This window comes from Oscillibacter sp. (genome assembly GCF_032018205.1).
Taxonomy (GTDB): domain Bacteria; phylum Bacillota; class Clostridia; order Oscillospirales; family Oscillospiraceae; genus Oscillibacter.
Genome location: NZ_DALZOY010000014.1, coordinates 1 through 56022, shown reverse-complemented (window position 1 = coordinate 56022; position 56022 = coordinate 1). Strand labels below are relative to the sequence as shown.

The following is a 56022-nucleotide window of genomic DNA, read 5'->3' as shown; positions in this document are numbered from 1 at the left end:
CTCCGCCAGATTGTAAAAAGGATTGGCGGCGGTGGGGGTGAGATGATCCACTACGCCGCTTTGAAGCAACACAGAAATCGTTTTAAAGCAGACGGGCAGGATGGGAGCCTGCTCCTGAAGGCGGAGGCAGACCCGCTCCAGCGCTGCGGAAGGATTGACGGAGCTGCGGCAGGCGGCCAGCAGCGCATCCAGCTCGGGGTCGGAAAACCCGCCGTAGTTCAATGCACCTCCGGTGGAGAGAAGCGGGCGGAGGTCCCAGTCCGCCGTCAGCTTCACCTCGCCGTAGTAAAGATCAAAATTGCCCGCCGCCAGCGCTGCGGAATATTCCTCCCAAGGCAGGACCCGAACGCTGACCTTCAGGTCAAAGGCGGAGAGCTGAGAGGCAACGTGCCGCGCGGCAGCTACTTTGAAGCTGCTCTCTTCATTGACAATCATGTCAAGGGACAGGTGCTCGCCGCCGCTAAGGCCCGCGGAGGTCATGGCCCGCTGAAACGCGGTGTAGGAATAGGTCTTCTCAAGTTCCGCCGGATAGTCGGCCGAGACGGGGGAAATGGGAAACTGAGCGGCTTTTGCATGTCCGGATAGAAACGCGCTGACGGCCCGTTCCCGGTCAAGCCCCAGATTCAGCGCCTGACGCACCGCCGCGTTGGACAGGACGGAGGAACGGACATTGATTCCCACGTATTGGAAGACGGTGGAAGCCGCCTCGTAAAACTGGATACTGCCGGTGACACTGATGGGATTGGAGCCGGTAAGGTCCGAAGTCAAAAGCTGCGTTTCATGTGAAGTAAACTGGAAAAGCATCACATCCGGGTCGTCCGCCGCCCGCAGAACAATGCGCTCTACCGGTTGTTTACCGCCCTGCCAGTGGGAGTTGGCGACAAGGGCGGCGTCTGGTTCACCGGAGACAAAGCCGTAGGGCCCTGTCCCCACGGGCACGGTGTCCGCCGTGCCGGATTTGACAATGGGAATATCAAGCAGAGCAGGAAACGCGGTGTTGGGAGAGGATAGCTGGATGCTTACAGACCCGTTCCCCGCCGTGATGGAGGAAACATCCCTCAGCCGCGCGCCATACCGACCGGAAGACTGCGCTCGGCGCAGTGTGTCGGCTACATCATTGGCGGTGAGTGGCGTGCCGTCGGAAAACAGCACGCCGGGGCGGAGGAGGAAGGTATACGCGGTTCCAGCGGGGTCCTGCGTATAGGAGGTGCAGAGAAGGGGCTGAGGCGCAAGCGTCTCGTCCAGCTCAAAGAGTCCCTCGCACAAAAGCGCAGCCGCCGTCTGCTGAACCCCGTCCGCACAGGTAATGGGGTCCAGACTCAGCTCCGGATACCACGGCAAGGCCAGTTCCTTCGGCAAAACAGTGGGAGCCGCTTCAGAGCCGGACGGGTCCGTGTTCTCACCGACCTGACCCGGGGGAAGCTCTTCTTCGTCCGGGCTGGGCGAGGGAGTACAGCCGCCCAGCAGCAGTGCCGCACAGAGCAGGGATATTAAAATTTTTTTGAAGCGCTTCATAGCTCCCTCCGTTTCCGCCTGCGGCTTATATCAGTGAAATCAGGGCTGCCTGTGCACCCCGCTGCCCGCCGACCCGGCGATAGGACCAGAACAGATCAGGGCGGCAGTGGGTGCAAAGGCCGCTCACATCAATATGTTCCGGGGAAAGGCCCGCTTTCAGCAGCCATTGGCGGTTTAGCCCTGCCAAATCCACATGCCATTTAAGGCCCCGCTGTTCAAGATAGGGCGCGGCGTCCTCGCCCAAAGCTGCGGTCATGGCCTGCGGCACGTCGCCGTCGGTTTCAAAGCAGCACTGACCGATGCACGGCCCGATAGCCGCCACCATTCGGTCCGGGTTTGCGCCGTACAGCCGGGTCAGCTCCCGGACCGTCTTTTCAAGGATGCCCAGCGCGCAGCCCCGCCATCCGGCGTGAACCGCGCCCACACAGCCTGTTTCCGGGTCGTGAAGCAAAATAATCCCGCAGTCGGCGGAGAAAACGAGAAGGGGAATGTTTTTTACATTGGTCACCAGCGCGTCGGCGGTGAAGTCCCGCTCCCGCCACAGGCCCATGCCAGCCCGTTCCTCCGTGACGGGAAGGACGGTGGTTTCATGAACCTGTCGGGCCAGCACCACATTACGCATATCCGCACCCACCGCGCCGCAGAAGCGGCGGTAATTTTCCTCCACAGCCGGACGGTCGCTCTCCCGGCTGGGACCGAGGTTGAGGGTGTCGCAGGGGGGCTTGCTCACGCCGCCCTTCCGGGTGGAAAAGCCGTGGGCGATACCGCCGCATCCGTCCAGCAGGGGAGAGGTAAAATAAACAAGGCCATTTTTCTCATGCGTTGTCAAGGGCATGTCAGTCCTCCTTTTGGGTGTTGGGTTTGTTTGAAGGTGTATCGGAGTCTGCGCTTTCCGGCTGATTGGCGTTTTGGGATGCTTCGGCGTCCACCTTGCTGTCCACCCAAAGGCCCAGCACTTTTACAAGGCCACAGAGCAGTAAAACACCGCCCAGGCAAAGAAAGAAATCATGAACAATGGCCATGGAGAACAGGATAGAGCCAATGCCCGCAAGCATCAGGACGATTCCCAGTAAAATATTCCGGATATCCGCCAGCAGATGCAGCGCAGTGCCTTTTGCGTCGTCTTTCATAAAACGCTCCTTTCAAGAAAAGCCGTCCCCCGCCCTCCCGGCAGGAGAACAGGGGACGGCCTGAATCGCGCTGCAATTCGTCAGGAGTGATACTCCGCGCAGTCGCAGTTTTTAAACTTTTTCCCGCTGCCGCAGGGGCAGGGATCGTTGCGTCCGATTTTTGTAACCTTGCGAGGCTGCTTTTTGGGCGCGGTGCTGTCGCCGCCCACGTTTTCGGTCATGCCCTTGGCCACCCGCTCCCGCTTGACCTCTTCGTTGGTCTTGATGCGCACGGAGAACATCCGGCGCACCGTCTCGCTCTGAATGGCGGAAATCATCTCCTCGAACATGGTGAGGGATTCCTGCTTATAGGCGATGACGGGGTCTGTGTTGGCGTAGGCCCGCAGGCGGATGCCCTGCTTCAAATCGTCCATGGCGTCGATGTGGTCCATCCAGTATTCGTCCACCACGCGCAGCATAATCACCCGCTCCAGCTCTCTGGCAATACTGGGAGTGAACTCCTGCTCCCGGGCCTCGTAGGTCTTTTCCGCTTCGTCGTAAAACAGCTCGGAAAGGGCCTGCTCGGTCTTCTCCGTCAGCTCCTCCTCGGTGAAATGGAAGGTGTCCTTGGGGAAATACAGCCCCTCCAGCCCCGTCAGCATCTCCCGGAAGCCCGCCTCGTCCAAAGCGGTCTGCTCGCCAAAGGCCTGCGCCACCTGATCGGTGATGGCGGAGCGCGTCATGCCAAGGAGAATCTCCTTGAGGTCCTTGCCGTCCAAAACCTGCTTGCGCTGGCCGTAAATGATTTCCCGCTGCTTGTTCATCACATCGTCGTATTCAAGCACGGACTTTCTGGACTGGAAGTTCCGGGATTCCACAGTGGTCTGGGCATTTTCAATGGCCTTGGAGAGCATTTTGCTCTCGATGGGCGTGTCCTCATCCAGATCCATTCTCTCCATGATGCCGGTGATCCGGTCGCCGCCGAACAGGCGCATCAGATCGTCCTCGAGGGAGATATAAAACCGAGTTTCGCCGGGGTCGCCCTGACGGCCCGCGCGGCCGCGGAGCTGATTGTCAATCCGGCGGGAGTCGTGGCGCTCGGTGCCGATAATGAACAGGCCGCCAGCATCCCGGACCTTTTCCGCTTCATTGGAAATCTCAGACTTGTGGCGGGCGAGGGCCTCGGCGTACCGCTTCCGGGCGTCCAGAATCTCCTCGCTGTCGGTTTCGGCGTAGCCGGTGGCCTCGCCGATCAACTCGTCGGACATACCGGCTTTGCGCAAATCCGCCTGCGCCATATACTCGGCGTTGCCGCCCAGCATGATATCGGTGCCACGGCCCGCCATGTTGGTGGCCACGGTGACGGCGCCCAGCTTGCCCGCCTGTGCGATGATCTCCGCTTCTTTTTCGTGGTTCTTGGCGTTGAGGATGCTGTGGGGAATCCCCTCGTGGCCCAAGAGCTCACTTAGGATCTCGTTCTTCTCGATGGACACCGTGCCCACCAGTACCGGCTGGCCCTTTTCATGGCACTCCTTGATCTGCTGGATGACGGCGCGGTATTTCCCCGCCTCCGTCTTGTAGACCACGTCGTGGTTGTCCTTGCGCTGATTGGGGCGGTTGGTGGGAATCTCGATGATGTCCAGATTGTAGATGGTGCCGAATTCCTCCTGCTCGGTCATGGCAGTTCCGGTCATGCCGGAGAGCTTTTCGTACAGGCGGAAATAATTCTGGAAGGTGATGGTGGCCAGCGTCTTGTTCTCGCTGGCAACGGTCACATGCTCCTTGGCTTCGATGGCCTGATGCAGCCCGGCGGAATACCGCCGTCCGAACATCAGACGACCGGTGAACTCATCCACGATGATGACCTCGCCGTTTTGCACCACATAGTCGATGTCCCGCTTCATCACGCCGTGGGCCTTGATGGCCTGATTGATGTGATGGGACAGGGTGGAGTTTTCGGGGTCGGACAGGTTTTCGAGGTGGAAGAACTGCTCCGCCTTTTCAATGCCGTTGGCGGTGAGCATGGCGGTCTTTCCCTTTTCGTCTACAATGTAGTCGGCGGACTCGTTCTCGTCGTCCTCCTCCTTGCTGTCGACCTCGGCCACAACACGCTTTTTCAGGCGGGAGACAAACATCTCCGCCATGTCGTACAATTGAGTGGATTTTTCACCCTGTCCGGAAATGATCAGGGGGGTGCGGGCCTCGTCGATCAGGATGGAGTCCACCTCGTCCACGATGGCAAAGGCGTGGCCCCGCTGGACCAGCTCCGCGGAGTAAATGCACATATTGTCACGGAGATAGTCAAAGCCCATCTCGTTGTTGGTGCCGTAGGTGATATCGGCGTGATAGGCCGCCTGCCGCTGGGCGGTGGTAAGGCCGTGGACAATCAGGCCCACCTCCAGCCCGAGGAAACGGTGAACCTTGCCCATCCAGTCGCTGTCGCGCTTGGCGAGATAGTCGTTCACCGTAACGATGTGAACGCCTTCGCCGGTCAGTGCGTTGAGATAGGCGGGGAGGGTGGCGACCAAGGTCTTGCCTTCGCCGGTCTTCATCTCCGCGATGCGGCCCTGATGCAGCACCACGCCGCCTACCAACTGCACGCGGTAGGGACGCAGGCCCAGCACGCGGTCCGCAGCCTCCCGCACGGTGGCAAATGCCTCCGGCAGGATGGCGTCCAGCGTCTCGCCGTTTGCCAGACGCTCTTTAAACTGAGCGGTCTTTCCCCGCAGTGCTTCGTCGCTCAGCGCTTTGTACTCGTCGCTCAGTGCCTCGATTTTATCGACGATGGGATAAATCTGCTTGAGCTCGCGGGAGCTGTAATCTCCGAAAATTTTCTTCATGAAGCTCATAGGTGATTAAAGATCCTTTCTGACCCGGCTTTTTGGGAGAAAAAGTCGGAATGATATTCCTTATATAAATAGGCAGTCGCCAAAAGCAACGATAAGCATACCACACCTTTTTAAAAAATGCAAAGAAAATCAGGCCCAACGAATAAAATTTACATTTAGGCAGTTTCTATGTACGACACTGCAAAAATGGCGGAAAATACTTACACTTCACAGCTTCCCCGCTCCGCCAGCGCCACCCGGCCAGTAATGGTCAGGGCGGGGACACGCCCGTTTTCCCATACTGAGGAAACGGTGATGGTCCCCCCCGGCTGGCGAAGGTCCACAGAGGCGCTTTCTCCCGCCTGAGAGGCGAGATACGACCCCACGGCGGCGCTGCCGCTGCCGCAGCCGGACTCCCACACCGCTGTGTCGGTGGAGCGGACATAGACCAGCGGGGTGATGGAGCCTGCGGCTCCGTCATAGAGCATAATACCGCAGGCATCTGCATCCAGCGTGGCGCACAGGGGGCGGATGGCGGATTCAGCCGCTTCACGGGAAAGTGTCCCGGCGGGGGCGATGCAGTGGACAATGCCGTCAAACACCACGGCGGGGACGGAGAGCCCACCGGGAAGCTCCGCCGTGGTAATCTCCACGGGCAGGGGCATGTTGACGGTGCCCCACAGCCCGTCCTCCCTCCGATCAAGACGGCAGGTGAGAATGCCCTCGTGGCCGGAGACTTCCAGCGGAACCTCGGAAGCCGTCAGCCCGTCCCTGTCCGCGGCATAGGCCGCGGCGGACATGGAGGCGTTGCCGCAAAATTCGCCGCCCATCATTTGCAGGCGCAGCGCCGCGCCGGGGAGAGTGGCAGGCTCGATAAAGCCCACCTGCTCCACCTGAGGCCGATCAACCATCAGTTTTGCGGCCACCTCAGGCTGCATGTCACGGGGAACAGGGGTGGAAACCAGCAGGGTGATATTTTTGGTGGGGTCCCAAATTGTATAATCGAGTTTCATAAACGAATCCCTCCGGTTTTCATAAGTTCGGGCAGCCGCAGGCTCCCGTATTTTACAGAAGTATTTGTACAGTATAGCACGGACAGAGGTCAAAGCAAACCTTTTCACCCCAAAAATGAATTTTTCAATTCCTTTTTAGAAAAATCGGTGGTATGATATCTTTGTAGAAAAATTGCGGCGATTTGTGCCGCCGCCCTTGCAATTTGGAAAAACAACGGAACGGGAGGCAATCATGTTCAATGGCTTTACGGACGAAACGGTAGATTTTATGTGGGGCATCCGCTTCAACAATGAAAAGCCGTGGTTCGAGGCGCATAAGGAAATTTATTTATCCAGCTTTTACCGCCCGATGAAGGAGCTGGGGGACGAGCTGTACGACTGGTTTTCAGAGCAGAGACCGGAGCTTCCCCTCCGGGGCCGCGTTTCCCGTATCTATCGGGACGCCCGGCGGCTTCATGGGCGCGGCCCCTTCAAAGACCACCTGTGGATCAGCGTAGAGGCCCCGGCGGAAAGCGTGTGGACCGTGCAGCCCTGCTTCTGGTTTGAACTGGGGCCGGATGAATGGAGCTATGGCCTTGGGTATTACGCGGCCAGCCCCTCCACCATGATGAAGCTCCGCGCCCGCATGGAGCGGGACCCGAAGCCCATGGAGACGCTGACCCGAAAACTGAACCGGCAGCAGGAGTTTTCCTTGGAGGGCGAGGAGTATAAGCGGCCCAAGGAAGGCGCGCCAAGCGAGTTGCTGGCCCCATGGTATTTGAAAAAGAGCTTTTCTATGGGTCACCGGGATAAGCTGAACGAGAGTCTCTTCACGCGGGAGCTGGTGGACCGTCTGAAAACGGGCTATGAATTTCTCCTGCCCTATTACGACTATTTCGTGACGCTGGAAAGCGACCCCGATCCTCGGGAACCCGACTGAACGGAACTTACAAACCCGCGAAAAGGCGCGTATCATGCGGCGTATATTATACAGGCGCGCGACTTCTAATAAGAAGCGTACCGCACATTAGAAACGGAGGAAACATCCATGAAAGACTATCCCCAGAGAGAACAGGCGCTGGCCCTGCTGCGCAAGTATAACGGCGAGCCTTTCCACATTCAGCACGGGCTGACGGTGGAGAGCGTGATGCGGTGGTACGCCGTTGAGCTGGGGCATGGCGAGGACGCGGATTTTTGGGCAACTGTTGGCCTTCTGCACGACGTGGACTTTGAAAAGTGGCCGGAGGAGCACTGCCTGAAAGCGCCGGAGCTGCTGAAGGAAATCGGCTGTGGCGACGAACTGATTCACGCGGTTTGCAGCCACGGCTATGGGATTTGCTGCGATGTGGAGCCTGTGGAAGAGATGGAAAAGGTTCTCTTCGCCGCCGACGAATTGACGGGCCTGATCGGCGCTGCGGCCCGGATGCGGCCCAGCAAAAGCTGTCAGGACATGGAGCTTGCCAGCCTGAAAAAGAAATACAAGGATAAAAAGTTTGCCGCCGGCTGCTCCCGGGACGTGATTCAAACCGGCGCGGAGCGTCTGGGCTGGGAACTGGACGAGCTTTTGGACAAGACGCTTGCGGCAATGCGCGCCTGCGAGGACGCTGTAACCGCCGAAATGGCGGCGCTGTAAGGCGTGCTTCCCAAAGAAGCGAAGAGTAAAAAACGAAGGCCCGGACATTTGTCCGGGCCTTCGGCTTTTCACGCGGAGATTATTCGCCCATGGGCGCGCCGCACTGGGGGCAGAACTTGCTGTCGGAGGAGGTCCCGCAGATGGGGCAAGCCTTGTTGGTGTTCTGGGCAGCTTCGGAAGCCTCTTCCTTCACAGGCTTGCTGGCTTCCAGATCAGCAATCTTTGCCTTGGAGGCGGACACCGCGTCCACCAAATCCTTCACCGCGGGAGGAATCTCACCACTGAATTCGCTGACATACCACTCGCCGATGGCGCGGAAGTTCTTGTCAATCTCCCGCTGCTCGCTGGCAATGGACATGTTGATTTTCGCCAACTCCGCGGCGTCCTTCGCCTTGTCGGCGGCGACAGCGGCAACGGCCTGCGCCTTTTTTCCAAGATCGTTCAAAAAGTCAAATGCCATGTTGAAAACCCCTTTCATTTCCCGCGCTTTCGCGCTGTATCCGTTGGAGTGCAGTCCTTAGACCAGGTTTCTTGAAGTTAGTATACATGGTCGGCAGATAAAACGCAACCGATTTTTCCAAAATTCACAGTTCGTTTTCAAGTGGATGCAGCTCCATGTAAGATCAGCCGGGCCAGAGTGTGCGTGTCACGTCTCCGGCTCAATCCAGCCCCGTGCCCGCTCCACGGCCCGGTCCCAGCGTTTTAGTTCCTCCCGGCAGACAGCCTCGTCCCGCACGGGCAGAAACACGTGCTGGCTGCGCCGCAGGGCGGAGAGCTGCTCAGGACTGGTCCACACGCCCGCAGCCAGTCCCGCCAGCGCCGCCGCGCCAAAGGCGGTGGTTTCCACCTGTACGGGCCGGTCCACCGGCAATCGGAGCGCGTCCGCCTGAAGCTGGAGCAGAAGGTCGCTGACGGACGCGCCGCCGTCTACTCTCAAGGAGGTGATGGGGCGGCCTGCGTCGTCGGCCATAGCGGTGATTAAATCGCAGACCTGGAACGCGATGGAATCCAGCACCGCGCGGCAGAGGTGGGCTTTCCCGGTACCCCGGGTAACGCCCAGAATGGTTCCCCGGGCGTACATGTCCCAATAAGGCGCGCCAAGGCCGGTGAACGCCGGGACCACCAAAACTCCGCCGCTGTCCGGTACGCTCTCCGCCAGCCGATCACATTCAGAAGCACTTTTAATCAGCCCCAGTTCGTCCCGCAGCCACTGGATGGTGCTGCCCGCGTTGAACACGCTGCCCTCCAGTGCGTAGCAGACCCTGCCGCCAAGGCTCCACGCCACGCTGCACACCAGCCCCGCGTTTGAAATCACCGGTGCGCCGCCCACATTCATCAGGGTGAAGCAGCCGGTGCCGTAGGTGTTTTTTACCTGTCCCGGCTGAAAGCAGCCTTGACCGAACAGGGCGGCGGGCTGATCACCCGCGCTGCCGCAGATGGGAATGCCCTCAAGGCCCTCCAGTCCGGGAATCCCCTCCGCCACCGTGCCGTATTGCTGCGAATTGCCCACCGGACGGGGCAGGAGATTCATGGGCACGTCCAACTCTCGGCACAGCTCCTCGTCCCACTCAAGCGTGTGGATGTTGAACAGCATGGTGCGGGAGGCGTTGGAGTAATCCGTCACATGGACCCGCCCGCCGGTGAGGTTCCAGATGAGCCAGGTGTCCACCGTGCCGCATAGAAGCTCACCTCGCTCTGCTCTTTTCCGGATACCGGTGAGGTTGTCCAGCATCCATTTGATTTTTGTGCCGGAAAAATACGCGTCAATTAAAAGACCGGTTTTTTCCGCCACTGTTTTGCCAAGGCCCCGGGCTTTCAGCTCATCGCAAAGGCCCGCCGTGCGGCGGCACTGCCAGACGATGGCGTTATAGACCGGTTTGCCGGTCTTCTTGTCCCAGAGGATGGTGGTTTCCCGCTGATTGGTGACGCCGATAGCGGCAATGGCCTTGGGGTCGATGTGGGCGGCGTCCACCGCCTCTTGCAGCGCCCGCTTTTCCGTTTCCCAGATGTCACGGGGGTCGTGCTCCACCCAACCGGGCTGGGGATAAATCTGGCGGAAGGGATGCTGGGCGCGGGAGACAATTTCCCCCGCCCGGTTAAACAGAATCGCCCGGGAACTGGTGGTGCCCTGATCGAGCGCAACGACAAAGGGTTCCATGGCAAAACCTCCTGTGGAAATTTTACGCGCCGTGTGCTATGATGCCTGTATGAGAGGCATTATAGCACAGAGGGGAGCGCGTTGCCATGGTAAAGCAGGAATTTACCGTTCTTTCTCGCGATGGAAAAACCGAACTGCATGCGGTGGAGTGGCTGCCGGAGGGAAGGCCACGGGCGGTGCTGCAAATCGCCCATGGGGTTTCGGAATATGTCCTGCGCTATGAGGAGCTTGCGGCGTATCTGACGGAGCGGGGATTTGCCGTGGTGGGAAACGATCATTTGGGGCACGGCGCGTCTGTTGCAAGCGGCGCGCCCCGGGTATATTTTGGCCCGGCGGGGAGCTGGGAGACGGTTGTGGACGATCTATATGCCCTCCGCTGCTTGGCGGGCCAAAAGTTTCCCGGTCTGCCCTATTTTCTGCTGGGGCATTCCATGGGGTCCTTTCTGGTCCGGACGTACCTGATCCGTTATCCCGGCACGGTGGACGGCGCGATTCTAATGGGCACGGGGCAGATGCCTAGGGTACTGACGGCGGCGGGTCGGGCAATTGCCGCTGTCGAATGCCGGAAAATCGGGGAGACGCGGTCCAGCCCCCTTGTTCAGAAATTGGCCTTCGGCACCTACAACAAGGCGTTCGCCCCTAACCGGACGGAGTTTGACTGGGTGTCCTCCGACGAGACGACGGTGAATTTTTATAAGGAGGACCCCCACTGCGGCGAAAATCCCAGCGTGGGGCTGTTTCGGGAGATGCTAGGGGGCATTGCGTTTATTACCAACCGGGCCAATTTGGAGAAAATGAACCTGAGCACACCGGTGCTGTTTGTCTCCGGGGAAGAAGACCCGGTGGGCGAGCGAGGACGGGGCGCACGGCGGGCATACCGCAGCTTTCAAAGAGCAGGCGTTCGGGATACGGAACTGAGGCTCTATCCCGGCGCGCGGCATGAGATTTTAAACGATGTTTGCAGGCGAGAGGTTTGCCGTGATCTGGCGGACTGGCTGCTGGCCCGGCTTCCCGCTGGGAGGGAGGCGTGAGCGCTACGCCTTTCCCCGCAGCGCCGCCACGCTGTGGGTGACGGAGAGAATGCGGAGGGTGCACACCGCGTCGGCTGTGAAGATCAGCAGTGCGAGAAAGGTAAGCGGGGGAGGAATACGGTCGATGATCGCCTCCAGCAGCGGATGAATCAGCAAAAGCGCCATGGAGGCCAGAGCGCCCCACGCAAGGGAGAACAGGATGCAAACCCGTCCCTGAAGGTTCCCCCGGACGTGGGAGTAGTCCCAGAATTTCACGCCCAGCATCGCCTCGCAGGCCCAGTGGTAGAGAAATTCCACTGCCGTGGCCGCCGCGGCCCCCGCCACCGGGAGCCACAAGCCCGCCCGCATGGATGCGGGCAGGGCCAGCACTGCCATGGCCCCCAGCCCGTACACCGGGCACAGGGGAAGAAACAGAAGGCACCGCCGGACAGGATGCGGATCTCCGGTGGTGCGGCGGGTGTAAACCCGCTCTAAAAAGCAGCCCACAAGGCTGTAAAAAATGAAGACCCAGAACCAATATGCCAAATGAAAACCCTCCGTCTGTTTTTTTCAGTTTGTCCGGGGGAGGGAAATTCATGCGGCGCTTTTAAGAAAAATAAAGGGCGAGGAGGAGCGGTATGGAAGAGTGGCAAAAGCTGCGGGGAGAGTGTCTGGAGTGCCGAAACTGCGGCCTTGCACAGACCCGCACCACCGTGGTGTTTGGCGACGGCTGCGAGACGGCGGAGGTGTTGCTGGTGGGCGAGGGACCGGGGCAGAACGAGGACGAGCAGGGCATTCCCTTTGTGGGGAAAGCGGGGCAGCTTCTGGACGATATGCTGGAGATCATCGGACTGGACCGGACGAAAGTCTATGTCGCCAACACGGTGAAATGCCGTCCGCCCCAGAACCGGGACCCTCTGAATGTGGAGATGGCGGCCTGCCGGGACTGGCTGAACCGGCAAATGGAGCTGCTGCATCCCAAAATTCTGGTGTGTCTTGGCCGTATTGCGGCCAAGGAATTGATTAAAGCTGATTTTCGCATCACTGCCGAGCATGGGCAGTGGTTTGTCCGGGACGGCGTGCAGATGACGGCGCTTTACCATCCCTCCGCCTTGCTCCGGGACCCGTCGAAAAGGCCGGAGACGTTTGAGGATTTAAAGGGCTTGCAGGCAAAAATCCGGGAGTTGTGTCCGGAAACAGACATTTGACCTTGGAGTGCGGTTTGCAGAGAGTTCAATAGTATCCATGAAATGCAAGCGGACTGATGGCGGAAAAATGAGCGCTATGTTCACTATTATGTGCAAAAAAAACCCGGCCCCGGCGAACGGTTTACGTTCGCCGGGGCCGAGTTTTTATGGAAATGTGGGCAAAACTCACTCCATGGAGATGATATAATAGTACACAGGCTGCCCGCCGGAAAGGATTGCCACCTCCGCGTCGGGACAGGCGGACTCAAACAGTTCTGCGGTTTTCCGGGCGTCTTCCTCGGATACGTCCTCTCCGAAATACACGGAGATGAAGGAGCTGCCTCGCTCCTGCGCGTCCTGCGCCAGCTTTTCCGTCAGCGCGGCAATAGACTTGTCAGTGCCGAACAGCCGCCCTTCCTCCAAAGCAAGAAAGTCGCCTTCCTTAATGTCGAACCCGTCAAAATCGGAGTCTCGGGCCGCATAGGTGATCTGGGCAGTGGTGACGGAGGAAAGGGCTTCGGACATGGCGGCGGTGAGGGCTTCGGCGTCCTGCGCCTCAAAGTCTACATTCATCATGGCGGTGACGCCCTGAGGAACGGTTTTGGTGGGGATGACCACCACGTTTTTCTCCGTCAGGGCGGCGCACTGCTGGGCGGCCATAATGATGTTGCCGTTGTTGGGCAGGATAAACACAGTTTCGGCGGGGATGGCGTTCACCCCGTCCAGAATGCTTTCGGTGGAGGGGTTCATGGTCTGCCCGCCGGACACAACGCCGTCGGCGCCCAAATCCCGGAACAAAGCTTCCAGCCCCGCCCCGGCGCACACCGCCAAGAAGCCGTATTTCTTCTCCGGCGGGGCGATGCCCCGGGGGGCCTCCTGCTCCGTCTGCGCTTCAAGCTCGGCTTCCACAGCGTCCAGATCGTCGGTGCTCTGGGCCTGCCGTCCGGCGGCCAGCGCGTCCGCCTGAGTGCGCATATTTTCGATTTTGGCCAGCTCCAGCGTGCCGTATTTCTGAGACTCCGTCAGCGCCGCGCCGGGAATGTTGGTGTGGACGTGGACCTTGAAGGCCTCGTCGTCCTCACCGATGACCAGACTGTCGCCGATGCTGTTCAGATAGGTCCGCAGGGGGTCCAAAGAAATGTTTGCCGAGGCCTTGCGCACGATATACACCGTGTCAAAGGCAAAGGTGATTTCATCGGAGGAAAGGCCGCCGAAATCTGCCTTCTCCTTCTCCGGTGCGCCGGCGTCGGACAGCTCGGGCATCGGCTCGCCCCGCAGTTCGGCAAGCATTCCGTCCAGAATGAGGAGGAAGCCCTTGCCGCCTGCGTCCACCACGCCGGCCTTTTTCAAAACCGGATTCATGTCGGTGGTCTGCGCCAGCGTTTCATAGCCTACGCGGATGGCGGAATCCAACATGGCTTCCAAATCCATCCCTTCCGCCGCCGCGTCCACCGCCCGCTTGGCGGTGAGCCGGGAGACGGTGAGCACCGTGCCCTCCGCGGGCTTCATCACCGCCTTGTAGGCGGCAGAAACACCCTCCTGCATGGCGGCGGCAAACGTGGCCGCATCGGCGTGCTCCCGGCCCTTCAGCCCCTTGGAAATTCCCCGGAACAAAAGAGAGAGAATTACGCCGGAGTTCCCGCGTGCGCCCCGCAGCAGGGCGGAGGCGGTGACGGAGGCGGCACGGTCAACGCTTTCCGGGTCGCACCGGCGCAGCTCGTCCACGGCGGCGGCAATGGTCATACTCATATTGGTTCCGGTGTCTCCGTCGGGGACGGGAAACACGTTCAAATCGTTAATCGCCTGCTTCTGGGCCGACACCGCGGCCGCTCCGTGCAGCACCATCCGCTTGAAAAGCGCGCCGCTGATTTGTTTGTTCATCTGTTTTGAGCCCTCCCTCGGTCACAGAGTCATGGAGTCGACGCACACATCGACCGCCTTGACCTCCACGCCGGTATTTTTGGTGACCATATACCGCACCTCGTTCATAATGGAGCTGCACACCGCGGGAAGATTCACGCCGTTTTCAACAATGATATGAAGCTCGATGGAGACGGTGCCGTCGTCATTGGCGGTGACGCTGACGCCCTTGCTCATGGCCTCCCGCCGCAGGAGATGGACCAGACCGTCCGTCATGGAGCGATAGGCCATGCCCTTCACGCCAAAGCAGTTGGTGGCGGCAATGCCGGTAATGTTGGAAAACACGGCGCTGCTGATGGTGACGGCGCCCTGTTCGGAATTCAATTGGATCATAAGCGCATTCTTCCTTTCCATAGGTCGGTCCCCCGGGGAACCCCGACCGAAAATGTGCCGTTTCGCATAGTCAGTTGGTTATTATATACGATTTTCCGCAAAAGCACAAGAGCAACCGGCACAGATTTCCCCGCTCATGGATATCGACAAGATGATTTACAGCCAGTGCGAGCTGCGGGGCGTACGCCACTACACGGTGTCGAGCATGCAGGCGGCTGCCAAAATCATCAACTCCGGACGTATGAACGACCAGTTTGAAAAGCGGATTTCCGCGGCATATCCCATGGATCGGTATGAGGAGGTATTGGAACAGGAACGCTTGCCTGCTTTTGGAATAAAACGGGCTGTGCCACGGTTAGAATACTGTAATTGTCGCTTCAAAGAGATTGCACGCTCGGTATACCCGCGTCCGACGCGCGGCTTCTTCTTTCTGAACGGACCCCGCTCCACCTCTTTTTCCGCCGCCGTTTTGGCGGCTCCGCGCGCCCCGCGGGAAAAAAGAGGAAAAGTACGGATTTCATATTGAAAAAATGCGCGCCTTGTCGTACAATTGTAAAATATAAAATTTAAGCGGCCTGTGGGCCGGGAGGGACAGGCGAGGACATGAAAAGGGGCGCGTTGTATGTGGCGGCATGTTATGCCGCTTGGGGAGTTTTGCCCCTTTTTTGGAAAACACTGGGAGCGGTGGACTCCGTATATGTGCTGTCGGCCCGGATTTTCTGGTCCATGGCCATGATGCTGCTTTTGCTGACAGTCCGGCGGGAGTGGGGCTGCGTCCGCGAGGTGCTCGGCAGGCGGAACGAGACGTTGCGTCTTGCCGGAGCCGGAGCACTGATTACGGTGAACTGGGGCCTTTATATCTGGGCAGTCAACAATGCCCACATTCTGGATGCCAGCCTTGCCTATTATATGATGCAGCCCCTGTCGGCTGTTTTGGGAACGGTGCTGTTCCGCGAGCGGCTGACGCGATTGCAGTGGTTTGCCACGGCGTTGGCGGCGACGGGCGTTGTGATCGCCTCGTTCCGCTTTGGCGTGTTTCCCTGGGTGGCGGTGGTGATCAGCGGGAGCTTCGCGCTGTACAGCGCGGTGAAAAAGACGGTGAAGACGGACGCCAATGCGGCCCTCTTTATTGAAACCGCCGCCGTGACGCCGCTGGCCCTTCTCTGGATTGCGGTGGCGGACGCCCGGGGCGCCGGGGCTATGGGGGTGCTCCACGGGGCGCAGTGGCTGTTGCTGCCTCTTGCCGGAGTGGTGACCACGATTCCGCTGATGCTGTTTGCCATTGGCATCCGAACCACGTCCTTATCCCTGTCCGGCGTACTGATGTATTTGAATCCCACGCTGCAGCTTTTGCTGGGTGTGCTGGCGTTTCACGAGGAATTTACTCTGACCCACGGGATTTTGTTTGGCTTCGTGTGGACGAGCCTTGCAATTTTCTTGATTTCCGACCATTTGAAACGGAAAAAAACGATGAAGGAGAGCGAACCATGCGAGTAATCACCGGCTCCGCACGGGGCAGACGGCTGAAAGAACTGGAGGGCATGGATACCCGCCCCACAACAGACCGGGTGAAGGAGGGCCTGTTCAGCGCCCTGCAATTTGAAATTGAGGGGCGCAGGGTTCTGGATCTGTTTGCCGGAACCGGCCAGCTTGGCATCGAAGCGCTGAGCCGCGGCGCGGCAAGCTGCGTCTTTGCGGACCGGCGGGCCGACGCGGTGAAGCTGATCCGGGAAAATCTGAAGGTCACGGACCTGACCGACCGGGCCAGAGTGGTGACGGGGGACTCTTTGGAGATTTTGTCGACCCTGAAGGAAAAGTTCGATTTGATTCTTCTGGACCCTCCTTATGAGGCGGGGCTGCTGGAGGAGGCACTGGAGCGCATTGTCAGGTTTGACATTTTGACGCCCCATGGTATAATTGCGGCGGAGGCTCCTGCTGAAAAAATTCTGCCGGAGCCAGCGGCCCCCTATCGGATGGGCCGCACCTACCGCTACGGAAGAATTGCCGTGACGCTTTTCCGCAGAGCGGGAGAGAGCGAGGAATCCGCCACATGAGAACAGCGATTTGCTCCGGCAGCTTCGACCCCATCACTCTGGGGCATTTGGATATTATCAGAAGGACGGCGGCCTGCTTTGACACGGTTTGGGTCTGCGTCAGTCCCAACGCGGCAAAGAAAAATCAGATGTTCTCTCCAGAGCAAAAGCTGCGGCTGGTGGAGGCGTCGATTGCAGAATACCCCAACGTGCATGCTGAGCTGTGGTCCGGCCTTCTGGCGGATTATGCAGTCCGCCACGACGCGGACATCATCGTTAGAGGTGTGCGCAACGGCACGGACTGGGACATGGAACGGGAGCTTGCCCGCATCAACGAGCATCTTCGTCCGGGGCTGGAGACGCTGCTTTTGCCCGCAGCGGCAAAATATGAACATTTCAGCTCGTCCATGGCCCGGGAGATGATTCGCTATGGACAGCCTCTGGAGGAGTATCTTCCTCCTGCGGCGGCCGAGCTGGTGCGGAAGATGAGAGAAGAGACGAACGAAGAGGGAGCGTGAAGCCGATGGCCAACAATACAAATGATGTGAGCCGCCTGATCGATATGCTCTACGAGCAGGTCGAAGACGCGAAATCCCCGGCGCTGAAGCCCAATATGAGCATGGTGGACCGGGATGAGCTGTTGGATTTGCTGGACGAGCTGCGCGCCCAGCTTCCCATCGAAATCAAGCGGGCACAGGAGCTGCTGGCCGCCCGGGACAAATTCGTGGAGGATGCGAAACGGGACGTGGAGCGCATGATGCGTCAGGCGGAGCTGGAGGTCAAGGCCAAGGTGTCCGACAGCGAGGTTCTTACCGCCGCCCGCCAAAAGGCGCAGACCATCGTCAACAACGCCGAAGAGCGGTCCAAGCGCCTTTATCAGGTGGCCAACGAATATGCCGAGGACGCGCTGGCACGCACGGAAGAAGCCATCTCCATGGCGCTGGACGAAGTGAAGCAGTCCCGCATCCGCTTCCGCAGCGTCTCTGCCAACAAGATGCAGGAGCAGCGCCGCCGCTTGGACAATCCCGACGAGGGGAAGGACGGCGATCCCCAGCAAGAAGAACCCTGAAAATTTGTGAGAAATCACAATAAGAACACATGGAATTTTACACCAATTCCCGTATCTGGTGTGTGAATCTTCAAAAAAAGTTCCCCAACACAACATATTGTGTTGGGGAACTTTTTTGCTTTATGTCAACAAATGCAACTCTTTGGAACATCTGTTTCAAAATACAGAAATTTCGACAAAAGTTGGCAAAAGAACCTGATTTCATCCACGCAGAGATTCCAAAAAACCTCTTGCAATTCCTTGGAAGTTTGATTATACTCAGAGATGCGAGTGGGGATAAGTGGTGATAATAGGTGATCAGTGGTGAATAGTTCACCTCAATCCCACAAAATGAAGGGGAGGGACCGCGCCGATGACGGGAACCAATCAGCACACAATCGACGCCAAGGGCCGTCTGGCCATCCCCGCCAAGCTGCGGGAGGAGCTGGGAGACGTGTTTTACGTCACCATCGGCCCCGATCCCTGCCTGACCATTTATTCCGACGAGAGCTGGGCGCGGCTGACCGAGAAATTCGAGACTCTGCCCTATTCCAAGGCCCGCGCCCTGCGCCCGCTGTTTTCCAACGCCGTCCGCTGCGAGCCGGACGGGCAGGGCCGCATCCTGATTCCGCAAAAGCTGCGGGAATATGCCCGCCTGAAGAAAGACGTGTCTGTCATCGGCGTAAGCTCCCGTGCGGAGATTTGGGACAGCGCCACCTGGCAGGAGCTGGAGAAGCAGGAGCTGGAAAGCGGCAACATGCTCTCCGCCATGGAAGAGTTGGATTTCTGATATGGAGTATTTGCATAAGCCCGTGCTGCTGAACGAGAGCATTGAGGCATTGAACATCCGTCCCGACGGAATCTACGTGGACGGGACCCTAGGCCGCGCCGGGCACTCAAAAGAGATTGCCCAAAGGCTGACAACCGGGCGGCTGATCTGCATTGACCGGGACGGGGCCGCCATTGACGCCGCGAAGGAGCGGCTGGCCCCTTGGCTGGACCGGGTGACGCTGGTCCGGGGCAATTTTTCCGAGCTTGCGGAGATCCTGAGAGACTGCGGCGTTTCCGCCGCGGACGGATTGCTGTTTGATCTGGGCGTGTCGTCTCCCCAACTGGACGACGCGGCCCGTGGGTTTTCTTACATGCACGATGCGCCGCTGGACATGCGGATGGACGTTTCCGCCCATCTCACCGCCCGCCGGGTGGTGAACGAGTGGAGCGAAGCCGAGCTGCGGCGCATTCTCTATGACTATGGCGAGGAGCGGTACGCGCCCGCCATCGCTCGGGCCATTGTCCGCGCAAGAGAGGACAGGCCCGTTGAGACAACGCTTGAGCTGGTGGAGCTGATTCGGTCCGCCATGCCAGCCAAGGCCCTTAGGGAAAAGCAGCACCCCGCCAAGCGGAGCTTTCAGGCCGTCCGCATCGCCGTCAACGGCGAGCTGGATGCACTGGAGCCCATGGCCGAGGCCGCCGCGGAGGCCCTTGCCCCCGGGGGAAGGGTGGCCGTAATTACGTTTCATTCTCTGGAAGACCGTATTATCAAGCGGGCCCTGCTGGCGCAGGCCCGGGGCTGCACCTGCCCGCCGGAGTTTCCGGTGTGCGTTTGCGGCAATAAGCCGAAGCTGAAGATTCTGACCCGCAAGCCCATTGTCCCGAGCGAGGAGGAGCTGGCGGAAAACCCCCGCGCCCGCAGCGCAAAGCTCCGTGTGGCGGAGAAATGCGGGCCGTGACGGCGCGGAATGCGAAAGGAGCGGACGGTATGAGGCCTAGATTTGAGGAGATTTATACCCAGGGAACTCTGACTCAAACAGAGATTTGGGTGGACCATGAGACGGGCGTACACTATTTGTTCCACCGCAACGGCAGCGCGGCGGGCTTAACGCCGCTGCTGGACCGGGACGGGAGCCCGGTGCTTGCGGAGAAGGAAGACTGAAGGGATGGGTTTCCCTAAAAACGCGCAAGGCGCGAGGTGTGTGAAGTACAAAGGATAGGAGGAATGGGCATGGCGGCTGCGGCGGCGCGGGATTTGCGCTATCCCCGGCGAGGGGCGACAAACGGAAATTTGGCGTATGATCTGGACTTTGAGCTGCGGGAGCGCCAGTTGTCCCACGCGGGGGAATTGCCCCGGCGGCGAGAGGAGTCTGCGCCTGCCCCGCGGGTGCGCTCTGCCACTTCGGTGCAGGTCCGGGAACGGCAGCACATTTCCTTTCTGGCGGTGCTGAGCTTTGGCGTCGTGGCGGCGCTGGCAGTGATGACGCTGCTGTGCTACGTGCAGCTTACAAGCCTGTCCAGCGATGTGGTGGCTTTGAACAAGGAACTGTCCCAGCTTCAGACCGAAAAGGTGATTCTCACCGCGCAATACGCCCAGATGTTCGATTTGGGCACGGTGAAAAAGGCGGCGGAGTCCGCCGGTATGGCCAAGCCCGGAAGCGGGCAGACCTATTATCTGGACCTGAGCGGCGGAGACAGCGCCGTGGTTTACAAGGAAAAAGAGGCGGGACTGCTGGAGCGGCTTGTGACCTCGCTGAACCACGGCGTTTACGCAGTGGTGGAATATTTCGACTAAGACGCAATACAGTGAACAGGGGGAGTAAGAAGGAGGACCGCTCCTTCTTACTCCCTGAACATTACCGGGACGCGAAAAGCGTCGAGCATCGTTTTCAGGATGGAGGATATCAATGACAAAGCCAGGCAAACGTAGAAAAAGCGACGCCGCCCGCTGGGCCAACCAGACTGTCCGCAATCGGACGGTACTGATGATGAGCCTTCTGGGTGTTGCGGTGTTTGTGGCGCTGCTGTTCAAGCTGTACAGTCTGCAAATCGTGCGGCATGAGGAGTTGCAGGAAAAGGCCGTGGCCCAGCAGACCCGCAGCGCAGTGGTCACCGCTTCCCGCGGCGCGATTTACGACAAAAATGGGGAAATTATGGCGGTTTCAGCTTCGGCGGAGACGGTGTGCATTTCTCCACGGGATATTGAAAACAGCAAGGACACGCAGGACCGGGAGTTTGTGGCTCGGGGGCTTGCCCGCATTCTGGAACTTGATGAAGCCGCCGTTCTCGACAAAATGGCGGATACGAACTCGCAGTATATTGAGCTGAAGAAAAAGGTGGAGCAAAAAACCGCTGACGAGGTGCGCCGCTTTATCAATGGGGAGATTGACGATCAGGGAAATGCGCTGACAAAGCTGGATGAGGATGGGAAGACTGTCCTTATCAGCGACCCCTCCAAGCGCCCCGTCCGGCTTCAGGGCATTTTTCTCAACGCCGACTCCAAGCGCTACTACCCCTATGGAACGCTGGCCTCTCAGGTCATCGGGTTTGTCGGCAACGAGAACACAGGGCTATACGGACTGGAGGCCAAGTACGAAGATGTGCTGGAGGGAACCTCCGGCCTGACCGTCACCGCCAAGACCAACACCGGCGAGGATATGCTATATCAATATGAGCAGTATTACGACGCGAAAAACGGTGACAGCCTGATGCTGACGCTGGACGTAAGTGTCCAGTCGGTTCTTGAAAAGGGAATTGAGTCCATGGTGGATAAGTTCGGGGCGAAAAACGGCGGCACCGGCATCGTCCTGAACGTGAAAACCGGCGGGATTCTCGCTATGGCGTCCTATCCCACCTTTGATCTGAACGATCCTTTCACCATTTACGATAAAAAGCTGAAAGCGCAGACCGAGGAGGAACTGGTAAAAGCGCTGGCTGGGCTTACGGAGGGGAGCGAAGAATACACCGCCGCCCGCAGTCAGGTAAACCGCGCGGCGCTGGGCGAGCAATGGCGCAACCGCTGTATCAGCGACACCTACGAACCCGGTTCCACCTTCAAGCCCGTCACGCTGGCCACGGCGCTGGAGGAAGGGCTGGTAAACCTGAATTCCACCTTCAACTGCACCGGCTCCATCCGGGTGCCCGGCTGGAACAAGCCCATCTACTGCTCCAACCACAGGGGCCACGGTTTGCAGGATCTGATGAAGGCCACCGGAAACTCCTGCAACCCCGCTTTTATCACAATGGGTCTGAAGATCGGAACGGAAAAATACTATCAATATCTGAAAGCTTTTGGCCTGATGGAGAAAACCGGTATTGACGAAATCAGCGAAACTACCGGCCTGTTTGCCAGCGAAAAGGACTTTGGAACCAACGTGGTGTCTCTGGCCTCCTATTCCTTCGGCCAGACCTTCACGGTCACGCCGCTTCAGGTCATCCGCGCTCAGGCCGCCACCATCAACGGCGGGTATCTGCGCACGCCGTATTTGGTGGAGCAGGTGGTGGATGATCAGGGAAACGTTAAGTATCAGCACGACTCTACCCCTGTGCGTCAGGTTGTCAGCAAGGAAACGTCCGACACCGTGCGCAAGTGCCTTGAATACGTGGTGGCCTCCGGTACCGGCAAAAACGGGCAGGTGGTTGGCTACCGCGTCGGCGGAAAAACCGGCACCGCAGATAAGACCGGCAACCCCGACAAAGAGGTCGTCGTGTCCTTCATGTGCTTCGCCCCGGCGGACGATCCCGAGGTCATTATGCTCATCACCATGGATACCCCCAGCCGAAACACCGGAGTATACGTCTCCGGCGGCAACATGGTGGCGCCCACCGCAAGCTCCGTCATGGGTGAAATTCTTCCCTACGTGGGCGTGGAGCCGGACTATACCGCCGAGCAGATGGTGGGCGCGGACATCACCGTGCCCAACGTGGTGGGCCAGACGGCAGAAGCGGCAAAAGAGCGGATTACAAATCTTGGCTTTACCTGCCGCACCGTGGGCGATGGGGCAACCGTTACCGACCAGACGCCTCTTGGCGGGTCCATTATCCCCGGCAGCGCGTCGGTGATTCTGTATCTGGGCGAGGAAAAGCCCAATACGCCCAGCACAGTTCCCAAGGTGGTGGGCATGACCGCTGCGCAGGCAAACGCGGCGCTCACCAACGCGGGGCTGATTATGCGGGTGTCGGGAGCCACCGCCGCCAGCAGTGGAAATGTGTTTGCCCTGAACCAGTCTGTGTCGCCGGGGGCGGAAGTTCCGGCGGGAACGGTGGTCACCGTGCAGCTTGGCGCGCAGGGTAGTATGGCGGACTGACAGCTTTTGCATGGTTTTGAGCACCTTCTCCCGTATACTTTGCAAATCGCGCCGGATATACTGTGAATGGTATATTTGCAACCATTTCACACTGTAAAGGGGCGTATTCAGATATGAAATTAAAGGATTTGCTTGTCGGCGCGGAGGTGCTGGAGCTTCACGCGGACGAAAACATGGAGATCTCCGGAGTCAGCTATGACTCCCGGAAGACGAAGGCAGGGGACCTGTTCGTGGCCATCAGCGGCTATGCCATGGACGGCCACGCCTATATCGGCAAGGCACAGGCGGCCGGCGCAGTGTGCGCCATATGTGAAAAGGAGCCGGAGGAAAAAATATCTTACGTGCTGGTAAAGGAGTCCCGGCGGGCGCTGGCGATTCTGGGGGCCAACTGGTTTGGCCACCCTGCGGAGCAAATGGTGATGACTGCGGTTACCGGTACCAACGGGAAAACCACCACCACCTATCTTCTCAAAGCCATTCTGGAGCAGGAAGCGGGCGCGAAGGTGGGTCTGATTGGAACCAACCAGAACATGATCGGCGGGGAGAGCCTCCCCACAGAGCGGACTACGCCGGAGAGCTTTGAACTTCACAAATTGTTCCGCCAGATGCTTGACGCGAGCTGCACCCATGTGGTGATGGAAACGTCGTCCCATGCGCTGTATGAGGGCCGGGTGCACGGAATCCGGTACGACGTGGGCGTGTTCACCAACCTGACGCAGGACCATCTGGATTTCCACGGGACCATGGAGGACTACTGCGACGCGAAGGCCATCCTGTTTCAAAACTGCGGCGCGGGCATTTACAATGCCGACGATCCGTGGTCCGGACGGCTGCTGCAAAACGCCGACTGCGAAAAATACGCTTACGCGGTGGAGGCTGAGGCCGACCTGCGGGCCGAGGAAATTGAGCTGGGGGCGGACCATGTGGCCTTCACTGCCGTGACAAAAAACGGGCGGGTAAAAATTTGGGTTGGCATTCCGGGCGAATTTATGGTATATAATACGCTGGACGTATTAGCGGCGGCACTGAAGCTGGGCGTCCCTCTTGAAAAGAGCGCGGAAGCGCTGCGCCGGGTCCCTCATGTGAAGGGCCGGGTGGAGGTGGTTCCCACGCCGGGACGAGACTATACGGTTCTGATTGACTATGCCCACAGCCCTGACGGCCTGAAAAACGTGCTGACCGCTGTGAAAGGTTTTACAAAAGGGCGCACTGTGGCCGTGTTCGGCTGCGGCGGGGACCGGGACCGGACAAAGCGACCCCAAATGGGAAAAATTGCGGCGGAGATCGCGGACTATGTGATTGTGACCTCCGACAATCCCCGCACGGAGAAACCTGCCGCCATCATCGACGAGATTCTTGCCGGGCTGGAGGGAACGCCGACGACCTATGCCGTGGTGGAGGACCGAGTGGAGGCCATCCGCTTTGCCATGGACAATGCCAGAGAGGACGACGTGATCGTTCTGTGCGGCAAGGGGCACGAGACGTATCAGGAAGTGAACCACGAAAAGCGCCACATGGACGAACGGGAAATTGTGGCGGAGCATCTGGGAAGGGCGCGCTGAAGCGCCCGGAACAGGACGCGCACCGGCTGAAAGACGGCTTGACGCATGACAAAAAGTGGCGCGCGTTTTGTATGGAGACTGCATGAGGGAAGGGCCCGGCCCCGCCGGGTAAGGGGAAGGCACATGGATATTGCAAATTTGGTGGCGGCGCCGGTGAGCTTTTTTCTGACGCTTGTCATTGGAAAGTTTCTGATTCCGGAGCTGCGGAAGCTGAAGGCCGGACAGGAGATTCGGGAGGACGGCCCCAAATGGCACGCGGGAAAGGCCGGAACGCCCACCATGGGTGGCATCATGTTTATCATCGGCACGGGCGTGACGGTGGTGGTCTTAGGCTGGCGGCAGATGCTGGCGGGCGAATTCGTCCATCTGTATGTATACCTGTTTGCGCTGGTGTTTGGCCTGATCGGCTTTGTGGACGATTACCGCAAGGTGCGCCAGCACCAGAACGAGGGGCTTACCGCTCGGCAGAAATTCATTTTGCAGTTGGCGGCGGCGGTGGTGTTTTTAAGTATCATGCGCTATGAGGGCCTTTTGAGCAACCGCCTTTATATTCCCTTTGCAGACGTGACGCTGGAGCTGAACTGGGTGATGTATCTGGCCTTTGCGGCCTTTGTCATCGTGGGCTGCGTCAACGCCGTGAACCTGACGGACGGAATCGACGGGCTAGCCACCGGCGTTACCTTTGTAGTGATGATGTTTTTTGCCGGAGCCACCGTCGCGGCCTTTGGGGGCTTAAGCCTTGTTTCCTCGGCCTTGGCGGGAGGGCTGGCGGCGTTTTTTGTCTATAACTGCCACCCGGCAAAGACATTCATGGGCGACACCGGAAGCCTGTTTCTGGGCGGCGCGGTGGCGGCGCTGGCGTTTGCAATGGATATGCCGCTGGTGCTGATTCCCATAGGGCTGATTTATATTGCGGAAACGGCGTCGGTCATTATTCAGGTGGTGTATTTCAAAGCCACCCACGGCAAGCGCTTCTTTAAAATGGCGCCGCTGCACCACCATCTGGAGCTGTGTGGCTGGAGCGAGGCGAAGCTTGTGACGGTGTTTTCCCTTATCACGCTGGCGGGCTGTGTCGCGGCGTGGCTGGGGATTCAGGGGAGAATTTGACGCGTCCGCCAAATGGAGAAGGGGGAGTGACCGGTGGTCCGGGAACGCAAACCAAATAACGCACGGCCCCGTTCTCCCCAAGGGGACCGGGACCGGGGATTCAGCTCCGTCCGTCGCCCCGCCGTCAGCCGGGAGACGCTTTTGGCCCGCCAGCGGGCCAAGGAGGAGCGCTTGCTTCGGGAGCAGGAGGGGCGGGAACTGGCCAGAGGGCCGATTGATCTGCCCTTCTGCCTTTTGGTGCTGCTGCTGACCGCCATCGGACTCATCATGCTGTTTTCCGCCAGCTTTCCAAGGGCCTATTACGAAAGCGGCAACCCGACCTATTACGTGTCGAAGCAGGGCGTATTCGCCATTATGGGTGTGGCGGCCATGGCGTTTGTGGGAAAAATCAACTACCAGAGGTTCCGTGGCATTGCAAAACCCTTGATATTTCTGGCCATTATTCTGCTGGTGCTAGTGATTATTCCGGGAAACCCCTTCGCCCTCACCGTCAACCGCGCCACCCGCTGGCTGGGTATCCGGGGTACGGCGCTGCAATTCCAGCCCTCGGAGGTGGCAAAGCTGGCGGTGGTGCTCTATTTTTCCGACAGCGTTTCTAAAAAGAAAGAGCGGATGCAGACCTTTCGGTACGGCATTCTGCCCTACGGCGTGATTCTGGTGGTGCTGGCGGGGCTGATGATGCTGGAACCCCACCTGTCCGGAACGCTGCTGATCTTAGGCGCCGGGGCCGCCATCATGCTGGTGGGCGGCATCGGCTGGGGCTGGGTCGGCGGCGCGCTAGGCGTGGCCGCGGCGGGGATGTATGCCGTGGTTGGAATCGTCGGCTATGGCGCGTCCCGCATCGCCATGTGGCACAACCCGTTCATCGACCCTCGGGGAGACGGATATCAGTTGTCCCAGAGTCTGTTGTCCATCGGCTCCGGTGGGCTTTTGGGCGTTGGCCTTGGCAAGAGCCGGCAAAAATTCATGTACCTGCCGGAGGAGCACAACGACTTTGTGTTTTCCATCGTGTGCGAGGAACTGGGGCTGATCGGCGCGGCGGTGATTATGCTGCTGTTTGCGGCGCTGATTCTGCGGGGGTATTGGATTGCCCTCCACGCCCGGGACCGGTTCGGAAGTCTGCTGGTGGTGGGCATCACCACGCTGTTGGCTTTCCAGACCTTTTTGAACATGGGGGTGGTGACGGGGCTACTGCCCACCACCGGCGTATCTCTTCCCTTTTTCAGCTACGGAGGGACGGCGCTGACCATCCAGCTCTTTGAAATGGGGATTGTATTGAGCGTGTCCCGACAGATGAAGATTTGATGCGGGACACGCGGACTTTAAGGAAGTGTTTTAAAATGGGCAACGCGCCCGAACGGGTCATTTTCACCTGCGGGGGGACGGCGGGACATGTCAATCCCGCCGTCGCTCTGGCGCAGTTGATGATCGCGCGGAAGCCGGATACAGAGATTTTATTTGTGGGTGCGGAGCGGGGCCTTGAAAAGGACCTGATTCCAAAGGCGGGCTTCGCATTTCGCACGGTTCACATCTCCAGCTTTCACCGCTCGATGAAGATGGCAGAAATCAAGCACAATTTAATCTCCGTGGGAAACTATCTCCGGGCGCCCAGAGAGGCGCGGCGTATTCTGCGGGAATTTCGCCCCCAGGTGGTTATCGGCACCGGGGGCTATGCCAGTTTTCCCATGGTAAAGGCGGCGGCAAAGCTGGGAATCCCCACTGCCGTCCATGAGTCCAACATGGTCCCCGGGTTGACCACCCGGCTGCTGGAGCCGTTTGCCGACCGGATCATGGTGGGCTTTGAGGAGTGCCGGGGGCAGTATCGCCATCCGGACAGGGTGGTGGTCACGGGAACACCGGTGCGGGGCGATTTTTTCACCCGGACCAAGCAGCAGGCCCGGGAGGAGCTGGGGATTCGGGACGAAAGGCCTCTGATCGTTTCCTTCTGGGGTTCGCTGGGTGCGGCGGGAATGAACGGAGAAATGGCCACGTTTTTGGCGCTGGAAGCGGCAAAGGAGCCGTTTCACCATATTCACGGGGCAGGCGGAGGCTACGACGCGCTGCTGCGGGCGCTGAAGGAGCGGGGCGTGGACCTCAAGCGGCACCCGTCTCTTGAGGTGCGGCCCTACATTTATGATATGGACCGGGCCCTCCGGGCGGCCGATCTGGTGCTGTGCCGGGCGGGCGCGTCCACCATCAGCGAGCTGACGGCGCTGGGTGTTCCGGCGCTGATCGTACCCTCTCCCTATGTGACCAACAACCATCAGGAGAAAAACGCGCGGGTTTTGGAGCGGGCGGGCGGCGCCTGCGTTCTGCTGGAGGACGAGGCAAATGGGCAGGTCCTGTTTCAAAGGTCCTGTGAAATTCTCCGGGACGACGCCCGGCGCTTCTCCATGTCCGCCGCCATGGAGAAGCTTGGAATCCCCGATGCGGCGGAGCGTATCTATCAGACGGTGCTGGAGCTGCTGTAACCCCCTAAGGCTCCCCACGCATACGATGGACTGTTGAACCATTCTGTATGCGGAGGGAATTGCATTATGAGTCAGATCATCGTAAAGGGCGGGAGGGCTCTTTCCGGCTCCGTTCGGGTGCAGGGCGCAAAGAACAGCGCACTGCCCATCCTGGCGGCCACGCTTTTAAACCGGGGGGAGACGGTGCTGAAAGGCTGCCCCAGACTGCGGGATGTGGACGCATCGGTCCGCATTCTCCGGCATCTTGGCTGCGAGGCCCGCTGGGAGGAGGATACGCTGACGGTAAATACCGTGGGCATGAATTGCTGCAACATCTCCGACGCGCTGATGCGGGAGATGCGCTCCTCCGCCATTTTCCTTGGGGCCGTGCTGGCCCGCTGCGGTCAGGCGGACCTCAGCTACCCCGGTGGCTGCGAGCTGGGGCCAAGACCCATTGATTTACATTTGGCGGGCCTCCGGGAGCTGGGGGCTGACATCCGGGAGGACGGCGGGCGGCTCCGCTGCACCGCGCCCCACCTTGTGGGGCGGGAGGTGGTATTGAGCCTGCCCAGTGTGGGCGCCACGGAAAATCTGATGCTGGCTGCCTGTGGAGGAAGTGGTGTCACTTCTATTTACAATGCGGCCCGGGAGCCGGAGATCGAGGATTTGCAGGACTATCTCTGTGCGTGCGGCGCAAAGGTTTCCGGTGCGGGCACTTCCACCGTCACGGTAGAGGGCGGCGCGCAGCTTTCCGGCTGTACGTATACCGTGATGCCTGACCGCATTGCAGCGGCTACTTATCTCTGCGCGGCGGCAGCCGCCGGGGGCGAGGTGCATCTGACAGGCGCGAAGGAAGGGCATCTGTCCACTGTGACGGCGGCGCTGCGGGAGGCGGGCTGCACTGTGACAGCGGACGAAGCGGGCATCACGCTGCGCAGGCGGGGGGCGCTGCGGGGCATCCGTCCCATTCACACCGCACCCTATCCCGGCTTTCCCACGGACGCACAGGCTGTCTTGATGGCGGCGCTGGCCCGCAGCCGGGGAGCCACGGTGTTTGAAGAGAACATTTTCACAAGCCGCTTTCGCCATGTCGACGAGCTTTCCCGCATGGGAGCGGATATCCGGGTGTCCGGCCGCGTGGCGGTGGTCAACGGCGTGGAAAAGCTCCACGGCGCGTCCGTGCAGTCCACGGATCTGCGGGGCGGGGCGGCGCTGTGCGTGGCGGCGCTGGCCGCCGAGGGCGAAAGCGCCGTGTCCGGTGTGGAGCACATTGACCGGGGCTACGAGGACCTCGCCAAAACGCTTGGAGAACTGGGTGCAGACATTCGCCGGGACGAGGAAAACGGCGGAGAATAGAGACAGACTGGAGTACAGCAGATGGCCAGACGAAGAAATTACAACAGAAAGCGAAGGGGGAGATTCGGACTCCTCTATAAGCTGCTGTCCGTTTTGGCCATCTGCGTCGTGATTGTGGTGGCACTGACGCTGTTTTTCCGAGTAAATACCATTGCCGTCACCGGTGAAAGCCGCTATTCCGAAGCGGAGATTATCGAGGCCTCCGGACTGAACACAGGCGACAATTTGCTGCTTCTGAATAAATACGCCATTGCAAAGGATCTTCAGAGGAAGCTGCCCTATATCGCGCTGGTGCGCATCAATCGGGTCCTGCCCGATACGTTGGCAATTGATGTGACGGAGAGCGACGCGGCGCTGGCGGTGGTGCAGGAGGGATATACGTGGCTTGTGAGCCCCGAGGGCAAAATTGTGGAGCAGCGGGCGGTAGGAGCCGCCGCCGACTTTGCGAAAATCGAGGGCTGCGAGCTGCTTTCTCCCGCCGTGGCCACCTTCATTCAGATGCCCACAGAGCGCCTGACGCAGCAGGAGAGCCTGCTGGCGCTGATGGGCGCGCTGGACGAGCAGGAGATGATGGAGGAGGTGGACTCCATCCGGCTGGATGACGCGGCGGTGCTGACCATGGAGTATATGGAACGGTTCCGTGTGGAACTGCCCTACGGTGCGGATTACTCCTATAAGCTCCGCACCCTGCGGGCAATTCTTGACAGCGGCAGAATTGAATCCAACGAGACGGGCGTCCTCCGCATGACGGGTGACGGCGGTCAAAACGTGTTCATCAAGGACTGATTGGAAAAACTGCCGGAAAAACTGCCGGAAGACTTGACCCGGAGCGCAAAGTGTCTTATTATTAGTAAGAATAGGGCTATGCGTGCCAATTTACACAGGCAAGGAGGAGATTCCTCCCGATACGAACGACAGCAGGAGGCAGCTTTATGGCATTTGGATTGGAAACCGGCCCGGACGCCGTGGTAAACATCAAGGTGATCGGCGTCGGCGGCGGCGGAAATAACGTGGTTAACCGCATGGTCCGTTCCGGCACCAAGGGTGTGGACTTTGTGGCCATCAATACGGACAAGCAGGCGCTGAACGTGTCCAGCGCTACCTATAAAATTCAGATCGGTGAAAAACTGACCCATGGGCAGGGCGCGGGTTCGGACCCGGAGGTGGGCCGCAAGTCCGCCGAAGAGAGCCGCAGCCAGATTGCCAAGGCTCTGGAGGATACGGACATGGTGTTCATCACTGCCGGAATGGGCGGCGGCACCGGCACAGGCGGCGCGCCCATTGTGGCGGAGATCGCCAAGGAACTGGAAATTCTCACCGTGGCGGTGGTGACCAAGCCCTTTGGCTTTGAGGGCCGCCGCCGGATGCAGCAGGCGGAAAAGGGCATCTCGGAGCTGAAGGACAAGGTGGACTCTCTGGTCATCATCCCCAACGAGCGGCTCAAGCACGCAACAGACCAGAAAATTACATTTGCCAACGCCTTTGAAATCGCGGATGATGTGCTGCGTCAGGCGGTGCAGTCTATTTCCGATTTGATTCGGGATACCGGGTTTATCAACCTGGATTTTGCCGACGTGACCACCATTATGAAGGGCGCGGGTCTGGCCCACATGGGCGTTGGCCGCGCAGCGGGCAAGGGCAAGGCCGAGGAGGCCGCCAGAATGGCGATTTCCAGTCCCCTGTTGGAAACTTCTATCGCAGGGGCCCACGGCGTACTCATCAATGTCACCGGTTCCATGGACATTGGACTGGAGGAGGTGGAGCAGGCTGCCACGCTGGTGCAGGAGGCTGTCAATATGGACGCCATCACCATTTTCGGCGCGCAGTTTGACGAAAACCTTGAGGATGAAATCCGAGTGACCGTCATTGCCACCGGCTTTGAAAAGGTTGCCGCTGAGTCCCCCGCGCGGCAGGCGGCCCCTGTTGCTCCGTCCGCAGCCTTTGCGGCCCCCTCCGTGGAGGCGCCCGTGGTCCCGGTAGAGTCTGCCCCTGCGGCGCAGCAAATCATGGCAGAGGCGCCCCAGCCTCTGAGCACTGTGGACGATCCCAAGCCTCAGGAGCCGGAGGACGATCCTTTCGAAGACATCTTTAAGATTTTCAGCAAGCGGGACGACTGACACGCCGATCTCGGCGGGTCGGACAACCCTTCGTTTAAAGAAACCTGCGCAGGATCGCATACCCATGCGGGGGCGAAGTATATGCCGGGCCAGAAAGACACAAATTTACTTAAATCCGCCAGAAGGTTCTCAAAGGGCCTTTTGGCGGATTTTTTACTCACTGACTTGTGAAAAAATTAGCAAATTTTAGGGAAAACGCATAACTTTGCAGAGGATATTTTCAGAAACCGCTGAGGCACGGCGCAGGGAGCAGTTTCCATGGCAGTACCGCCGGTATTTTCAACGGCAGAAATCTGCCGGTTTGCAAACAGTAAGCATGCCGGCGAAAAAGAAAAGAAATAAAGAGAGAGAACGCCGGCTTCTTTTCTGAAAGCCCGGCACGCGCCGGGCTTTCAGAAAGGGGCGATTCAATGGATGAAACGGCTGAGAAAACAAAAAATTCAAAAAGCGGCCGCGCGGGCGGGGCGGCGCTGGGGCTGGCGGCTATGCTTCTGGCGTCCACGCTGATGATCCCGGTGGCCGCAGCGGACCTTTCCTCCGCCCGGACGTTGGTCCCCGTGGGACACACTGTTGGTATCAAATTGTTTTCAAGGGGCGTTCTGGTGGTGAAGCTGGCGGAGGGAAACACACCCGCCAAAGCCTGCGGTCTCACAGCAGGCGACGTTATTGTCCAGTGCGCCGGAAACCAAATTACCTCCACGGAGCAGTTTCAATCTCTGCTGCAAGATGCTGCGGGGGAAAGTGCGAAGCTGGAGGTCCGCCGGGGAACAAAGCTGCTGGATTTAAGCGTCACCGCGGACGACAATGACGGAGACGGAAAATTCGCCATTGGCGCATGGATTCGGGACAGCATGGCCGGAATCGGCACCATGACCTTTTACGACCCCGAGAGCAACACCTTCGGCGCGCTGGGCCACGGCGTTACGGACGTGGACACCGCCGCCCTGATGCCCTTTTCTTCCGGCTCGATTCTGCCCTCCACCGTGAAAACGGTAAAGCGGGGCGAAACGGGCGCGGCGGGAGAGTTGAAGGGAAATTTTGACATGACGGTGGATACCGGCGACCTTTACGCAAATACCTCCAACGGCGTGTTTGGGACCCTGACGGATCAGGAGCTGATGGAGCGTCTGGGGGACAAGGCACTGCCTGTGGCGGAAAATGATCAGGTTCACACAGGAAAAGCCACGATTCTTGCAAATGTGGACGGAGACACAGTCAAGGAATATGAAATCGAAATCACAAAAATTCTCAGCACTGATCCTGCGGGCCGAAATCTGCTCATTACGGTGACGGACCCCGAGCTTTTGGAAAAAACCGGCGGCATCGTGCAGGGAATGAGCGGCTCGCCCATTCTTCAGGACGGACGACTGGCAGGCGCCGTGACCCATGTTTTGCTGGGCGATCCCACCCGGGGTTATGGGCTATTGATACGAAATATGCTGGAAAACACGTAATAATCAAAAAAATCTGTCGACTTTCTCGTAGTATCTGCATAACCGGAAAAATAAAAATGCCAAATATTTTAAATTTTGCTCCCCAACCCTGATTGTTCGCAAAAGAAAACCAAGAATGAGATCCGATTTTTGAAAAAAATAAATCACGAAGAAGGACTAGCATTCAGCTAAAAATGGAGGTAAGCGGCAAGAGCCGTGGATGCCAATGCCGCACGCCAACTCAAGTGTCTTTAACAGCAAGAGAAGCTCCCGGATGTACAATCCGGGAGCTCCTTTTGACATGCTTAAGATAATAAAAGACCGCCTAAGTGCGGAGTATGACAGCAATAAAAGAAAGAACAAAATTGGATATTTTTTTACAAGAAACAATTTGTTTCCATTTGTTTCGACATATGATATAATCACCCAAAGGCGCTTGTTTCAAGAATTTTTTCGGCGCGCAGGCGGTAAAAATTTTAAAAGCAGCGGGTACAAATTTAAAAGTTTAAAGTAGTGGAGAGGTATTCATGAAATCGATCAAGCTCAGACTGGTGGCAACATTCACCCTCATCATCCTGCTGGTTACAGCCGCATTGGGAGCCGCTGCAATTTATGTAGTCAGCAAGGATCTGCTTTCCGACGCGCGAGAGGATCTGGGGGCTATCGCACAGGCGCAGGCCCAGTATATTTCCTCCGAGAACAGTGCGCAGCTTTTGTATATGGACGGGCTGGCGCAGGTTCCCGCAATCACCGACAGCGCGGCCACTCTGGACGAAAAGATAACGTATTTCGAGGCCGAGGCCAAGCGCTCGGGGTATATTCTCTTTGGTTTCGCGGATAAAACCGGCAAGGCTGTCATCCTGAATAGCAGCCGGGAGACAAACGACGTGTCCGACCGTCCCTTTTTCCAGTCGGCTATTCAGGGAACCCCCACTGCTTCTGATTTGATGTTTAGCAAGCTGGATGGAAAGCCAGTGCTGGTATATGCCGCCCCGGTGTATGAAAACGGCCAGATTATCGGTGTTTTGTACGGCAGAAGAGACGGAATGACTCTCAGCAAAATCTGCGAAAATGTCACTTATAAAAACACCGGATACGGATACATCGTCAATAACGAGGGCGTCAAGGTGGCCCACAAAAATACCGACCTTGTGCTTCGGCAAGATAACGACATTGAGAATGGAAAAACCGACCCCGCGCTTGAAGCCTTGGGCGCACTCACGCAGCAGATGACCACGCGCCAGAAGGGCGGCGGCGAATATACATACAACGGCAAGGAAAAGCTGGTGGAATTCACCCCCATCGAGGGCAGTCCCTGGATTCTGGCGATGACGCTGGAAACGAACGAGGTGATTGAGCGGACGCATGTCCTCACGCAGATGCTGGTGCTGCTGTGCGTGGTGATGGCGGCGATAGGCGCGGTTGTCACATGGTTGATCAGCGGCTCAATCGCAAAGCCTATCAAGTCCATCACAAAGGCCGCGCAGCAGATTGCGGACGGAAATTTCGACGTTCAACTTTCGGTCAAGTCCAAGGATGAGATGGGCCGCCTTTCCGATGCATTCCAGCTCACCATTCAAAGACTGGTCAATTATCAGGGCTATATTGATGAAATTTCCGACGTGCTGTCCTGTGTGGCCGGTGGCGATCTGACGGTTGCGCTTCAAAGAGAATACGCGGGACAGTTCAAAAAAATTAAGGACAATCTTCAGGCCATGCTGGACAATCTGGACGGCACGCTGCTGCAAATTCATCAGTCCGCGGATTTTGTGGACGGCGATGCGGAGCAGGTTTCCATCGGTGCGCAGGCCCTTTCAAGAGGCGCGACGGAGCAGGCCAGCGCCGTGGAGCAGCTTTCCGCCTCCATCGAGGAGGTCACCGGGCAGATTCGGCAAAACGCGGAAAATGCCAGACTGGCACAAGAGAAGGCGGAGTTTGCGGGACGGGAGCTGCACAGCAGCAACGACCACATGCAGGAAATGGTTGCTGCCATGGGCGAGATTTCCTTCAAGTCCTCCGAGATTATGAAGATTATCAAGATCATTGAGGACATTTCCTTCCAGACCAATATTCTGGCGCTGAACGCGGCGGTGGAGGCCGCCCGTGCTGGGCAGCACGGCAAGGGCTTTGCCGTGGTGGCGGACGAGGTGCGCAATCTGGCCGGGAAATCGGCCGTGGCCGCCAAGGACACCACTGCACTCATTGAACAGACGCTGGCGGCAGTGGAAAACGGAAGCAGGACTGCGGACGTTACCGCGAAGGCAATGGAGGCCAGCGCCAGAGAGACGGCCGAGGCTGTTGATCTGATTGACAAAATCGCCGCCGCCTCGCAGGAGCAGGCCATGGCGATTGTCCAGATCAATCAGGGTGTGGGGCAGATTTCGTCGGTGGTCCAGACCAATGCCGCCACAGCGGAGGAGAGCGCTGCCGCCAGTCAGGAGATGTCGGAGCAGTCTGCCTTGCTGAAGGGCCTGCTGGCCGGGTTTAAGCTGCGGCAGAATCGCGCCCCCGGAGAGCGGGATTCCGCGCCCAATTCCCAGAGCGCGGATGTTTCCTGCTGATATTTCCGACACGGCTTTCGTCGAGGTGATGGCCTTTTTCTTCGAAATATGCTGAAAGACAAACGGATTTGAAATGTTCCTGCCGAATTTACCGCGACAGATGCATAACGGGTCGAATAAAAAATGCCAATTATTTACAATTCCGTCTTGCAAAGACTGTCCGTTTATGGTAAATTATAGAAAACCCAATCCGAACTTTTGGGAAACCGGAAGAAATTTCAATGAAGAGATGGAGGACAGGTTGCGTTATGGAGATCTGCAGGAAAGTAGTTATAGCCGACGCCAATGAGAGCTACCGCGCGATGTTAAGGGAAACAATCGAACAGACGGGAGAATTCACGGTGGTCGCCGGCGTAGGCGACGGGAAAAATGCGCTTCGGCAGGTGCGAGAGCAGCTTCCGGATTTACTGCTGCTGGACGTGGTGCTTCCGGAGCTGGACGGCTTCGGCGTGCTGGAACAGCTTCGTAGAGAAGAGATTCCGACGCGAACAATGATGATCTCCTCCTTTTTTACGGAACAGGTGGTGGGAGAGGCTCTGGAAAAAGGCGCGGCATTTTTTATGCCGAAACCTTTTGAAAACGGCGCACTGATGGAGCGGATGCGCTCTGTCTGCCGGCCTGTTCAACCGGTATCCCATACAAAAAGTTTAAAGAACATGGTCACGGATATCATTCACGAGATCGGCGTCCCCGCCCACATCAAGGGGTATCAGTACCTGCGGGAGGCCATTTTAATCGCGGTGGACGACATGGACGTGATCAACGCTGTGACAAAAGTTCTCTACCCGGAGGTGGCCCGGCGTTTTTCCACCTCACCCTCCCGCGTGGAGCGTGCCATTCGCCATGCCATTGAGGTGGCATGGGACCGGGGCGATTTGGAGACGCTGCAAAAGTTTTTCGGCTACACCGTTTCCAACACCAAGGGCAAGCCCACCAACAGCGAGTTCATCGCCATGATTGCCGACCGGCTGGTGCTGGAGGGACGCAATTTCGGAGGAAGCGCGGGATAATGGGTTTCCACCGCCCGCCTGCTTGACGCGGGTGCGGCAATATGGTATCCTTTCCGAAGGTATCAAAAGCGGAAAGGAAGCGGAACATGACATTTACATTTCACCCCCGGGGTACTTGCTCTCAAGAGATGCATTTCCGGCTCAATGAGGAAAATGTGATTGAGGAGCTGGAGGTTGTGGGCGGCTGCAGCGGCAATTTGCAGGGCATCGCGGCGCTTCTGAGGGGGATGGACGCACGGGAGGCTGTCGGTCGGCTCAAGGGCATCCACTGCGGGATGAAGTCCACCTCCTGCCCCGACCAGGTGGCAATTGCGCTGGAGCGGGAACTGGACCGGCAGGCGGCAAATTTGGAAGAATTGGAAAAATCATAAAAAGCGGCCCGCCCTGTTTTGCGGGGCGGGCCGCTTTTTCGCGTCTTGTCGCTTTTCAGAAAATTCTCTTGACAAGCCGCGAATCAACCGTTATAATGATTTCGTTAAAGCCATAATATAATGGCCCTTAAGTGCTGTGGGTTTCCCGGCATTCTGGAGGGAGGGAAATATAAATGTCTGAAATTCATATCAAAGAGGGCGAGAACATCGACAGCGCCCTGAAGCGTTTTAAGCGCAGCTGCGCTAAGGCGGGCGTTCTCGCGGAGGTTCGTAAGAGAGAGCACTACGAGAGCCCCAGCGTCAAGCGCCGCAAGAAGTCTGAGGCAGCTCGGAAGAATAAGAACAAGCGCTTCTATTAATTCTCGTTTTGATGAAAAGCGCCGTGGAAACCTCCACGGCGCTTTTTTGACGCCTTGGAGCGCCGCCTGCTTAAAAAGGATTATTTCCCAAACAGCTTCCCCAAAAGGTCACTGACCTCGGGATATTGGAAAAATGCCGCCTGAGCGCCTAAGTTTTGGCCAATGCGCAGCTTTTGCAGCAGCGTGTCTCCATCGTCGAACAGAATGAAATGGGTTTCGCCCCGGCAGGTATAGGTGAAGTACCGGGCGCACAGGTCCGGGGAGAAAAACACGGATGGCTGCTCCCGCTCCATCAGCTCCGCCAGTTCCTCCCGCCGCAGGGGGCGGCCCTCACCAGAGGGACAAGGAAGAGGGAAGTCCATCATCAGCCGCTCTAAATCAAGAGCCAGCCGCCCTGTGCCACAGGTGGAAGCGGCATCCCGCAGCCGCTGGGTCAGATTGCCGCCCGACAGGGCCGTGCAGATCGGCACAATCGCTGTGGGCGCGGCGGAGGCATAGGACTCCGGTACGTAGAGCGTCAGCCGGTTTTTTTGGAAAAGCTTTCCCATGGCTCCTGCCAGCAACAGCAGATCGCCTCTGGGATGTGGTGCCTCGAAATCCAGCACCACACCGCCGTAGCTCCGCCGGGAGCACTCCCGCACAGCGGCGGCGGCTAACTTTTCCGGCTCCTCCACCGTGGGCGCGTCGTGGTCGCTGAGGCCCAGCAGACCGCCCTTGGTCTGCACCAGCAGGTTCTGGCGCAGCAGGGCGGACTCCGGTCCGATGCGATAGGCCATATGGACAAAGTGCCGGGTGAAGCGGGACGCCTCCCGAAGCTGCTGCGGCGTGACGGCAAGATAGACCTGCAAGCCAAGACCCCCCTTGTGTGCTTTGAAAAAAATTGGTATACTAAGGATATTGATAAATCAATTCGTAAAATGCTATGAAGGGGGAAGACTGAATATGCCTTTTTCCCTGGTGCCGGACAGGCTGTTTGCGCGCTATGACGAGGTAACGCCCGATTTGCTGAGGGAGCTGGGCGTGACGCTGCTGCTGAGCGATTTGGATTTCACGCTGGCAGAGAAAAGGACACGCCGCCCGGATAGGGCGCTTAAAGACTATATTGCCGGACTAAAGGATGCGGGCATCGGGTTTGTGATCGTGTCCAACAACCGCTCCGGAAGCCGGGTGACGGAATTTTGCGACGAGCTGGGCGTGCCTTATCAGGGCAGGGCGGGAAAGCCGTCTCCCCGGGGGATTCTGGCCGCCATAGAGAAAGCGGGGGGCAGGTTGGCCCACACCGCCATGCTGGGCGACAAGCTTTTAACCGATTGCCTGGCCGCCAAGCGGGCGGGAGTTTTGGCGCTGACGGTGGAGCCCGTGGGCGGAGCCGTGACGCTCTGGCAGAAGGTGCTTCACGCACTTCAGGTCCCCTTTAAGGCCATTTGTTGCCGCAAATTGCGGGAAATTGATAAAAAATTCTTCTGAATTTCCACGAATCAGAGGGAAAGCCCTTGCATTCATCCCGTATCTGGGGTAAAATATCCTAGGTTATTTTGTAAATTTGGAAAGCAGAGAAAATGTCCTCCTGACGGGTCGTTTTCTCGTAGATTTGTAAGGAGGAAAAACTATGCCTACGATTACTGCCGGTGATTTCCGCAACGGTGTCACCTTCGAAATGGACGGCAAGATCATGACTGTGGTGGAGTTCCAGCACGTCAAGCCCGGAAAGGGCGCGGCGTTTGTGCGCACCAAGATGAGAAATGTGGTGACCGGCGGCGTCACCGAGACTTCCTTTAACCCCACTGCCAAGTTTGAGCAGGCGTTTGTGGAGCGCAAGGACGCGGAGTACAGCTATCAGGACGGCGACCTGTACTACTTCATGGACCCCGAAACTTATGACACGGTTCCCCTGAACCGGGACGTGCTGGGCGACGGCTTCCGCTTTGTGAAGGAGAACACGGTGTGCAAGCTGCTGAGCTACAAGGGCAGCGTATTCTCCGTGGAGGTCCCCAACTTTATGGACCTGGTGGTCACCGAGACGGAGCCGGGACTGAAGGGCGACACCGCCACCAACGTGACCAAGCCCGCCACTGTGGAAACCGGCGCGGAGATCAAGGTGCCTCTGTTCATCAGCACCGGAGACAAAATTAACATTGACACCCGGACAGGCGAGTATCTCTCCCGCAGCAAGGACTAAAAGAGGACGCGCCTGAATCAAGAGGAGGATTCCTCTATAAAACAAAAAACGAAGCAGGAAGAAAGGAGCGTGTACACGATGGAAATTACCGAGAGAGTCGCTTATCTGAAGGGGCTGGCCGAGGGCCTGGGCCTGGACACCGAATCCAAGGAGGGCAAGCTGATCACCATGATCATTGATATTCTGGACGATGTGGCCTTGGAGCTTCAGGACCATCAGGACCAGATTATCGAAATCTCTGAGGGCCTGGACGCTGTCAGCGACGACCTGGAGGACGTGGAGGAGATCGTCTACGAGGACGACGAGTTTGAGGATGACGACGAAGACGACGACGATTCCGAGGACTGCTACGCCACCACCTGCCCCACCTGTGAGGAGACGGTCTACTTCGACGAGTCCATTCTGGAAGAGGGCGAAGTGGTCTGCCCCAACTGCGGGGAGAAACTGGAATTTGATCTCACCGACATCGAGGAATGCGACTGCGGCGAGGATCACGAGGACTAAGCGATTTCACAAGCGTAAAAGCGGCGGCTCCTTCAGGAGTCGCCGCTTTTTTATAGTTACCGCTTGTCTCCGGGGCGAAACAGCAATGCCATCAGCGTGGCGAAGATCACGGCCGCGGCAATGCCTCCCGCCGTGGCGGTGAGTCCGCCGGTAAACACCCCCAGCCAGCCCTGCTCCGCCACTGCTTTTTCAACGCCTTTGGCCAAAGAAAAGCCAAAGCCGGTAAGGGGCACTGTGGCCCCGGCTCCGCCCCAGTCGGCAATGGGCTTATAAACGCCCACCGCCCCCAGCAGCACGCCCGCCACCACATAGCCGGTGAGAATGCGGGCAGGGGTAAGCTTGGTTTTGTCAATGAGAATTTGCCCGACGGCGCAGAGAATGCCGCCGCAGATGAATGCTTTCAGATAGTCCATAAAAACCTCCAAACCGAGTTTTTCTCTCCCAGCTTTTCCATGTTTGCCCGAATTATGCGAAAGGCGGGCGGCAGGGAAGGAAAAGACCCGCCTAGCGCTCCGTGCAGATACACACCGCGTGGCACACGCCGGGGATGGACTCCCCCTGAAAGCTGGAGGTGGGGGAGAGCAGCGCTCCGGTGGGCGCAAAGAGAATCCGCCGCCACTTTCCGGCCCGCAGTCCCGGCAGAAGATACCCGCACAGCACCGCCGCCGAGCAGCCGCAGCCGGAGGCTCCGGCGTGCATATCCTGCTTTTCCCGGTCATAGAGCAGCATTCCGCAGTCGAGATAGTTTTTGCTCATATCCACGCCGTCCCGTTGGAAGAAGCCGCGGACGATGCTGTGGCCCAGCTCGCCCAAGTCGCCGGTAAGGATTAGGTCAAAGTCCGAGGGCTTTGTCTTTGTATCCTTGAAAAAGGCGGAGATGGTGTCGTAGGCCGCGGGGGCCATGGCCGCGCCCATGTTGTTCACATCGGTTACGCCCTTGTCCACGATTTTGCCGCAGGTGACGTGGGTGACAAAGGGACCCTCTCCCTCCCGGCCCAGAATGCAGCAGCCGGACGCGGTGGCGGTCCACTGCGCGGTGGGGGAACGCTGATTTCCGTATGGAACCGGCATACGGTACTGCCTCTCCGCCGTGCAGAAATGGGAGGAGGTGACGGCAGCGGCCCGCTCGGCAAAGCCGCCGTCGATGCTCATGGCCGCCATGGCGAGAGATTCTCCCATGGTGGAGCAGGCGCCGTACAGCCCGAAAAAGGGAATTTCAAACTCCCGCAGGCCAAAGGAGGTGCCGATGCACTGATTTAAAAGGTCTCCGGCAAAAATATAGTCCAAATCGCCTGCGTGCAGCTTTGCCTTATCCAGCGCTGTCTGCACCGTTTTTTGCTGCATCCGGGACTCTGCCTTTTCCCAGGTCTTTTCCCCCAGAAACGAGTCCTCGCATAGCTCGTCAAAGCAGGCCGCCAGCGGTCCCTGCTTTTCCAGCTTTCCGCCGGTGGCGGCAAAGGAGAGAATGGACGGGGGAGAATCCAGCCGGACGGTCCGCCGTCCAACGCGTTTTTTGCTCATAAAAAAACACCGCCTTGTGATGATTTTCCATAGGTTGCCCCATTTGGAGAAAAATTATAGCAAACACCTGTAAGAGCGGATTTTGTTATGGAATGATGAAGTGCGACGGAGAAACGATGCGAAAAAAATGTAAAAAAACCGTCGGGAGAAGCTCTCCCGACGGCAAAACCGCGTGTTAAAGAATTGAGCGTATCAAAACAGGGCGGGGATAGCTTTGCTCAGCCAACAAATCAGAATCGGCAGAAGGCAGGCCGGAGTCATATTCATGACCTTGATTTTGGTGATGCCCAGCAGATTCAGCGACAGGGCGATAATCAGCAACGACCCCACGCAGGTCATCTCCGCCACAACCGCGTCCCCAAGCAAAGGGGAAATCAGGGCTGCCAGCGCGGCAATGCTTCCCTGAAAGAGAAACACCGTGACGGCGGAAAACGCCACGCCCACGCCCAGAGAGGAGGCGAATATCACGGCGCTGATGCCGTCCAGCAGGGCTTTTGCAAACAGGGTGGAGTGGTCGCCCGTCAGCCCGTCCTGCAACGCGCCCACAATCGACATGGCGCCTACGCAAAACAGAAGACTTGCAGTAACAAAGCCCTCCGATACGGAGGTAGTTCCGTCTGGAAAAAGATGCTCCGTTTTTTTCTGAACCCAGTCGCCAAGTGCGCGCATCCGTTGGTCTAGGTCCAACAGCTCTCCAAGAAGCGCGCCGAGGACCATGGAGAGAATAGCAATCAGCACGTTCTGCCCCTTCAGGGACCCGCTTATGCCAATATAGAGCACGCACAGAGCCACGCTTTTCATAACCATGTCCTGAAGCCGCTGCCCCAGTGCATCGCCCTCAGCCACGGGCAAGAGCTTGGAAATTCGTGTCAGGCCCAGCCCGGCCACAGAGCCGGCCAGAATGGCCAGCGTGTTGACCGTCGTTCCGATCAGCATACCAATCCCTCCGTTTCCTTCAGCAGGCTGCGTACCACGGCGCTGCCCAGCAGCAGTCCGGCGGTGGCCGGTACCCAGGGGTTGCTGGCGGGAACGCTGCGCCGCCCCGGCGGGGGCGCTTCCATCTGCCGAACGGAGAGAGCAGGTTCCTCCGGGCTGAACACCACCGGAAGATGACGGATGCCCCGGTTTTTCAGCTCTCGGCGCATCACGCGGGCCAGAGGGCAACCGGAGGTTTTTGAAATGTCCTCAATTCGCAGCAGGGAGGGGTCCAGCTTGTTTCCGGTGCCCAAAGCCGAAATGAGAGGAATGTTGAGACGCAGAGCGGTTTCCGCCAGATCCAGCTTGCAGGACACAAGGTCGATGGCGTCCGCGATGTAATCGTACCGGCAGCCCTCGGGGAAAAACCGGTCTCGGTTTTCGGCATTGTACAAAGCGTGGACAGGGTGGAGCTTCAGCGCGGGGTTGATATCCAGCAGGCGGGCAGTCATGGCCTCCGCCTTGGGCTGGCCCACGGTGGAGTGGAGGGCTTCCAACTGGCGGTTCAGGTTGGTAAGAGACACGGCATCGCTGTCCACCAGCGTCAGTTCGCCCACGCCGGATCGGGCCAAACACTCCGCGGCATAACTCCCCACTCCGCCAAGGCCCAGCAAAAGCACATGGGCGCGGGCAAGACGCGCCTGCCCATCCCGGCCCCAGAGCATTTCGTTGCGCAGAAATTGATCTTCCATAGCGTTTTCCTCTTATCTGTCTAAGCGTTCTTTTTTAGAAAAACACGGACCGGCGAAAGCCGGTCCGTGCTTCACGATGCAATTCAGCTCGCGGACACGTATTTGACGCCGCTGGCGGCTTCGCCAGTGTACCCGGCGATGACACCGTCGTACCATGTGCCAAAATCCTGATTCCGCAGGGCGCTGTCCGCCTGTACCTGCCAGTAGGGCAGGTTCTCGCCCACAAAGTACATGATGTGATAACCGTAATCGGTTTCCACCACGCCGGTGTCCCCGGCCTTGCGGCTGGAATCGAAGCACCAGTCGTTGAAGGTGGGCACCATCTGGCCCTGATAAACCTGCTCGTACAGGCCGCCATTGGCCTGAGAGCCGCCGTCAACGGAGTTTTCCTTGGCAAGCTCGGCAAAGGCATCCTCAGTGGCTGCGCCTGCCTTCCACTGTGCCAGAAGGTCTTCGGCCTTTGCCTTGGCCTCCTCTTTCAGCTTGGCCTGCTCTTCGTCATATCCGTCCTCGCCCTGGGCGATCTTGCCGGCTTCGGGCTGGAGAAGGATGTGGCGCACGTTTACAGTCTTATAGTCCTGACGATAACGCTTACCGAAAGACACCACGTAATAGGCAGAGTTGTCCTCGTCGGCCAGAACGGCGGAGTCCCCGGCCTGACGGCCGCTGTCAAACAGCCAATCCATCAGCACGCCGGAGGAATAGGAACCGGCCTCACCATTGGTATAGGACATCTTGTCGTTGTCCTTCGCCAGATCAGACATGCTCTTTCCGGACTTGAACCCGGCGTACAGCTCATCCGCGGACTGCTTGGCCGCTTTCAGCGCGGCGGCACTCTCCTCCTCGGTGGGATCCACACTGTTTCCGTCGGCATCCGTGGTGTCCTCGGCGACGCCGCTGATGCGGACGCTCTGATAGTCCACCACGTCATAGGAGTTCCGGTTGGCGGCGTATTCGGCCTCCAGCTCCTCGTCCGTATAGGTCAAGCCATCGTTATGGCTCTTGGAAAAGTCGCTGGCCAAAATCACACGCTTCATCTCAGCCTCGTAAACACTGCGGCTCATGGTTGCGCCGTAAATCTTCTGGAGGTATTTGACCACGCTCAGGTTGGAAGCGGTGGCGGTGGATTCAAGAGACTCGTTATTGGAGTCAAACTCCGCCTGCATGGCGTCGTTCCAAACGTAGCCCTCTTCCTCCGCCTTGTCATTCAGCGCGTAGATGGCAGACATCTGGTCAATCGCCTGACCGACAAAATAGTCGAACCAGGTCTGCGTATCGTCGCCGGGATAGGGCTGAGAACGCAGGTCCTTGCTGGTGTCCAGCCCCATGTAGGAAATATACGCGCTGTTCTGCTGGACAAAGTTCTGATAGATATTTACAAAATAGTAGTTTAGCTGGGGTACCTTCACGTCTGCCAGCACGGTCTTTTCTGCGGAAGAAGAGCCGCTGGCGGCGGGGTCCTCCGCCGAGGTAAGCTGGGTATACAGCGTGGCTGCGGTGGCGTTTTTCTGGATGATGTTGGATTTCCATACCAGTACGGTCACCACGAGAAGGGCGAACAGGACGGCAATGACGGCGTACATAATGTTGCTGCGCCGGGCCTCCTTCTGCTGCTGCGCCTCCCGCGCGGTTCTGGAATGATTATCGTTTGCGCTCATTTTCGTTTCAGTCCTCTCAAAATCTTAAGTGAAGATGCGGAGAATCCCGCGAATGCACACCGACATATTATATAGGATAAACTGCGAAACTGCAAGCAAAATTTCACGGACGGGCTTATCGGGAAATTTGCCGTCTGTCGGATTTCTCCAGTATAGTCTACGGGGCTGAAAGGAACCTGAAAAAGCGTGCCAAAAGTCCGATCTATGGTTAGAGCGCAAGTAGGGCAAAGGGAAGGAAACGATTTTTGTACAGAATGCGAGTGATGTGCTATACGATATTCAGGAAAACATCTCCTGTACTTGAGAAGAATGTTAACTATAGGCTGTGTTATAAAAAACCGGAAATAGAGATGGCTTAAAAGCTGGCGCTTTCTCTTTGGCTGCACTTCAAGTACCCCAACATAATCCATATAAGCATACCGCCCTGCTGATTTCAAGTTCAGCAGGGCGGTGTTTTTCAAAGCGTATTTATCCTGCGGACCCGGCGGCGCGCAGCGCGGCCACCTCGTCGCCCACCTGCAAAATATCGGGGAGACTGAGCTCCAGAATCAACTCGTCCTGACCGGGGGCGCGAACCACACGCCGGATGTAGGGGGAACGGGTCATAAGCTGATTGTGCGCGCCCACAGTCTCTTCCTCCACCGTTTCCACCGACAGCACCTCGTCCACCATCAGGCCAAGACTGGTCTCGCCGCTGAGCACCAGCACCATCTCGTGAAATTCCCGGATGCGGAAAATCTCCTTGGCGTCCTCCAGCACGCCGAGAACCTTAGGCATATAGTTGCCCCGGACCTCGTCCAGCGTAGCCTGCTTGCAGTTGTCCACGGCTTCGCGGTTCCCCGCCGCGTCGCACTGCTCCACCCGCTGGGCCGTTTCGTGGAGCCTGCGATGAGGGTCTTCCATCCGGGCCAGATGGGCGGAAAGCTCCATACTGTCGGTCTTAAAGCCGTCATACCATTTCCCAAGCTTGCACTTGTGGGGGTCTGTGGCCAATGAAAAAGGTTCCCCGGTTTCAATGGAGCGCTCCAGCGCGGAAACCCAGTTAATGTGATCCTGCTTGCGCGCGTCCAGCATGGCGGTGAAGTCCTCAAATTCCTCCTGAAGGGATTGCAGCTTCAAAGCCGCCCTCAGATTGAAGAGAGTGACGCTGCTGCCCCGGAGGGGAAAAATCCCGGAGATATAGGGCGGCGCGTCCGGCACGGGGGTGTATTTCGGAAGCTCCATAATGGTGGAGACATAGCGGCTGTCCGCGCAATACAGTCCTCCGTTCAGCCGGAACAGGATGGAGGGGCTTTGCACGCTGTCTTCCGCTTGATAAATGCTCATGGCAAAGAATTCCTTTCCTATAAATATAATAAAGGGCCGCGCTCTTAAAAAATTACGACGGAAAGCGTGCCCCAAAGCGGGCGCAGACGGCGCAGCCCGACCTGGTTACATTATGGTCATTGTATCACAAAATCCCCACAATGCAAACACAAGAATCCCGCTGGGAAAAGATTTTCCGGCTTCTTGCACCCAATCTTGACAAAATGGGGCCACGCGGTTATACTAATCTGGATTTATAAAATAGGAAAATTGCGATGAGGAAAAGCAGTACCCGCGGACGGATGCAAAGAGAGGGGACGGACGGTGCAAGTCCCCGTGAAGTCGGCGGAGAAGTCGTTTCGGAGCATTGGCCTGAACAGGAAAGTAAGGCCAACGGGACCTCCCGTTACAGAGGCGGGCGCAAAGCGCCGGGAGAGTGCGGGAAATTCCCGAATTCAGGTGGTACCGCGGACTTTTGTTCGCCCTGAGCCGATAGGCTCGGGGCGATTTTTGTTTGGAGGAGCATATGGAGAGATTTGTATTCGACACAACCCAGGGCGCGGTGCTGGAGGCTGCGGAGGAAGCGGCGCTGATGGATTGGGTCCGGGTGCGGAGCAATGCGACGCGGGCCAGCGTTCCGGTTGGGGTGATGGCAGTGTGCTTCACGGTATATTCTCTTGTGCAGAGGAACTGGGAGGCGGCGCTGTTCACGGTTTTGCTGGCGCTGATCATCATCGGCTTTTTCTGGCTTCCCATGCAGCGGGGCAGGCGGTTTCGACAGGGCGTCCGGGAGGCGCGGGCACGGTGGCTGGATTTGACCGACGCGGTGCGGGCAAGGCCCATGCGCTTTGTGTTCGAAGGAGACGACTGTCGGATGCTGGACGGAAAGGGCGAAGAAATCCGCCTGTGGAAAAGCATCCGCATGGGTGAGGTTCGGGAGAGCGACTTGATTTTTTGGATCCCCGCGGAGGACACCTCCGTTCTGCTGCATAAAAGCGCACTGACCGAGGGAACGGAAGAGGCGTTTCGCGGGTGGCTGAAAAGTCGCAGCAAGCGCTATCGCGTTTACCGCGTGACGGAGCGTCTGCGTCGAAGTATGGAGCGGGTATAAAGCTTCGGGGACGTGAAAGCGCGGCCCACTGTTTGAGTAAGCCTGTATTTGTATAGAATTCAGATATCTGAGTATGAGGAGAGCAAGCCATGAAAAAAGAACTGCCGAAGGTATATGAGCCGCAGCAGGTGGAGTCCCGCATCTACGAGAGCTGGATGGAGGGCCGCTGCTTTACGGCGGAGCCGGACCCTGAAAAGGAACCGTTTTCCATTGTGATGCCGCCTCCCAACGTGACGGGTCAGCTTCATATGGGCCATGCGCTGGACGCGACACTTCAGGACATCCTGACCCGCTTCAAGCGGATGCAGGGATATTCCGCCCTATGGATTCCCGGCGTGGACCACGCGGGCATCGCCACCCAGATCAAGGTGGAAGAGGAACTGCGGGAAAAAGAGGGAAAAACCCGGTACGACCTTGGCCGCGAGAAGTTTTTGGAGCGGGTCTGGGCTTGGAAGGAAAAGTACGGCGACCGCATTGTGGAGCAGCAGAAGAAGATGGGTGTTTCCTGCGACTGGGACCGCTCCCGCTTCACCATGGACGAAACCTGCGCCCGCGCGGTGCGGGAGACCTTCTGCGACCTCTATGAAAAGGATATGATTTATAAGGGAAGCCGCATCATCAACTGGTGCCCCCACTGCACCACCGCTCTGTCCGACGCGGAGGTGGAGTATGTGGATAAGCCGGGCCACCTGTGGCACATCCGCTATCCTTTGGCGGACGGATCCGGCGATCTGGTGGTGGCCACCACGCGGCCCGAAACCATGATGGGCGACACCGGCGTTGCCGTGAATCCGGAGGACGAGCGGTTCAAGCACCTGATCGGCAAGACCTGCATCCTGCCCATCATGAACCGGGAGATTCCCATTGTGGGGGACGAATACTGCGAAATCGGCTTCGGCACCGGCGCGGTGAAAATGACCCCCGCCCACGACCCCAACGACTTTGAAGTGGGTTTGCGGCACAATCTGGAGATTATCCGCTGCATCGCGGATGACGGCAGAATCAACGAAAACGGCGGCCCCTACAACGGAATGGACCGCTATGAGTGCCGCAAGGCCATCGTAAAGGACCTTGAAGAGCAGGGCTATCTGGTGAAGACCGAGGATTACAGCCATAACGTGGGCACCTGCTACCGCTGCCACAACGATGTGGAGCCGCTCATTTCCGCCCAGTGGTTCGTGAAGATGGAGCCCCTTGCGAAGGAGGCTCTGCGGGTGGTGCGGGACGGCGAGGTAAAGTTCGTCCCCGAGCGGTTTTCCAAGACCTATATCAACTGGATGGAAAACGTGCACGACTGGTGCATTTCCCGCCAGCTCTGGTGGGGCCACCAGATTCCCGCGTGGTACTGCGACGAGTGCGGTCATATCAACGTGGGGCGGACGGACCCGGAGAAGTGCGAACAGTGCGGCTGCACCCACCTGACCCGGGACCCGGACGTGCTGGACACTTGGTTCTCCTCTGCCCTGTGGCCCTTCTCCACCATGGGTTGGCCCGAAAAGACGGCGGATTTGAACTACTGGTATCCCACCTCCGTGATGGTCACGGGCTACGACATCATTTTCTTCTGGGTGGCCCGGATGATTTTCTCCGGCTGCGAGCAGATGAAGGAGATTCCCTTCCACACGGTTTTGATTCACGGCCTGGTCCGGGACGAAAAGGGACGGAAAATGTCCAAGTCTCTGGGCAACGGCATTGACCCGCTGGAAATGGCCCAGGCCTACGGCGCGGACGCGCTGCGCTTCAACCTTATCACCGGCAACAGCCCCGGAAACGATACCCGGTTCTACACCGAAAAGTGCGAGGCCATGCGGAACTTTGCAAATAAAATCTGGAATGCATCCCGCTTCGTGCAGATGAACCTGAGCATTGACCGGTGCGCCCTTCCTGCCAATCTGGAGCAGGAGGACAAGTGGGTTTTGACCAAGCTGAACGGGCTGGTCAAAGAGGTCACGGAGAATCTGGACGCCTTTGAAATCGGCGTGGCCTCCGCCAAGGTGTACGACTTCATCTGGGACACCTATTGCGACTGGTATATTGAGCTGACCAAAACCCGCATGAACGGCGACGACGCCCAGAGCCGCCTTGCGGCGGAAAATGTGCTGTGCTACGTGCTGATTCAGGTGCTGAAGCTGCTGCACCCCTTCATGCCCTTTATCACGGAGGAAATCTGGCAGTCCCTGCCCCGGGAGATGGGAGAAGAGGGAAGCTTCATCATGACCTCCCATTGGCCCGTGTATGACGAGGCGCTGAACTTCCCCGCCGAGACGGAGGCCATGGAGGCGGTGATGGACACTATCCGCGCCATCCGCGCCCGCCGTTCGGAGATGAACGTGCCCCCGTCCAAAAAGACGGAGCTTGTTTTGAAGACCGACGAGCCGGAGATTTTCCGGGACGCGGTGCACTTCATTACCCGCATGGCCTATGCCGAGCGCGTGACGGTTTCCACCGCCGCACCGGAAACGCTGGACGGGCTGGTGAGCATCGTCACCCGCAAGGCCGTGGCCTATATTCCGCTGGCGGAACTGGTGGATGTTGCGGAGGAGCTGGCCCGCATTGCCCGGGAAAAGGAAAAGGCGGTCAATGGTCTGCGCATCACCGAGGGCAAGCTGAAAAACGAAAAGTTTGTGGCAAACGCACCCGAGGCCGTGGTCAACGTGGAGCGGGATAAAATTGCCAAGTACAAGGAGCTGATTGCCCGGCTGGAGGAGTCCGAGCGGGCGATGAAGGGGTAAAACGGTCAAAAAGCCCCGTGGCCGAACTTTTTGAGAGTTGTAGCATCGCCTGTGGGCGATGAGATGCAGGGGCATGGGGAACTCGCTTCCCCATGCCCTTGAATTATTGCCTTTTTCTCCGACCACACGTGGGATGCACTTTGGCGGGAGACTATATTAGGTGAAAATTTATCTGGGCGGGAGAGAGGTCGGAAGACGAAAAACTGTGTCCTGCCCGCTTTCGGAAAAAGTGGTGCCGCAGGAAGTCCGCAGAGGGAGTGTGGAGGCAACGGAGAGGGAAGAACGATGTGGCGAGTGCGGTAAGATTGGACTTGCAAATGCGAACATCTGTGCTACAATGAGGATATAGGACCGCAGCCGAGCTTTGGCGCGGAGAAAGGGGGCAGCGCCGTGGAGCGGGTGATTTTACACTGCGATATGAACAGCTTTTACGCCTCGGTGGAGCTGCTGTCCCACCCCGAGCTGCGGGACGCGCCGGTGGCGGTGTGCGGCGACCCCACCTCCCGGCGGGGTATTGTGCTGGCAAAGAACGAGGCGGCGAAAAAGTTCGGCGTAGCCACGGCGGAAACCATCTGGCAGGCGCGGAAAAAGTGCCCCGGGTTGGTGCTGCTGCCGCCCCATCATCATTTGTATCGGGAATATTCCGAACGGGTCAACGCCATTTACGAGGAGTACACCGATTTGGTGGAGCCTTTCAGTGTGGATGAAAGCTGGCTGGACGTGACCGGGTCCCTTCATCTGCTGGGCAGAGACGGGCGGACCGTGGCGGACGGGATTCGCGCCAGAGTGGAAAAGGAGCTGGGACTGACGGTATCCGTAGGCGTGAGCTTTAACAAAGTGTTTGCAAAGCTGGGCAGCGATTACAAAAAGCCAAACGCAACCACGGTGATTTCCCCTCAAAACTGGAAGGACTTTGTGTGGCCCTTACCGGTGGAGTCGCTGCTGTTCGTGGGAAAAACCGCGCAGGCCACTCTGGCGCAGTTTGGCGTGCGGACCATCGGGCAGTTGGCGGCCATGAATGTGGGCCAACTGGAAACGCTGATGGGGAAAATGGGCCGCCAGCTTCACGAGTATGCCAATGGGCAGGAGCATGAGCCGGTGCGGCCCCGAAGCGAGCTGGAGCCGCCAAAATCCGTTGGCAGTGGGTCCACCTTTCAGCGGGATTTGTCCTCCCGGAGGGAGGTGGGCGCGGCGCTGGCCCTGCTTTCCGATGAGGTGGCCATGCGGCTGCGCCGCTGCGGCATGTATGCCGGGGGCGTGGCGGTCACGCTGCGCACGCCGGATTTTCAGGATCGATCCCGGCAAAAGCGCTTTTCCTCGCCAACTCATCTGATGCGGGAGCTGGCGGACGGAGCCATGGAGCTGCTGGATACCTTCTGGAAGCCGCCCGCCCCCATCCGGATGCTCACCGTCACAGCCATCGCTCTGACGGAGGAGGCCGATGCCTATGAACAGACGGACCTGCTGGATACCGCGGCCCCCCGGCGGGAAAAGCAGGAGAAATTGGAATCTGCCATGGATAAAATTCGGGGAAAATACGGAATGGGTGCGGTGCGCTTCGGCGCGTCAAGTCCCGAAAAAAAGGAGGATACGCTGTCATGACGATTGCGGAAGAAAAACAGGAACTTCGGCTGAAGGTACGGGCGCAGGAGCGGGCGCTTTCAGCCCGCTACAAGGAGGAGTCCGACGCAGCGATTGCGGACCGCGTTCGCGCGCTGCCGGATTATCGGGAGGCACACACCGTTTTCAGCTTTTATGGAACCAAGCGGGAGATCAATACCCGCCCCATTCTGGAGGACGCGCTGAAAGCGGGGAAGCGGCTGTGCCTGCCGCTTTGCACCGAGATTCCGGGCATTATGGAACTGCGGGTGGTAAACTCTCTGGACGATTTGGTTCCCGGCCCGTTCGGGATTTTGGAGCCGTCCCAAAACTGCCCGATTCTAACGCCGGACGAGGTGGATTTTGCCGTGCTGCCGTGCTTGAGCTGCGGCAGGGCGGGCCGCCGGCTGGGTCAGGGCGGCGGGTATTACGACCGTTTTTTGACCGCTTACCGGGGCAGCGCGGTGCTGCTGTGCCGGGAGGAACTGCTCCACGAGGACATTCCCGTTGAGCCGCACGATATGCCGGTTCCATGGGTGGTGACGGAAAAGGGACTGTATGAGGACGGTGTTCCCGCGCGGCTTAAGTGAATTTTCGGATGCGGAATCTGCGCCGTTTATTTCCAATTTAAATGGAAAATAGTTTTAAACCGTCTTCACAAATGAAATAGCGTGTGCTAAAATGTAAAATGGCCGGATATTATGGTAGGCCGTGTTAAAAATATGTTGACTAAAGCGTGTGGACAAATACACAATGATGAAGGAGACATTCAGATGGTGCACGAGACAATGGATTTTATTTCCAAGTTTGATCCCGAGGTTGGCGCTTCTATTAAAGAGGAGTTCGCCCGCGAGCGCCGGAACATTGAGCTGATTGCCAGCGAAAACGTGGTCAGCGAGGCGGTCATGGCGGCGATGGGCACCTGCCTGACCAATAAATACGCCGAGGGGTATCCCGGCCACCGGTATTACGGCGGCTGCTACGCCGTGGACGTGACGGAGGAGATTGCCCGCAAGCGTGCTTGCGAGCTGTTTGGCTGCAATTATGCCAATGTTCAGCCCCACTCCGGGGCCAACGCCAATCTGGCCGCGTTTTTCGCGCTGGTCAAGCCCGGTGACACCGTGATGGGCATGAATCTGGCCCACGGCGGACACCTGAGCCACGGCAGCCCCGTGAACATCTCCGGCAAATATTTTAATATTATCCCCTACGGTCTGGACGAAGAGACGGAGCAGATCGATTATGACGCACTCATCAAGCTGGCCGAGGAGCACAAGCCCAAGCTGATTGTGGCGGGCGCCTCCGCCTATCCCCGGTCAATCGACTTCAAGAAGTTCCGTGAGGCGGCGGACGCTGCGGGCGCGTATCTGATGGTGGACATGGCCCACATTGCGGGTCTGGTGGCCGCAGGCGAGCATCCCTCTCCCGTGCCCTATGCTGATGTGATTACCTCTACCACCCATAAGACCCTGCGGGGCCCCCGGGGCGGATTGATCCTGTGCAACGACGAGGACATCTACAAGAAGATTAACTCCGCCGTGTTCCCCGGCACCCAGGGCGGCCCGCTGGAGCACATCATCGCGGCAAAGGCTGTGAGCTTTGGCGAGGCGCTGCGTCCGGAGTTCAAGGAGTATCAGAAGCAGGTGGTGAAAAACGCAAAGGCACTGGCTGAGGGCCTCATTAAGGAGGGCTTCCGCCTTGTCTCCGGCGGAACGGACAATCACCTCATGCTGGTGGACGTGCGCAACTTCCACATTACCGGCAAGGAATTTGAGCATCGGCTGGACGAGGTGCAGATCACCGTCAATAAGAACGCCATCCCCAACGACCCGGAGAAGCCCTTTGTCACCTCCGGCATCCGCGTGGGTACCCCCGCTTCCACTTCCCGCGGCTTCAAGGAGCCGGAGATGGAGAAGATTGCCCATTGGATGGCTCTGACCGCCCGGGATTTCGAGGGCAGCGCCGAGCAGGTCCGCGCGGAGGTCAATGCCCTGTGCGAGGCGTTCCCCATCTATCAGTAAAAACGGCGAGGGCTGATGCCTGAACCAAATGCGCCCCCGGCGGGACCACTGTTCCGCCGGGGGCGCGATTTCATATTTGAAAAGGGAATGTATCGGTTGCTTTGTGGGCGGCTTACAGCCGCTGGGTCCACTCCGGCTCCTTAAAGCCCACCAGAACGAAGTCGGCTCCCACCAGAATGGGGCGTTTAACCAGCATTCCGTCGGTGGCAAGAAGCCGGAATTGCTCGTCCTCTGTCATGGAGGGCAGCTTTTTGGAAAGTTCCAAAGCCTTGTATTGCAGACCGCTGGTGTTGAAAAAGCGTTTGAGCGGCAGGCCGCTTTTTGCGTGCCAAGTACGCAGCTCGTCCTCCGTGGGGTTCTCCGTTTTAATGTCCCGGAAGTCATAGGTGACGCCCCTCGTGTCCAGAAAGGTCCGCGCCTTTTGGCAGGTGGTGCATTTTGGATAGCAGACAAACAGCATAGCAAATTCTCCTTTTTCGGTGATGTGAAGTCTGGAGTATGGCGAAAGGTTCAGCGCTGCCGGTATTTCGCCGTGAATGAGATTCTCTTTCTCCTGTTTGGAGAGGGCTTTGATGCGGTATTCCAGACGAGACGCTGCCGCTCTGCCGTCCGCTTCCCACGCGGCCGCAAAGCGGACGGGACGGCGGGCCGCAGTGTATTTCGCGCCGCCGGGAAGACTTCCCCCGTGCTGGGCGAGACGACGGGCAAGGTCAGTGGTGATGCCGGTATAAAGGCTGCTGTCCCCGCAGCGCAGTATGTAGGTGTAGTACGCCGTTCTTCTCGCCCCCTTGCAATTTTCCGTAACAGTATACCACAGCTTTCAAAAAATGCACAGCGCTTTGACATATGGCAACTGCAAGCAAATTTTTCGCAAGGGAACGGCCCGTTTAAAAATGTGGCAAAGAGCATTGCCTGGTGCGAAAATGTTTGCTATACTGCATTGAAAGCATTGAATGGAAAAAAATGGCGCAGAATAAAATAAAGAAGGTGTTTTTATGGAGTTACAGGAAATCATGCGCCAGCGCGTTTTTGCCGTGGTGGGCAACACGCTGGATTCCGAGAAATATGCCTATAAAATCAAGCAGGGGATGATCGAGAAGGGCTACACGGTTTACGCCGTGGGCAAGGAGCTTCCCTCCCTGAACGACGTGCCGGAGGAAATCGACATCATCGACCTGTGCATTCATCCCGCAAAGGGACTGGAGCTGATGCGGGAATGCAAAAAGAGCTTCAAATGCATTGTGCTTCAGCCGGGGGCGGAAAGCGCCGAGCTGGTGGCCTACTTGGAGGAGAAGGGAATGCCGTATATCAACGGGTGTCTGCTGGTGGGCATGCGGATGTTTACCTGATTTCCGGTTTGCGAACCATCCGCCGATGTCCCCAAATGTTAGCATTTTTGATGGAACGGCTAAATTTTATTTTTCCGGAGACCCTATGCAGGGGTGATGAAATGGGATTAACTTATACCGATATGTATGCGAACATTGGACCCGACCCGAAGGCGGCGGCGTATTTTAACGACCTGCCTGAGGTGATTCAGGCGCAGATTCTGGCGAAGGACCCGCCGCCAAGCTCCTTGGACGCGCTGAAAAAGCTGGTCAAGGAGGCCGACTATATCTTCTGACCCGGGCCGCCTCGTCAAGAGGCGGTCACTTTCATACTGATACTCAGCTTCACTGGTAATTGCGCCCTTGTGCGGACGTCCGCGTCGTTTTGGCGGCAGACCAGCGTCGATACGTTTCTGCTCCCTGTTATGCCGATTTACCCAGTTCTTTATCTGAACAAAATTCAGCCCAAGCTTGTCTGCTATTTTTTGATGCGTTTTTCCCTCGGCACGCAGCTCCATGATAACCGCTTCCAACGTCTTGATATCTGCCCAGTTTCTCTTACTCATATAAATACCCCCTGATGTAGTTATATTCTCCTACATCAGGGGGCTTCTTGTCTATTGTCAGCTTTTACTGGGGTGGCTCAAAAGGGGCATGCTCTTGTTATACATACGGTGGCTTTTGATAGGATATCTCGATATCGGCTTTCGTATAGACGGCGCTGCCCATGTCCGCAAATACCATCAAATAATATTTTACCAGATATTGAAAACAGCACTTTGCTATGACAGGCAAAGTGCTGTTTTTTTGTTCTCGACAAGAAACCTTTCTACTCGACTAATAAAATCATATATCGCAATTCTTTTTAAAAGAAACTCCCAATTCATTTCGGCATCTCACTGTCGCTCACCTCCACTCCAATTTGCTCTCACAACAAAAAAGCAAATTGGAGGAAAAGAGCGATGAAAAACTATAAGGACAGTGATTATGCTATAAATAAATCCAGCGAAGGCATTGTGTACCGCTTTGCCGATCGTATCGTAGAAATTATATTGAAAGATTATCTTGGTCGATTGTAAAATGAAGATGGACACTTGAATAGAAAAGTCCATAGTGATTTTTCCCTAATGGTAGAATGGAGTTCTCACACACCCATCTGCCAAAGGAGGGCAATCACTATGGACTGCCAAGATTATACCACACTACAAGCGCAGCGCAAGCGTGGTC

Annotated in this window: 54 protein-coding genes, 1 pseudogene and 1 other annotated feature (1 of these 56 only partly in view); of the genes and pseudogenes, 36 read left to right on the top strand and 19 right to left on the bottom strand. The window is 58.0% G+C overall.

Translation table 11 applies throughout. The features are described 5' to 3' along the window. The 5 genes from RTU96_RS11435 to RTU96_RS11415 all read right to left on the bottom strand — a co-directional run. Positions 1-1515 carry the 5' portion of an ABC transporter substrate-binding protein gene (locus RTU96_RS11435; protein ID WP_312636750.1) on the bottom strand. 27 nt of this gene lie to the left of the window's left edge, so 1515 of the gene's 1542 nt are visible here — the first part of the coding sequence; it begins with the start codon at positions 1513-1515; its stop codon lies beyond the left edge, outside the window. Between the two features lie 25 nt (positions 1516-1540). Beyond that, the gene (gene pgeF / locus RTU96_RS11430; protein ID WP_312636749.1) at positions 1541-2350 is read right to left on the bottom strand and encodes a peptidoglycan editing factor PgeF; all 810 of its coding nucleotides are present in this window, start codon (positions 2348-2350) and stop codon (positions 1541-1543) included. A 1-nt stretch (position 2351) separates the two neighbouring features. After that, on the bottom strand, positions 2352-2645 hold the full coding sequence (locus RTU96_RS11425) for a hypothetical protein (protein ID WP_312636748.1): 294 nt from the start codon (positions 2643-2645) through the stop codon (positions 2352-2354). An 80-nt stretch (positions 2646-2725) separates the two neighbouring features. Continuing rightward, the gene (secA, locus tag RTU96_RS11420) at positions 2726-5473 is read right to left on the bottom strand and encodes a preprotein translocase subunit SecA (RefSeq protein ID WP_312636747.1); all 2748 of its coding nucleotides are present in this window, start codon (positions 5471-5473) and stop codon (positions 2726-2728) included. A gap of 200 nt (positions 5474-5673) precedes the next feature. Further along, a complete protein-coding gene (locus RTU96_RS11415) occupies positions 5674-6465 on the bottom strand; it encodes a hypothetical protein (RefSeq protein WP_312636745.1) in 792 nt (263 codons plus the stop codon). A 232-nt stretch (positions 6466-6697) separates the two neighbouring features. On the opposite strand from RTU96_RS11415, the gene RTU96_RS11410 reads away from it, so the two are divergent. Both RTU96_RS11410 and RTU96_RS11405 read left to right on the top strand, forming a co-directional pair. Further along, on the top strand, positions 6698-7384 hold the full coding sequence (locus RTU96_RS11410; RefSeq protein ID WP_312636743.1) for a DUF2461 domain-containing protein: 687 nt from the start codon (positions 6698-6700) through the stop codon (positions 7382-7384). Between the two features lie 108 nt (positions 7385-7492). Continuing rightward, positions 7493-8077, top strand: coding sequence for a hydrolase (locus RTU96_RS11405; RefSeq protein ID WP_312636742.1), 585 nt, complete (start codon positions 7493-7495; stop codon positions 8075-8077). A gap of 79 nt (positions 8078-8156) precedes the next feature. On the opposite strand, the gene RTU96_RS11400 is transcribed toward RTU96_RS11405, so the two are convergent. After that, the gene (locus RTU96_RS11400) at positions 8157-8537 is read right to left on the bottom strand and encodes a zinc ribbon domain-containing protein (RefSeq protein WP_312636741.1); all 381 of its coding nucleotides are present in this window, start codon (positions 8535-8537) and stop codon (positions 8157-8159) included. A gap of 186 nt (positions 8538-8723) precedes the next feature. Beyond that, complete coding sequence (gene glpK, locus RTU96_RS11395; protein ID WP_312636740.1) at positions 8724-10235, bottom strand: glycerol kinase GlpK; 1512 nt, start codon at positions 10233-10235, stop codon at positions 8724-8726. Between the two features lie 86 nt (positions 10236-10321). Between glpK and RTU96_RS11390 the strand changes: the two genes are divergently transcribed. Next, positions 10322-11266, top strand: a complete 945-nt coding sequence (locus RTU96_RS11390) for an alpha/beta hydrolase (RefSeq protein WP_312636739.1) — start codon at positions 10322-10324, stop codon at positions 11264-11266. A 3-nt stretch (positions 11267-11269) separates the two neighbouring features. Here the strand turns inward: RTU96_RS11390 and RTU96_RS11385 are convergent, their stop codons facing one another. Continuing rightward, entirely contained in the window at positions 11270-11791 is a 522-nt protein-coding gene (locus tag RTU96_RS11385) for a putative ABC transporter permease (protein ID WP_312636738.1), read from the bottom strand. Between the two features lie 92 nt (positions 11792-11883). Between RTU96_RS11385 and RTU96_RS11380 the strand changes: the two genes are divergently transcribed. Beyond that, entirely contained in the window at positions 11884-12453 is a 570-nt protein-coding gene (locus RTU96_RS11380) for a uracil-DNA glycosylase (protein WP_312636737.1), read from the top strand. A 165-nt stretch (positions 12454-12618) separates the two neighbouring features. On the opposite strand, the gene RTU96_RS11375 is transcribed toward RTU96_RS11380, so the two are convergent. After that, complete coding sequence (locus RTU96_RS11375; RefSeq protein ID WP_312636736.1) at positions 12619-14313, bottom strand: DAK2 domain-containing protein; 1695 nt, start codon at positions 14311-14313, stop codon at positions 12619-12621. Positions 14314-14334: 21 nt separating this feature from the next. Beyond that, the gene (locus RTU96_RS11370) at positions 14335-14685 is read right to left on the bottom strand and encodes an Asp23/Gls24 family envelope stress response protein (RefSeq protein WP_293010544.1); all 351 of its coding nucleotides are present in this window, start codon (positions 14683-14685) and stop codon (positions 14335-14337) included. Between the two features lie 136 nt (positions 14686-14821). On the opposite strand from RTU96_RS11370, the gene RTU96_RS11365 reads away from it, so the two are divergent. The 22 genes from RTU96_RS11365 (at position 14822) to rpsU (ending at position 37170) form a co-directional block, all read left to right on the top strand. Next, positions 14822-15211, top strand: coding sequence for a hypothetical protein (locus RTU96_RS11365; protein WP_312636735.1), 390 nt, complete (start codon positions 14822-14824; stop codon positions 15209-15211). Positions 15212-15288: 77 nt separating this feature from the next. Beyond that, positions 15289-16182 carry an EamA family transporter RarD gene (gene rarD, locus RTU96_RS11360; protein ID WP_312636734.1) on the top strand — a complete coding sequence of 298 codons (894 nt, stop codon included), beginning with the start codon at positions 15289-15291 and terminating at the stop codon, positions 16180-16182. Next, the gene (gene rsmD / locus RTU96_RS11355) at positions 16173-16739 is read left to right on the top strand and encodes a 16S rRNA (guanine(966)-N(2))-methyltransferase RsmD (protein WP_312636733.1); all 567 of its coding nucleotides are present in this window, start codon (positions 16173-16175) and stop codon (positions 16737-16739) included. The genes rarD and rsmD overlap by 10 nt, the downstream gene beginning before the upstream one ends. Continuing rightward, positions 16736-17236: a pantetheine-phosphate adenylyltransferase gene (gene coaD / locus RTU96_RS11350; protein WP_293007432.1), complete on the top strand. Its 501-nt coding sequence runs from the start codon at positions 16736-16738 to the stop codon at positions 17234-17236. Before rsmD ends, coaD begins: the two co-directional genes overlap by 4 nt. 5 nt (positions 17237-17241) lie before the next feature. Beyond that, the gene (locus RTU96_RS11345; RefSeq protein WP_312636732.1) at positions 17242-17787 is read left to right on the top strand and encodes a hypothetical protein; all 546 of its coding nucleotides are present in this window, start codon (positions 17242-17244) and stop codon (positions 17785-17787) included. 352 nt (positions 17788-18139) lie between these two features. Continuing rightward, positions 18140-18556, top strand: coding sequence for a division/cell wall cluster transcriptional repressor MraZ (gene mraZ, locus RTU96_RS11340; protein WP_312636731.1), 417 nt, complete (start codon positions 18140-18142; stop codon positions 18554-18556). A gap of 1 nt (position 18557) precedes the next feature. After that, positions 18558-19496: a 16S rRNA (cytosine(1402)-N(4))-methyltransferase RsmH gene (rsmH, locus tag RTU96_RS11335; RefSeq protein ID WP_312636730.1), complete on the top strand. Its 939-nt coding sequence runs from the start codon at positions 18558-18560 to the stop codon at positions 19494-19496. A 29-nt stretch (positions 19497-19525) separates the two neighbouring features. Then, positions 19526-19699: a DUF6440 family protein gene (locus RTU96_RS11330; protein ID WP_293007440.1), complete on the top strand. Its 174-nt coding sequence runs from the start codon at positions 19526-19528 to the stop codon at positions 19697-19699. A gap of 69 nt (positions 19700-19768) precedes the next feature. Then, positions 19769-20332, top strand: a complete 564-nt coding sequence (locus RTU96_RS11325; RefSeq protein WP_294856837.1) for a hypothetical protein — start codon at positions 19769-19771, stop codon at positions 20330-20332. Positions 20333-20444: 112 nt separating this feature from the next. Next, a complete protein-coding gene (locus RTU96_RS11320; RefSeq protein ID WP_312636729.1) occupies positions 20445-22844 on the top strand; it encodes a penicillin-binding transpeptidase domain-containing protein in 2400 nt (799 codons plus the stop codon). A 113-nt stretch (positions 22845-22957) separates the two neighbouring features. Further along, a complete protein-coding gene (locus tag RTU96_RS11315; protein WP_312636728.1) occupies positions 22958-24406 on the top strand; it encodes a UDP-N-acetylmuramoyl-L-alanyl-D-glutamate--2,6-diaminopimelate ligase in 1449 nt (482 codons plus the stop codon). Positions 24407-24529: 123 nt separating this feature from the next. Continuing rightward, entirely contained in the window at positions 24530-25513 is a 984-nt protein-coding gene (gene mraY, locus RTU96_RS11310; RefSeq protein WP_312636726.1) for a phospho-N-acetylmuramoyl-pentapeptide-transferase, read from the top strand. A gap of 171 nt (positions 25514-25684) precedes the next feature. Next, positions 25685-26818, top strand: coding sequence for a putative lipid II flippase FtsW (ftsW, locus tag RTU96_RS11305; RefSeq protein ID WP_312636780.1), 1134 nt, complete (start codon positions 25685-25687; stop codon positions 26816-26818). 35 nt (positions 26819-26853) lie between these two features. Further along, positions 26854-27984: an undecaprenyldiphospho-muramoylpentapeptide beta-N-acetylglucosaminyltransferase gene (murG, locus tag RTU96_RS11300; RefSeq protein WP_312636725.1), complete on the top strand. Its 1131-nt coding sequence runs from the start codon at positions 26854-26856 to the stop codon at positions 27982-27984. A gap of 66 nt (positions 27985-28050) precedes the next feature. Continuing rightward, positions 28051-29319, top strand: a complete 1269-nt coding sequence (gene murA, locus RTU96_RS11295; RefSeq protein WP_312636723.1) for a UDP-N-acetylglucosamine 1-carboxyvinyltransferase — start codon at positions 28051-28053, stop codon at positions 29317-29319. Positions 29320-29340: 21 nt separating this feature from the next. Continuing rightward, positions 29341-30105: an FtsQ-type POTRA domain-containing protein gene (locus RTU96_RS11290; protein WP_312636722.1), complete on the top strand. Its 765-nt coding sequence runs from the start codon at positions 29341-29343 to the stop codon at positions 30103-30105. Between the two features lie 146 nt (positions 30106-30251). Continuing rightward, complete coding sequence (gene ftsZ, locus RTU96_RS11285) at positions 30252-31436, top strand: cell division protein FtsZ (protein WP_312636721.1); 1185 nt, start codon at positions 30252-30254, stop codon at positions 31434-31436. 410 nt (positions 31437-31846) lie between these two features. Next, on the top strand, positions 31847-32890 hold the full coding sequence (gene spoIVB, locus RTU96_RS11280; protein WP_312636720.1) for a SpoIVB peptidase: 1044 nt from the start codon (positions 31847-31849) through the stop codon (positions 32888-32890). A 506-nt stretch (positions 32891-33396) separates the two neighbouring features. Next, positions 33397-35430, top strand: coding sequence for a methyl-accepting chemotaxis protein (locus tag RTU96_RS11275; RefSeq protein ID WP_312636719.1), 2034 nt, complete (start codon positions 33397-33399; stop codon positions 35428-35430). Between the two features lie 302 nt (positions 35431-35732). Beyond that, entirely contained in the window at positions 35733-36440 is a 708-nt protein-coding gene (spo0A, locus tag RTU96_RS11270; protein ID WP_312636718.1) for a sporulation transcription factor Spo0A, read from the top strand. Between the two features lie 86 nt (positions 36441-36526). After that, positions 36527-36811 (top strand): TIGR03905 family TSCPD domain-containing protein, encoded by a 285-nt coding sequence (locus RTU96_RS11265; RefSeq protein WP_312636717.1) that lies wholly within the window; start codon positions 36527-36529, stop codon positions 36809-36811. A gap of 173 nt (positions 36812-36984) precedes the next feature. Then, on the top strand, positions 36985-37170 hold the full coding sequence (rpsU, locus tag RTU96_RS11260) for a 30S ribosomal protein S21 (RefSeq protein ID WP_040659605.1): 186 nt from the start codon (positions 36985-36987) through the stop codon (positions 37168-37170). 80 nt (positions 37171-37250) lie between these two features. On the opposite strand, the gene RTU96_RS11255 is transcribed toward rpsU, so the two are convergent. Continuing rightward, the gene (locus RTU96_RS11255) at positions 37251-38018 is read right to left on the bottom strand and encodes a hypothetical protein (RefSeq protein WP_312636716.1); all 768 of its coding nucleotides are present in this window, start codon (positions 38016-38018) and stop codon (positions 37251-37253) included. A 94-nt stretch (positions 38019-38112) separates the two neighbouring features. Here RTU96_RS11255 and RTU96_RS11250 point away from each other — a divergent pair, with 94 nt between their 5' ends. From RTU96_RS11250 to RTU96_RS11240, 3 genes are all read left to right on the top strand, one after another. After that, a complete protein-coding gene (locus RTU96_RS11250; protein ID WP_312636715.1) occupies positions 38113-38637 on the top strand; it encodes an HAD family hydrolase in 525 nt (174 codons plus the stop codon). A gap of 142 nt (positions 38638-38779) precedes the next feature. Further along, entirely contained in the window at positions 38780-39349 is a 570-nt protein-coding gene (gene efp / locus RTU96_RS11245) for an elongation factor P (RefSeq protein WP_294856797.1), read from the top strand. A gap of 78 nt (positions 39350-39427) precedes the next feature. Beyond that, the gene (locus tag RTU96_RS11240; protein ID WP_312636714.1) at positions 39428-39853 is read left to right on the top strand and encodes a CD1247 N-terminal domain-containing protein; all 426 of its coding nucleotides are present in this window, start codon (positions 39428-39430) and stop codon (positions 39851-39853) included. Positions 39854-39909: 56 nt separating this feature from the next. Here the strand turns inward: RTU96_RS11240 and spoVAE are convergent, their stop codons facing one another. The 6 genes from spoVAE to RTU96_RS11210 form a co-directional block, all read right to left on the bottom strand. Beyond that, positions 39910-40266: a stage V sporulation protein AE gene (spoVAE, locus tag RTU96_RS11235; protein ID WP_294856792.1), complete on the bottom strand. Its 357-nt coding sequence runs from the start codon at positions 40264-40266 to the stop codon at positions 39910-39912. A 91-nt stretch (positions 40267-40357) separates the two neighbouring features. Then, the gene (spoVAD, locus tag RTU96_RS11230; protein WP_312614136.1) at positions 40358-41374 is read right to left on the bottom strand and encodes a stage V sporulation protein AD; all 1017 of its coding nucleotides are present in this window, start codon (positions 41372-41374) and stop codon (positions 40358-40360) included. A gap of 192 nt (positions 41375-41566) precedes the next feature. Further along, positions 41567-42310, bottom strand: coding sequence for a DUF554 domain-containing protein (locus tag RTU96_RS11225; RefSeq protein ID WP_312636713.1), 744 nt, complete (start codon positions 42308-42310; stop codon positions 41567-41569). After that, a complete protein-coding gene (locus tag RTU96_RS11220; RefSeq protein ID WP_312636712.1) occupies positions 42304-43041 on the bottom strand; it encodes a tRNA threonylcarbamoyladenosine dehydratase in 738 nt (245 codons plus the stop codon). Before RTU96_RS11220 ends, RTU96_RS11225 begins: the two co-directional genes overlap by 7 nt. A gap of 83 nt (positions 43042-43124) precedes the next feature. Beyond that, the gene (locus RTU96_RS11215; RefSeq protein WP_312636711.1) at positions 43125-44699 is read right to left on the bottom strand and encodes a peptidylprolyl isomerase; all 1575 of its coding nucleotides are present in this window, start codon (positions 44697-44699) and stop codon (positions 43125-43127) included. Positions 44700-45167: 468 nt separating this feature from the next. Beyond that, complete coding sequence (locus RTU96_RS11210; RefSeq protein ID WP_312636710.1) at positions 45168-46025, bottom strand: chemotaxis protein CheW; 858 nt, start codon at positions 46023-46025, stop codon at positions 45168-45170. Between the two features lie 245 nt (positions 46026-46270). Then, positions 46271-46494, top strand: a binding site (T-box leader). Between the two features lie 36 nt (positions 46495-46530). Between RTU96_RS11210 and RTU96_RS11205 the strand changes: the two genes are divergently transcribed. From RTU96_RS11205 to glyA, 5 genes are all read left to right on the top strand, one after another. Further along, positions 46531-47115 (top strand): hypothetical protein, encoded by a 585-nt coding sequence (locus RTU96_RS11205; protein WP_312636709.1) that lies wholly within the window; start codon positions 46531-46533, stop codon positions 47113-47115. An 89-nt stretch (positions 47116-47204) separates the two neighbouring features. Then, a complete protein-coding gene (locus tag RTU96_RS11200; RefSeq protein ID WP_312636708.1) occupies positions 47205-49847 on the top strand; it encodes a valine--tRNA ligase in 2643 nt (880 codons plus the stop codon). A 390-nt stretch (positions 49848-50237) separates the two neighbouring features. After that, positions 50238-51449 (top strand): DNA polymerase IV, encoded by a 1212-nt coding sequence (gene dinB, locus RTU96_RS11195; protein ID WP_312636706.1) that lies wholly within the window; start codon positions 50238-50240, stop codon positions 51447-51449. Next, complete coding sequence (locus RTU96_RS11190; protein WP_312636704.1) at positions 51446-52036, top strand: 5-formyltetrahydrofolate cyclo-ligase; 591 nt, start codon at positions 51446-51448, stop codon at positions 52034-52036. Before dinB ends, RTU96_RS11190 begins: the two co-directional genes overlap by 4 nt. 183 nt (positions 52037-52219) lie before the next feature. Further along, positions 52220-53467 (top strand): serine hydroxymethyltransferase, encoded by a 1248-nt coding sequence (glyA, locus tag RTU96_RS11185; protein WP_312636703.1) that lies wholly within the window; start codon positions 52220-52222, stop codon positions 53465-53467. A 112-nt stretch (positions 53468-53579) separates the two neighbouring features. Here the strand turns inward: glyA and RTU96_RS11180 are convergent, their stop codons facing one another. Beyond that, positions 53580-53927, bottom strand: a complete 348-nt coding sequence (locus RTU96_RS11180; RefSeq protein WP_312636701.1) for an arsenate reductase family protein — start codon at positions 53925-53927, stop codon at positions 53580-53582. Between the two features lie 141 nt (positions 53928-54068). Then, positions 54069-54188, bottom strand: a pseudogene (locus tag RTU96_RS14795) (GIY-YIG nuclease family protein); the annotation flags it as partial. 274 nt (positions 54189-54462) lie between these two features. Between RTU96_RS14795 and RTU96_RS11170 the strand changes: the two are divergent. Further along, entirely contained in the window at positions 54463-54816 is a 354-nt protein-coding gene (locus tag RTU96_RS11170; protein ID WP_312636699.1) for a CoA-binding protein, read from the top strand. Positions 54817-54917: 101 nt separating this feature from the next. Then, the gene (locus tag RTU96_RS11165) at positions 54918-55091 is read left to right on the top strand and encodes a hypothetical protein (protein ID WP_312280852.1); all 174 of its coding nucleotides are present in this window, start codon (positions 54918-54920) and stop codon (positions 55089-55091) included. Positions 55092-56022 lie beyond the last annotated feature (931 nt).

Bases quoted from the DNA above. Each gene is read 5' to 3' on its own strand.
- glyA (WP_312636703.1), top strand. From the start codon at position 52,220: ATGGTGCACGAGACAATGGATTTTATTTCCAAGTTTGATCCCGAGGTT.
- spoVAD (WP_312614136.1), bottom strand. From the start codon at position 41,374: ATGAGCAAAAAACGCGTTGGACGGCGGACCGTCCGGCTGGATTCTCCC.
- RTU96_RS11425 (WP_312636748.1), bottom strand. From the start codon at position 2,645: ATGAAAGACGACGCAAAAGGCACTGCGCTGCATCTGCTGGCGGATATC.
- RTU96_RS11375 (WP_312636736.1), bottom strand. From the start codon at position 14,313: ATGAACAAACAAATCAGCGGCGCGCTTTTCAAGCGGATGGTGCTGCAC.
- RTU96_RS11225 (WP_312636713.1), bottom strand. From the start codon at position 42,310: ATGCTGATCGGAACGACGGTCAACACGCTGGCCATTCTGGCCGGCTCT.
- RTU96_RS11200 (WP_312636708.1), top strand. From the start codon at position 47,205: ATGAAAAAAGAACTGCCGAAGGTATATGAGCCGCAGCAGGTGGAGTCC.
- RTU96_RS11250 (WP_312636715.1), top strand. From the start codon at position 38,113: ATGCCTTTTTCCCTGGTGCCGGACAGGCTGTTTGCGCGCTATGACGAG.
- RTU96_RS11390 (WP_312636739.1), top strand. From the start codon at position 10,322: ATGGTAAAGCAGGAATTTACCGTTCTTTCTCGCGATGGAAAAACCGAA.
- ftsZ (WP_312636721.1), top strand. From the start codon at position 30,252: ATGGCATTTGGATTGGAAACCGGCCCGGACGCCGTGGTAAACATCAAG.
- mraZ (WP_312636731.1), top strand. From the start codon at position 18,140: ATGACGGGAACCAATCAGCACACAATCGACGCCAAGGGCCGTCTGGCC.
- efp (WP_294856797.1), top strand. From the start codon at position 38,780: ATGCCTACGATTACTGCCGGTGATTTCCGCAACGGTGTCACCTTCGAA.
- glpK (WP_312636740.1), bottom strand. From the start codon at position 10,235: ATGGAACCCTTTGTCGTTGCGCTCGATCAGGGCACCACCAGTTCCCGG.
- RTU96_RS11275 (WP_312636719.1), top strand. From the start codon at position 33,397: ATGAAATCGATCAAGCTCAGACTGGTGGCAACATTCACCCTCATCATC.
- rarD (WP_312636734.1), top strand. From the start codon at position 15,289: ATGAAAAGGGGCGCGTTGTATGTGGCGGCATGTTATGCCGCTTGGGGA.
- RTU96_RS11330 (WP_293007440.1), top strand. From the start codon at position 19,526: ATGAGGCCTAGATTTGAGGAGATTTATACCCAGGGAACTCTGACTCAA.
- RTU96_RS11180 (WP_312636701.1), bottom strand. From the start codon at position 53,927: ATGCTGTTTGTCTGCTATCCAAAATGCACCACCTGCCAAAAGGCGCGG.
- RTU96_RS11265 (WP_312636717.1), top strand. From the start codon at position 36,527: ATGACATTTACATTTCACCCCCGGGGTACTTGCTCTCAAGAGATGCAT.
- coaD (WP_293007432.1), top strand. From the start codon at position 16,736: ATGAGAACAGCGATTTGCTCCGGCAGCTTCGACCCCATCACTCTGGGG.
- RTU96_RS11290 (WP_312636722.1), top strand. From the start codon at position 29,341: ATGGCCAGACGAAGAAATTACAACAGAAAGCGAAGGGGGAGATTCGGA.
- pgeF (WP_312636749.1), bottom strand. From the start codon at position 2,350: ATGCCCTTGACAACGCATGAGAAAAATGGCCTTGTTTATTTTACCTCT.
- RTU96_RS11210 (WP_312636710.1), bottom strand. From the start codon at position 46,025: ATGAGCATTTATCAAGCGGAAGACAGCGTGCAAAGCCCCTCCATCCTG.
- RTU96_RS11365 (WP_312636735.1), top strand. From the start codon at position 14,822: ATGGATATCGACAAGATGATTTACAGCCAGTGCGAGCTGCGGGGCGTA.
- RTU96_RS11400 (WP_312636741.1), bottom strand. From the start codon at position 8,537: ATGGCATTTGACTTTTTGAACGATCTTGGAAAAAAGGCGCAGGCCGTT.
- RTU96_RS11415 (WP_312636745.1), bottom strand. From the start codon at position 6,465: ATGAAACTCGATTATACAATTTGGGACCCCACCAAAAATATCACCCTG.
- RTU96_RS11345 (WP_312636732.1), top strand. From the start codon at position 17,242: ATGGCCAACAATACAAATGATGTGAGCCGCCTGATCGATATGCTCTAC.
- RTU96_RS11170 (WP_312636699.1), top strand. From the start codon at position 54,463: ATGGAGTTACAGGAAATCATGCGCCAGCGCGTTTTTGCCGTGGTGGGC.
- RTU96_RS11405 (WP_312636742.1), top strand. From the start codon at position 7,493: ATGAAAGACTATCCCCAGAGAGAACAGGCGCTGGCCCTGCTGCGCAAG.
- murA (WP_312636723.1), top strand. From the start codon at position 28,051: ATGAGTCAGATCATCGTAAAGGGCGGGAGGGCTCTTTCCGGCTCCGTT.
- RTU96_RS11325 (WP_294856837.1), top strand. From the start codon at position 19,769: ATGGCGGCTGCGGCGGCGCGGGATTTGCGCTATCCCCGGCGAGGGGCG.
- rsmD (WP_312636733.1), top strand. From the start codon at position 16,173: ATGCGAGTAATCACCGGCTCCGCACGGGGCAGACGGCTGAAAGAACTG.
- RTU96_RS11370 (WP_293010544.1), bottom strand. From the start codon at position 14,685: ATGATCCAATTGAATTCCGAACAGGGCGCCGTCACCATCAGCAGCGCC.
- RTU96_RS11410 (WP_312636743.1), top strand. From the start codon at position 6,698: ATGTTCAATGGCTTTACGGACGAAACGGTAGATTTTATGTGGGGCATC.
- spoVAE (WP_294856792.1), bottom strand. From the start codon at position 40,266: ATGGACTATCTGAAAGCATTCATCTGCGGCGGCATTCTCTGCGCCGTC.
- RTU96_RS11190 (WP_312636704.1), top strand. From the start codon at position 51,446: ATGACGATTGCGGAAGAAAAACAGGAACTTCGGCTGAAGGTACGGGCG.
- secA (WP_312636747.1), bottom strand. From the start codon at position 5,473: ATGAGCTTCATGAAGAAAATTTTCGGAGATTACAGCTCCCGCGAGCTC.
- RTU96_RS11215 (WP_312636711.1), bottom strand. From the start codon at position 44,699: ATGAGCGCAAACGATAATCATTCCAGAACCGCGCGGGAGGCGCAGCAG.
- RTU96_RS11315 (WP_312636728.1), top strand. From the start codon at position 22,958: ATGAAATTAAAGGATTTGCTTGTCGGCGCGGAGGTGCTGGAGCTTCAC.
- RTU96_RS11205 (WP_312636709.1), top strand. From the start codon at position 46,531: ATGGAGAGATTTGTATTCGACACAACCCAGGGCGCGGTGCTGGAGGCT.
- spoIVB (WP_312636720.1), top strand. From the start codon at position 31,847: ATGGATGAAACGGCTGAGAAAACAAAAAATTCAAAAAGCGGCCGCGCG.
- RTU96_RS11220 (WP_312636712.1), bottom strand. From the start codon at position 43,041: ATGGAAGATCAATTTCTGCGCAACGAAATGCTCTGGGGCCGGGATGGG.
- RTU96_RS11380 (WP_312636737.1), top strand. From the start codon at position 11,884: ATGGAAGAGTGGCAAAAGCTGCGGGGAGAGTGTCTGGAGTGCCGAAAC.
- RTU96_RS11320 (WP_312636729.1), top strand. From the start codon at position 20,445: ATGACAAAGCCAGGCAAACGTAGAAAAAGCGACGCCGCCCGCTGGGCC.
- rsmH (WP_312636730.1), top strand. From the start codon at position 18,558: ATGGAGTATTTGCATAAGCCCGTGCTGCTGAACGAGAGCATTGAGGCA.
- RTU96_RS11165 (WP_312280852.1), top strand. From the start codon at position 54,918: ATGGGATTAACTTATACCGATATGTATGCGAACATTGGACCCGACCCG.
- murG (WP_312636725.1), top strand. From the start codon at position 26,854: ATGGGCAACGCGCCCGAACGGGTCATTTTCACCTGCGGGGGGACGGCG.
- rpsU (WP_040659605.1), top strand. From the start codon at position 36,985: ATGTCTGAAATTCATATCAAAGAGGGCGAGAACATCGACAGCGCCCTG.
- mraY (WP_312636726.1), top strand. From the start codon at position 24,530: ATGGATATTGCAAATTTGGTGGCGGCGCCGGTGAGCTTTTTTCTGACG.
- RTU96_RS11240 (WP_312636714.1), top strand. From the start codon at position 39,428: ATGGAAATTACCGAGAGAGTCGCTTATCTGAAGGGGCTGGCCGAGGGC.
- spo0A (WP_312636718.1), top strand. From the start codon at position 35,733: ATGTTAAGGGAAACAATCGAACAGACGGGAGAATTCACGGTGGTCGCC.